This is a genomic window from Kitasatospora sp. NPDC086801 (genome assembly GCF_044745805.1).
Classification (GTDB): domain Bacteria; phylum Actinomycetota; class Actinomycetes; order Streptomycetales; family Streptomycetaceae; genus Kitasatospora.
Window position 1 is genome coordinate 1 of record NZ_JBIVAX010000043.1, and the last position, 53,169, is coordinate 53,169.

Sequence of the window (53,169 nt, forward strand, 5' to 3'; positions counted from 1 at the left end):
GAGACGTCGTCATCAAGCCCGTTCCCAGGCCAGTCACTACAGACGCCAAGCCGCGACCCAAGCATGATCGTGATCTACAGCTGGAGTACTAGGCCCCGTCCCGCCGCCGAGTGCGCCGACTATTCGGCGTCGTCGGGAAAACTGACCGAGCCGATGCCGCCTCCGGTGCTCGAACCACCCGCTCCGACGGTCTCGACCCCGTCCTGGCAACCGGCGCCGAGGAAGACGGCCACCTCCGTGTCGGTGTCGTTGTACAGCTCGGTGACGCCGCGGCCGAGGTCGTAGCACCGGTCGTTCTCGGGGTTCTCCAGAGTGTGTTCCTGATTGTTGCTGATGTAGGTGAAAGTCCCCTCCGCGGCTTGGGCGTTGACCGGGACTCCGATGCACAGGGCCGCAGCGGCACCGACGGCGACCAGCGTCCTTCCGAGGCTCTTCACGGACTCGTCTCCTTCGAACGGGGGCTTTCCCAGCGCTGCCAGTGTGGCCGTTCGGACACCCGAGGACGCGGGACGTCACTCGAATGGCCCTTCGACGGCGTTTCCCCGCCCCCTCAAAGACGGTGTTGGGCGATAGGGGGTTCGCCCCCGATTCGCCGGTCAACTTCTTTGTGCCATCTGCCAGTACGGCGGCCCGGCGGGGCGGAGGAGACTTTCCGCCACGGCCGCGACCCGGCGGGCGGGCGGACAGGAGGGGGCGGCACGTGGGCGTGCAGCAGTACGACGGGATCGGCGAGGCGTTCGAGGGGTTCAAGTCCCTGCCGTTGATCCGCTACGGGGAGGTGCCGAGCTTCCTGGGCCTGGTCGGGGACGTGGACGGCCGGTCGGTCCTCGACCTGGCGTGCGGCACCGGCTTCTACAGCAGGGAGTTCAAGCGGCGCGGCGCCACGGACGTTCTCGGCGTCGACATCTCCGCCGAGATGGTCACCGCCGCGCGCAGGATCGAGCAGCGCGACCCGCTGGGTGTGCGCTACGAGGTCGGCGACGTGGCCGAACTGCGGCCCCTCGACCGGCGCTTCGACATCGCGCTGGGAGTGCAGTGCCTCAACTACGCCGAGGACGTCGCGGCGATGGAGCGGATGTGCCGCAACATCCACCGGGGCCTGGTGCCGGGCGGGGAGTTCTTCGTGCTCGCCCAGAAGCCCGACTACCGGTTCGACTGCCCGTCCCTGGACACGTACGGGTTCCGCTGCGAACCGACCGGCGAGGAGAGCGAGACGGGTCCGCGGGTGCGGGTCACGGCCCTCCTCGACCCGCAGCCGATCAGCATCGTGGGCGCGGCCCCGCGCCGCGAGGTCTACGAGGAGTGCCTGCGGGCGGCCGGGTTCGGCGACGCCGAGTGGGTCCCGCTCCAGGTGTCCGAAGCCGGCCTGCGCGAGTTCGGCGAGGACTTCTGGGCGAACCTCCTCGCCAGCCCGCCACTGGAACTGCTGCGCTGCCGCGCCTGAGCGGCCGGGAGCGGCCGGCCGGTCGGGTGTCAGAGATCCGGTCAGGTGTCAGAGATCCGGCCACCTCCTCCACCGGCCCGTCAGGGCGACGTCGGTCTCCTTGAACGCGGCCTTCCACGCACCGCCCTCGCGCACCATCGCGTAGCGGGCCTCGCCGCCGATCAACCCTTCCGGCACGTACACCCAGCACCTGCCCGGCGTCTCCTGTTCGACGCGCAGGATCGGCGCCTCGAACTCCGGCGGCGTGCCGAAGCACAGCAGGTCGTAGCGCGACTGGTGCCGGGCCAGCGCCCTGGCCGCCAGGTGCCTGGCGAACACCGCCTTCACCGCCGCCAGTTGCTCGTCGCCCGTGGTGTCGTGCCGGCAGGAGGCCATCCACTCCTCCCACCGGCGCATCGCGTCGAAGAAGTCCTGCGCCGCCGCTCGGGCGCCTGCCGCACCTTGACCGCTCTGGCCGCGCTGGCCGCCTCGGCCGGCCGGCCGGTCGCCCGCTGGCATCGCTGCGCCTCAGCTCCAGTCGAAGGTCAACAGGGCGAGGCGGTCGACGGGTTCGAAGAACAGCATGATCCAGTCGGCGCCGCTGCCGCGGTAGTGCCAGCCGGGCACCGCCGCCACGAACTCGAAGCGGCGGCCGGACGGGCCGACGGGCCAGGTGCGGTCGCCGTCGTAGTCGAGCGGGAACAGGTCGGTCTCGATCCAGTTGCCGGCGGAGTCGGCGTAGCCGCCGAGCTGGTCCAGGAGGGCCATCTCGCCGGTGCAGCCGGGGTGCGGCAGGCCGTCGTCGCCGAGCAGGACGAGCCTGCCCTCGCGGCGGAAGCTGTCGCGGTGCGCCCGGTAGCTGTGCTCCTGGCGTTCGCAGTGCTCGGCGAGGCCGGCGTGGAACCCCGGCCAGGGGTCGGGGACTTCGTCCGGGCCCGCCGCCCGGGCGAAGTAGCGCAGGTCGCCGGCCAGGCGGAAGCGGTCGCCCTCCATCGTGAAGCCGAGCCAGTTGGGGGCCTGGAGCCCCGTGTGGAAGGCCGAGGTGTGGTCACCGATGAGGCCCTCCGACGGCTCCAGCGGGCTCAGCAGGTGGATCCACCCCTGCCAGGCGGGGTTGACCCGGGCCAGGTCGATCGAGACCAGCGGGTGCAGGTGCCGGGCCAGCTCGGCCTGGTCGGCGACGAAGACGTCCGCCGGGTCGGGGTAAATCCGCAGGCCCTCCCCGGCCGTCATGACGTCCTCGCGCACGGCGGTGTCCTCCACGGGCATCCGGGCCTCCTTCGGTGACCACGCGTCGGCGGTCGGTCGGCTGACGATCAGCCCCTTCCTACCAGGAGGCTCCGACAATCAGCCCCGGGCCCCGGGCCCGCCGACCGACTGTCGGTGACGGGTGCTACGTTCCGGTCCTCGTCACAACGGAGGGGAGTTCCCGATGCAGCAGCTGTGGGCGCGGATCGAGGCCGTGCTCGGGCGGATCGCCCCGAGGTTGGCGGCCGCGATGCCGCCCGGCGCCACCGACGAGCAGATCCGGGCGGCGGAGGCCGCGATGGGGGTGGAACTCCCGCCGGACGTCCGGGACTCCTACCGCTGCCACGACGGCCTGCCGGGGGTCCTGATCGGTCTGCACACCGAGCTCCACTCGCTCGACGCGATGGTGGACGACTGGCGCGAGCGGTCCGCCGACGCCGGGGATCCGCCCTGGGACGAGCGGGAGGAGGACGGCGTGATCCGCCGGGACGTCGCCTGGTCCGCCGGGTGGATCCCCTTCATCGGCATCGGCAACGGCGACGTGATCTGCATCGACCTGGACCCGCCCGCCCCGCAGCGCCGCGGCCAGATCATCGACTGGTCGCACGAGGGCTGGCGGGCCGGCTACGAGGCCGCCGGCCTGCGGGAGTTCCTGGAGGCCTTCGCCGCCGACCTGGAGGCCGACCGCTACCAGGTCGACGAGACGGGCGGCGCGTGGAGCAACGGAGGCCTGCCGCTGGTGATGCTGAAGGACTGAGGGCGCAGCCCCGTCAGAGCGCCCCGCTCCCCCGGCGCGCCGGATCGGGGCTGCACAGCCAGCCGTTGACGGCGAAGCGGCTGTCCTCGGGCCGCCGGGACGGGCACCTCACCGGGCGCACCTCGTGCCAGGCGGTGGGGCGGAAGAACACGATGCTGTCGTGCTCGGGCTCCCAGTCCCGCCAGGTGCGCTTCTCCCACTCGCCCGTCGTCCCGCCGTACAGCGGCAGGGCGGCGTCGAACACGCGCAGTGCGCCGCCGCCGAACGGCCGGGGCGTGCCGTGCAGGTAGTAGACGAAGGTGAGCAGGCGCCGGGGGGAGAACTCGGCGCTGGTGTCCTGGTGCGGCCGGTAGAAGTCGCCGTCGTTGTGCACGTTGAGGGTGTAGTCGGGCTCGGTGTTGCGGCAGGAGACGCCCAGGGTGTGCTCGACCGCCTCCAGCACCTCGTCGATGGCCGCCAGCAGTTCGGGCGCGGCGAACTCCCGGCACGAACGGGAGCGGCGGAAGCCGGGGACCAGCTCCCGGTCCCCGATCAGGGAGGGCTGCAACGCGTCGCCGGCGCGGGCGAGCGCGACGGCGCGTTCCAGCAGGGCGCCGGCCGTCCGCTCGCCCAGGAGCCCGGTGATGCGGCAGACCGTCACCGGGAGCCGCCAGATCGCGTCCGTGCTCACCGGCGACGGCCGCTCCGTCACGGTGTGCGGCCCTGTCATGATGTCCGGCTCTGTCCTGGTGTCCGGCTCCGTCATGGTGTCCGGCCCTGTCCTGGTGTCCGGCTCCGTCATGGTGTCCCGCCCTCTCGTCGTCCCGCGGCCCCGGGCGCGCTCACGCCCGGGGCCGCACCGGCCGGTGCCGCACCCGCGCCCCTACCGGCTCCAGTCCACGGGGACCACGTCCTGCTTGAGCCCGCGGTCGCTGCACACGGCACACGGGTTGCCCGGGACGCCGGGGCCCTGGTCGGTGCCGATGGTGATGGCCCCGTGGGCGCCGGCCGGGGCGTGGACTCCGTCGCCGACCATCGCGGCCTCGTAGCCGCCCAGCAGTTCCTGCAGGGTGCCGGGGCCCAGGTTCTCGGGGGCGGTGATCGCCGCGATGCCGTCGTAGTCGGTGTAGGCCGCGCCCAGCGTCCGGCCGCCCACGGTGGCGAACACGATCCGGGCGCCGCGGATGGGCTCCCCGGTCACCGCGTCCGAGGCCATCGCGTGGATGTTCTCCAGCTGCATCTGGGTGACGTTCAGGCTCGCCTGACTGGCCGAGAGCCTGGTCGGCTTGAGGCTGGGGCACTCCGCCCCGCTGCACGGCGGGGCCGGCGAGGCGGCCGCGGACGCGGTGACCGCGCTCCCCGCGCCCAGCGAGGCCAAGGCCGCGGCCATCACCGCGACGGTCTTGCGACCAACAGAGCTCATGATCCACTCCCGTGGGAACCGCCCGCGCGTGCTCCGCTGCGACGCCCGCGGGCCACGACGGCCCGGGCGCGTGCGACACGCGAGGGGTGCCGCCCCCCATCGGACGGCACGGCCGAGCGTAGCCACCGCCCGTCCGGCCCGACCAGCCGAAGACCACGAGTTCGCAAGATCTGATGAACAGTCAACCGCGCGGTGACAAACCGAGATCCGAACGCACCGGCCGGTGCGCCGGAGCGCCGGCAGCCGGGTGCCGGCGCTCCGGGCCTTCAGCGGGCCGGCCGCGGCGGGTACGTGGACGCCGTCCAGGACGCGTTGGCGTTGAACGTCAGGCCCGCCCGGTCCGAGGGGAGCGTGTGGTCCGCGTCGTTGCGGACGACCTCGATGCGGTGGCTCTCGGCGTACAGCGCGGTGAGGTGCAGGCCCGGCGCGGGGGCGCGGAGCTCCTTCTGCTCGCGGGCCATGGCGGTGACGAAGCGTGTGCCGTCGTACCCGAGTTCGCGGCTCAGGGACGCGGCCGCCCTGGCGCCGCAGCCCTCGATCTCGACGCCCGCCTCGAATCCCACGGACAGGCCGACGGCTTCCCGGCAGGCCTCCGACTCCGTCTCGTCCACCCCCCACGGGACGGTGTCGCCGACCGTGCCCGGGGCCGGGTCCTCCCTCAGGTCGGTGACCGCGACCCGGGTGTAGAACCGCTTGCGCCGCACCGTGTACGTCGGCGAGTTCCGCAGGATCCACTGCGTGGACGCGCCCCGGTCGAGGACGGCGGTGCACGGGACGACCACCTCCCGGTCGACGACCGGCTCGGTCCGCCCGGGCACGTCGTCCCAGCCCGTGACGGCCGGGCTCTTCGCCGTCCCCTGCCGGACCTGCCGCATCGGCACGTCCAGCACGTGGACGTCGCCGGGGTCCTCCCCCTCGTAGTCGCCGTCGAAGTAGGAGATCCAGGTCGCGATGCCGGGGGTCAGCAGGCAGCCCGTGCCGGCGGGGATCACCTCGGGGCGGACGGTCTCGGGGATCTCCAGGCCGCCGCGCCCGCGCCAGGCGCCGGCGGCCACGTAGGGGCGTCCGCCGATCTCCTCCTTCACGCAGCGCAGGTCGCCCTGGGCGACGAAGGCCGCGCCGCCGAGGTCGCGCAGGACGTCACGGGGCCCGTGGACCGTGTCCGAGGACCACAGCGCGCTCAGTGCCCGGTACCCGGGGGGCGCCACCGGCACCAGGCCGCGCAACACCCCGTCGGAGTCGGTGACCTTGCGCCACTCCTTGGGCTCGGCCAGCGCCGCCGAGCCGTCGGCGGTCCCCTTCACCCAGGTCATCGGGGCGTGCTCGGGGATGACGCTGCACAGGGCGTGGTAGCCCTCGGGCGGTCTCGTCTCGCCGACGCTGAAGACGAAGGTGAGTTCGCCGAACTCCTGTGGTGCCGAATAGCCCATATCCGCTCCTCCTGTCGGGCGGCTCGTGGTTCCCGGGCGGCCGCCCGGGGCCCGGCCCGGGCTCAGCGACCCCGGCCCAGCGACCCGGGCTCAGCGGCCCGCGGTCACCGGGTAGTGGTCACTGAAGTCGCGGTACGCCCGGCCGCCCGCCTCCCAGCTCGGCGAGGCGGTCTTCAGGACCTCGCTCGTCCAGGCGTCGCACGGCGGGGCGTGGCCCTTGCGGAGCAGGACGTGGTCCGTGTCCTCGGCGGGATCGGCCGGGTGGCGGCGCAGGGCGGCGTCGTTGGCGATGGTGTCGAAGGAGTACTTCCAGCCGGTCCGGGGGCCCGCCTCCTGGAGGTTCCCGAAGCCCAGGACGTCCTGGAAGTCGGGCGAGTGGCGGTCGGTGTTGAAGTCCCCGGCGACGATCACCGGTTCCCGCGAAGGGATCTGGCGGTCGGTCAGGAAGACGTCGATGTCGCGCAGCTGGGAGCGGCGCATGATCCTCGCCTGGCCCGCCAGGCACGCGCCGTCGTCGGACTGCAGGTGGGTGCCCACCACGTGCACCCTTCGGCCATCGACGTCCAGCACCGCGTAGGCGAAGCCCTTGGCGGCCTCGGCGTCCCACCCGCAGGCCACGTCGTAGACGTACTGCTCCATCCGCAGGATGGGCCACCTGCTGACGATCGCGACCCCGCCGCGCGCGTGCAGCGGGGAGATCTGCCGGCCGTGCGTGGCGTCCCACCCCGACTCGTCCGCCCCGACCACCGGTGTGCGGTGGCGGTACCCCCGACCCTCCAGGCGCTGCATCAGCTCCTCGGAGGGGTCGGGGTCGAAGAGCTCCTGGAAGACCAGCACGTCGTGGTCCGCGACGTACCCGGACTCGGCGATCAGCCGCGAGCGCGTCGCGTTGTTCCAGTCGCCCTCGCTCTTCTGTGTCCGCCAGGACAGGAACATCACGTTGTGCGTCAGAACCTTCACGGCCGTCCTCTCCGAACCGGCGGGCGCGGGGCGCACACACGGCGGAACCGGTCCGGGGCGTCCCGCCCCCCAAGTCAAGGGGGTCGGCCCACGCCCGCCGGCGTCGACGCGCCGGTGCCCCGGCGGACGCCACGGGGCGCGGGGAGCACCGCGGGCTCACGGCAGAGCAGGACGGGGCGTGCACGGACGATGCCGCGCCGGGGCCCGCGCCGGTCTCCCCCAAGCGCGGGGACCCGCCACGCGGCGCGGGTGGCGGCGAAGGCGGGAAGGAGTCCGCCCGCCGCCCCCGGGTCGCGGGGGCGGCGGGCGGCGCCGGACGTGTTGGAGCGGAACTGCTAGAACGGCGGGAGCGTGCCGAGCTTGACGTCGCCCGTGTAGTGCTTGCCGAGCGCGTCGAAGTCGTAGTACAGGTGCACGTCGTCGCCCACCAGGTAGAACCTCTGCGTGCCGTTGACGAACGGCGACAGGCCCAGGTGGAAGGTGATGCCCTCCGTCAGGCTGCCCGACGCGCTGCCGACCTTGACCTTGCCGAGCACCGGCACGTTCGCGTACACCACGATGGACGCGGAGCGGGCGGTCGTGTCGAGGGTGAGCGTGGTCTCCAGCGGGCCGGTGACGTAGGTCCAGGTCTGCACGGCCGTGATGGCGGGCGCGACGTCCTGGACCACTGCGACCGGGGCCGGGGCCGGAGCGGCCGCCATGGCCGCCGTGCTGCCGAAGCCGACTGTCAGCACGGCGAGACCGGCCACCACAACACCCGCACGACGTACAAAGCGGTTCTTCATGGTTCCCTCCCAGATGTGTGGGCTGATGGTCGGGTCCCCCGGGGTGATGTCTATCAGTCAACTCGCTTGCGTAGCCAGCGTGTTGTACATCACGACCGGCCCCCGGCGTAGAAGTGGACCCACCCGTTCGGGTGGTTTTTCTTGACTTTGACAGCGTCCATGTGCATCGAGGGGCGGCCTGCATCGCGCGGCCCGTTCCGGGTACGGAGCAGCCCTCCCCTCGTGCGGGTTCAGGACTCGGCCGGCCGGCTCCGGGCCGGGGCGGCCGGACGGGCCGGGGCGGTGGCGGTGGCGGCCGGGCGCGGGATGATCTGCGGGCCGCCGGCCAAGTGGACCGGTCGCACGAGTGACGCTACGCGCGTCCGTTTCCGTCCACCCGGGGGGATTTGCCGGACCTTCACGGGTCCCCCATCAGATGATCACTCGGCTGCCGGGATCCCGACCCCTGGCGTACCGCGCGGTCCACTCGAATTCCTTCGCACACGCCGAGCAGCGAAAGGCCTTCACCCCATGACCCGCCCTGCCGACCGCCCCTCCCCCGACCAGCAGCTGCGCGAGGCCGCCGCGCGCCTGGACCGGCGCCGCTTCCTCACCGTCACCTCGGCCGCCGCCGCGCTGGCGTTCACCGTCAACCTGCCCTCCGCCCACGCCGAGGACGCCGAGTTCGCCCCGCGCGTCATCACCGGCAACCCGTTCACCCTCGGCGTGGCCTCCGGGGACCCGCTGCCCGACGCCGTCGTGCTGTGGACCCGCCTGGCGCCGCGCCCGCTGGAGCCCGGCGCCGGGCTGCCGCCCACCGGTTCGGTGCGGGTGGGCTGGGAGCTGGCCCGCGACGAGCGGTTCCGCAAGGTGGTGCGGCGCGGCGGCGCCCGCGCGCACGCCGAGTTCAACTACGCGGTGCACGTGGACGTCGACGGCCTCGACGCGGACCGGGTGTACTGGTACCGCTTCACCGTCGGCACCTGGAGCAGCCCCGTGGGGCGCACCCGCACCGCGCCGGAGCGCGGGCGCAGGCTGGACGCCGTCCGCTTCGGGCTGGTGTCCTGCCAGGCCTACGAGGACGGCTACTTCACCGCCTACCGCCACCTCGCCGACGAGGACCTGGCCGCGGTGTTCCACGTCGGCGACTACATCTACGAGTACGGGATCGACGCGGCGGGCGGTGACCGCAAGTACACCGACCGCACCCTGCCGGCGCTGTTCGACCACGAGACGGCCACGCTGGAGGACTACCGGCTGCGCTACTCCCTCTACAAGAACGACCCCGACCTGCAGGCCGCGCACGCCGCCCACCCCTGGTACGTCACCTGGGACGACCACGAGGTGGAGAACAACTACGCGGCCGGCATCCCCGAGAAGGGCCAGGACCCGGCCCCGTTCATCGCCCGCCGCGCCGCCGCCTACCGCGCGTACTGGGAGAACATGCCGCTGCGGATGCCGCAACCGCGCGGCACCGAGCTCACCCTCTACCGGCGCGTCCACTTCGGGCAGTTGGCGCAGTTCGACATCCTCGACACCCGCCAGTACCGCGACGACCAGGCCAACGGCGACGGCTGGCAGTACCCCACCCCGGAGTCCGAGGACCCGCGGCGCACCCTGATGGGCGCCGCCCAGGAGCGCTGGTTCGCCGAGGGCCTGCGCCGCTCCCGGGCGGTCTGGAACGTCGTGCCGCAGCAGGTGGTGTTCTCCCGCCGCAAGAACACCACGGCCGCGCGCTCCAAGCTCTCCATGGACGCCTGGGACGGCTACCCGGCCGCCCGCGAACGCTTCCTGTCCGCCGTCGACCGGGCCGGGGTGGAGAACCTGGTGCTGCTCACCGGTGACGTCCACGTCGCCTACGCCCTGGACGTCAAGCGCGACTTCGACAAGCCGGACTCGCGCACCGTGGGCGTGGAGTTCGTCGGCACCTCGATCAGCAGCGACGGCGACGGCGAGGAGCGGCCGTCCAACTGGCAGAACCTGATGTCGGCCAACCCGCACATGAAGTTCTACGACGGGCGGCGCGGCTACACCACGCTCACCCTGGACCGCCACCAGGTGCGCGCCGACTACCGGGCCGTCTCCCACATCACCCGCCCCGGCGGCACCGTCACCACCGCCGCCTCCTTCGTCACCGAGGCCGGCAACCCGGGCATCCGCCCCGCCTGACCGGCCCCGTCACCTTTCAGGTGGCCCCGCAACGGGGTTCCCGGCCTCCAGGACCGGCATGACGTTCCGTCCCCTGTCGTCCGCATGATCCGGGGGGTGTCGTCACCGGTCCTGGAGGCGCCGGTCCCGGGGTCGCCGGTCCCGGGGGCACCGGTCCCGGGGGCACCGGTCCCGGGGGCACCGGTCCCGGGGGCACCGGTCCCGGGGGCACCGGTCCCGGAGGCGCCGGTGGGCCGCCGGCACGGGCTGGACCGCCGGACCTGCTGGTGAGGGTGGCCTTGCGCCGGCGTCCACGGGACGTGGATACGGGATCAGCGCGCTGTCGGATCCGGGCCGGCACTCCCGTGTGCCGCGGTGGAGCACGCGATGATGGCCTCGTCGAGCCCCCACGTCTGCGCATCGTCGCCGGAAGTTTCCCGCTGCTTGAGCCGGCGCAGTACGGGAAGCAACTCCGGCGCGGCCAACTCGGACGCGGCCTCGATGAGGTTGTCGACGGGGTCACGGCCTTCCAGCGCCGCGCCCAACGCCGCCAGTATGCGCCGATCACCACGCCGGGCCAGGCCGAGCAGCGCCTCCCCGGCCGTGTCCGGGTCGGGATCGTCCACCCGATCCAACAAGGCGCGGCGGATCCGCTCATCGTCACCCGCCGATTCCAGCCGCAGACCGAAGGTCGCCCAATCACGGACGAAATCCGACCGATCGCCGCTGAGCCGGATCAGCGCGGCGACGGCCTCCGGGCAGGCGGGCTCTCCGGCGACCGACGGCAGCGTGAACGCCACCGACTGGCGCACGTCCTCGTCGTGGTGCCCCTCCTGCCCCAGCACGGCGGCAAGGCTTCGGGGGTCGGCGAGATGACTCAATGCCGAGATCGCTGAGCGGACCACGCCGGACCGCCCGTCGGCACAGGCCTCGATGACGATCGGCAGGGTTTCCTCCGAGAACGGGCGACCGGCACCCCAACCGAGCTGGCCCAGAACGCTCAGGCCGATCATCCGCTCGCGCATGTCCCCGGAGCGAGCCACCACGCACGCGGCCTCGAACGCCGACCGATCCGCACGCTCGTGGAAATCACCGACGACCTGCCAATACTCGTTCTCCTCCGGGTCCAGGAGCGCCGCAGCGCGCAGAACTTCGAGATCGTCATCGCTACCGGCCATACCCTCCAGGATAGACAGCCAGCCCAAGCGCCGCTCGAATTATCGTGTCCGATCGCCCCTGACCCACCGGTCTGCACCCGGACTGTTCGGCAGACGGACAGGGGCACCCACGGCCCCGCCGCCTCGTCGCAGGCGGCGGGGCCCCGGTGCCGTGGCCTGCGGGGAGTGCAACCTTCAGCGCTACGCCGGGAGTTCGCCCCGCTGGATCGCGGTGATGAAGGAGCTCCACGCGGCGGCCGGGAAGACGAGGGCCGGGCCGCCGGGGTCCTGCGGCGAACGCGTCAGCCCGTGCTCGCCGCACGGGGGAAGTCGGCGCCGCCGACTTCCCCCGCATCGCGTCGACGGGGTGGTCACCCCGGAGTGCCAGCCAGTCAGCCGCTTGCGGATGCTCGGCACCATCAGCAGCTCGTCCGTCTCGGCCGGGGTGAACCACGCCACCAACCGGGCGACGACGGCGGGACGATCAGGCCGAGGAGGGGCCCGCGGGTGCCGAGGCCCCGGGCTCAGACTTCGCCGAACTCGCCACTCCGTACAGCGGCAATGAACCGCTCCCAGCCCTCGGCCGAGAAGGCCAGCGCCGGGCCCTGGGGGTCCTTGGAGTCACGGACCCTGCCCAGGTGCACATCGTCCACCTCGATGCAGCCGCCTCCGCCATTGCTGTAGGTGCTCTTGCGCCACTTGGCGCCCGTTGGGTCATGCATGGTCCAGTTCCTCCCGTGTCTCCCGGATCATGGCCAAACTGTCCGGCTGGCTGTGCGCGTTGACCTGGAGTCGATCGTATCTATCGACCCATCGGGCCACCGTCTCGGCGTCTTGTTCCAGGTATCCCCGTTGAAGCGTCTCCGTGTACCCGACCAAAGCACGATTGGGGAGGGTCAAGAGCGTGACGGGGTGGGACAGCGACCGATCCTCGGCGAGGCGGTACGGAGAGATCTGGATGATCACATTTGGGTGATCACACAGGCTCTCCAGGTGAGAGAGTTGCACGGCCATAATCTCCCGACCGCCGATCGGTCGACGCAGGACTCCCTCGTCCAGGACGACGTGGATCATCGTTCCCCTGTCGACCATGAGTTGACGCTGAGCCAGCAGGCTGAGCCTCTCGTCGGCCTGCTCCTGCGTCGCTTCCCCTCGACGGACGATGCCGGCCTCGTAGGCCGCGCTGTAGTCCGGGTGCTGGAGTATGCCCGACACCATATCCGTGTCGAACAGTCTGACTGTGATCGCTTCGCGCTCCCGGCGAAGGTACTCGGAGAACCCCGGCAACAGAGCGCCGTTCTTCCAGCTCCACCACAGTCCCGTCAGGGCGCCACCGGCATCGAGGGCGGCGTCCACGCGTTCTACGAACTTTAAAGACGGCGCTTGTTTAGCTCGCTCCACGTTCGAGATGTAGACGTTGGAGTACCCGACTCGCACGCCGAGTTCGATCTGTGTCATCCCCTTGGCCTGGCGCGACCGGCTGATCTGAACAGCCAGGGCTTCCAACGGGGATGACGTTGGGTCAAGTGTGCGACGAACCAAGATCGCCTTCTTTAAAATCCGCCGGACTAGAGATTTGAAACTCTTTCGATCCTAGAGCAGGCTGAGCCATCCTGGTAGTCATTCGACTACTGACCGAAGTGGGCGCACTCCATTCACATACACCCTCCCCTTGAGGTGCTTCGCCATGCTCAAAATCCGTACCGCTCCCCGCCCCCGCACGTTCGCGGCCCGCCTGGACTCCCGCACCGAATCCACTCCCGTCGCCCGGCAGTTGCTCCGCGCCTACCTCGCCGCGCTCCCCACCGGCGACCGCTACACCGACACCGCCGAACTCCTCCTCGGCGAACTCTTCGCCAACGCCGTCCAGCACACCGACGCCCCCACCGACCGCCTCATCGAGATCCGCTTCGCCCTCACCGGCGACCGCCTACGCCTCGAAGTCCACGACGCCGGCACCGGCCGCCCCTCCCTCCACACCCCCACCCCCGACGACGAACACGGACGCGGCGTCCTCCTCGTCAACGAACTCGCCGAGAAATGGGGCTGCTGCCCCCGCGCCGGCGGCGTCGGCAAGTTCGTCTGGGCCCTCATCGCCCCCGCACCCTCCCCCACGTCCACCCTCCTCACCGTCTGAACAGGTGCCCACCATGCGACTCCCCCTCACCGCCCGGCACCTGTTCGACACCGGCTCCACCCCCGCCGACGCCTACGCCACCCTCGCGCGCCGCACCCGCGAGCCCCTGCGCTCAGCCCGCGCCGTCTGCACCGCCCTCGGCATCCCGGCGGCCGAGACGCAGCGCCGCCTCGACGACTGCTACGACGCCCTCCTCGCCAACCCCCGCCCCGGCTCCGAGAACGACACCGGCGAACTCCTCGAAGCCCTCGGCGTCTTCGACATCCCCAAGACCCCTGACAACCGCGACCTCGCCATCATCGAACTCTTCCTCACCGCCATCGACGCCCACGGCAGCATCCGCGCCGGCCACCAACACGGCCTCACCCGCTGGTTCACCACCGGCAACCTCACCACCGCCTACCTCTCCCTCACCGCCACCCAACCCCACCCCACCACCGGCGACCCCACCCACTACTGGACCACCCTCACCACCGCCGGCGAACTCCTCACCGCCACCCCCAACCCCGACCCCCGCCTCAAACCCGCCCTCACCCACTGCCGAGACCGCGCCGCCCGAACCACCCGCTCCTGAGCAACACCCGACCGTGCGCAGGAAGTCGGGCCCGCCGACTTCCTGCGCAGCACGGTCGGCTCGTCCAGGTCAGCCGGACCTCAGGGCCGCCATCCGCCGACACCCTCCACTTCCACTCGCCTCGGCACCACACGGCGGTTTCTAGGGGCCTTTCGTGCGTTCTGGGCCTGTTGGAATCCAACAGGCCCAAGGGCCCGCCGGCCGTGGGACAAGTCCGGCTCCTCTTGCGTGGAGGGGTGTCAGAGGTGTGGCTCTGCCCGGGTTCGTGCAATTTCGTGCATGCGGGGTTGTGCTTCTGACTCGCAGGGCTGACGGTGGTGCACGTCCCTGCAACTCCACAGACGTTGGAGATCGTCATGGCACTAGGTTTTGTGGGCATCGACCCCAGCACGGGCGGCGGAGGCTCGCCTACCGTGTGGGTCGAGGACGAGGCGGAGGAGATCGTCGTGCAGAGTTGGACGGCCGATGACGCCCTCTGCGAGAAGATCGCAGGGACCGAGTGGGTTCCCGGCCACACGCTCGGGATTCCCGCTCATGAGTCCGTGATCCGTATCCCGGCCCGCATGGCGCCGATCCTGAAGGAGGCTGTCGAACGTGTCGAACGTGCCCGACTTCGCCACGCTGCTGAGGAGCACTCAGAGGACCGCAGTTCATCTGGAGATGCGTGACGCCTACGCCGTGGGCGACGAGGCGGAGGAGATCGACCGCTTCGCCCGCACCGGCGAGATCGAGCTGGACCCCGAAGCTTCGTGGTGGCCCGAGTGGCTAGGACTCGTCCGCGAGACGGTCGGTCGTGGCGTGGTCATGCGGCGGGCCCGGATCGTGTCCGAGCCGGTGACCGACTACATCCGGTGGGAGCACGCGGTTACCCCGATGAACCTGGCGGCCGGAGAACTGGTTCGGTGGCTGCCGAGGAGTCAGACGTCGAACATCGCGCTGCCGGGGAACGACTTCTGGCTGATCGACGACAAGCTGGTGCTGTTCCACTTCTTCACGGGGTACGGCGACTGGGCCGAGCCCGGGTTCGCCTTCTCCGAGGACTCCGCGACGGTTCGTCTCGTCTCCTCCGCGTTCGAGGCTGTGTGGGAGCGTGGCACCCCGCACGACGAGTACAGCGTCTGACCCGCCCTTACCCTGCGAGCACCGGACCGCCAGACCTATGCCGACGTCTCCGTCATCAAGCGCGCAAGCGGCGCGTCTTGCCCTTGCCAACCGCCTTGTCGATCTCCGCAAGGCTGCCGGCCTGACGGGTAGGCAGCTGGCGTTCCGGTGCGGGTGGAACCCTTCGAAGGTCTCCCGCATCCAGAGTGCGCGAACCCCTCCGTCTGACTCCGACATTCGGGCATGGTGCACTGCTTGCACAGCGGCTGACCAGTCGGACGACCTGATCGCCACGTCGAGAGCGGTCGAGTCGATGTACATGGAGTGGCGTCGGCTGCACCGTGCAGGGATGCGCCAGGTGCAGGAGGACTTCTACACGCTCCACGAGCGGGCGGAGTTGTGCCGGACGTACGTCTCCAATGTCGTTCCCGGCTTCCTCCAGACGCCCGGGTACGCAACCGCCCTGATGCGCTCCATCACGGAGTTCCAGGGGACCCCTGATGACGTGGCCGACGCCGTTGCCGCACGGGTGGCGAGAGGACGGCTCCTGAACGAGGGCAGGCACAGGTTCGCTGTGCTGATGGAGGAATGGGTGCTCCGCTCCCGGATCGGTGACGCGGAGACCATGGCCGGTCAACTAGGCCATCTGCTGGCGGTGATGCCGCTGGCATCGCTGTCGCTGGGGGTCATCCCATCCACCGCACAGCGCGGCATGTGGCCCCTCGAAGCGTTCTACCTGTACGACGATCGGCATGCTGTCGTGGAGACGTTGACAGCTGAGGTCAACGTCACCCAGCCCCGCGAGATCGCTGACTACACCCGGGCGTTCGGCGAGTTGCAGCGCCTCGCGGTCTACGGTGCCCGGGCACGTGCGCTCATCACGTCGGCAATAGCCGCCCTCGGGTGAATCCGTGCGCGGGGGCCTCGCCGGCGCCGGGCTCCTCGGGCGGGGCGGCCGCGCGTTTCCTGGCCCGGGCCCCGCGATGCGGCGGGGCCCGGGCCAGGAAACGGGGCCCGGGTCTTTCGGCTTGGCTAGGTGCGGCCGCTGGCGGTGCGGGTGCGGCGGGAGAGGGAGTCCAGGACGACGGCGGCGAGCAGGACGGCGCCGGTGATCATGTACTGGATGGCCTGGGCGGCGTGGACCATGTCCAGGCCGGTGGTGATGGACTGGATCACCAGGATGCCCAGCAGCGCGGACCAGGTCTTGCCGCGGCCGCCGAAGAGGCTGGTGCCGCCGATGACGGCGGCGGCGATCGCGCTCATCAGGACGTTGCCGCCGCCCAGTTGCTTGTCGGCGGAGCCCTGCTGGGAGGCGTAGAACAGCCCGCCCAGGCCGGCCAGGAACGCGGACAGCATGAAGACGGAGATCCGCACCCGGGCCACGTTGACGCCGGCGCGCCGGGCGGCCTCCACGCCGCCGCCGACCGCGAAGATCTGGCGCCCGTAGGAGGTGCGGCGCAGGACAAAGTCGGTGAGGACGACGACGCCCACCAGCACGACCAGGGGCAGCGGCAGGCCGCGGTCCTGGTTGAGGGCGTAGGCGGTGGCGAGGGTGAGCACGGCCAGGGCGCCGGTGCGCACCACGGTGTCGGCGGTGGGGCGGGCGGTGAGGCCGGCGGCGGTGCGCCGGCGGGCGGTGCGCAGGTGGGCGAGCAGGTAGAGGGCGGGGGCGAGGACCGCCAGGGCCCAGGCGTAGGCGATGTCGCCGTCGCCGAGGAAGGTGGTGTCGAGGGTGGAGACGAGGCCGCCGTGGCGGTTGTTGACGGTGCCGAGGTCGCCGAGGACGTACTCCTGCAGGCCGCTCCAGGTGAGCATGCCGGCGAGGGTGACGACGAAGGCGGGGACGCCGACGCGGGCGAAGAAGAGGCCGTGCAGCAGGCCCATGGCGGTGGCCGCGGCGAGGGCGGCGAGCACGGCGAGCCATTCGGCGACGCCCTGGCGCACGGCGAGGACGGCGGCGAGGGCGGCGCTGGCGCCGGCGACGGAGCCGAGGGAGAGGTCGATCTCGCCGAGGATGAGGACGAAGACGACACCCACCGCGATGAGGCCGGGGCCGGCGATGAAGCGGGTGATGTTGGTGAGGTTGTCGGCCTGGAGGAAGTGGCCGGTGACGGACTGGAAGATGACGGCGATCAGAATGAGGCCGACGACGACGGGCAGGGAGCCGAGTTCGCCGCCGGCCAGGCGGCGGCGGGCGGCGTCCAGGTAGCCGGCGGGGCCGGCGGCCCGGGTGTGCAGGCGGGGGTCGGCGCCGGGGGCCGCGGGGGTGTCGGCGCCGGGGGCCGCGGGGGTGCTGGGGGTGGTGCTGGGGGTGCTCATGCGGCGTCCTCCTCCTCGGCGTGGCGGGCCTGGCGCCGGGCGTGGGCGTTGTCGGTGGCTCCGGTGATGGCGGAGACGATCTGCTCCTGGGTGGTGCCCGCGACGGGGAAGACGCCGTTGTTGCGGCCCAGGCGCAGCACGGCGACGGTGTCGGCGACGGCCCGCACGTCGGCCATGTTGTGGCTGACGAGGACGACGGCCAGGCCGCGTTCGCGCAGCCGCTCGACGAGGTCGAGGACCTGGGCGGTCTGTTCGACGCCGAGGGCGGCGGTGGGCTCGTCGAGGATGACGAGGGCGGGCTCGCCGACCAGGGCGCGGGCGATGGCGACGACCTGGCGCTGGCCGCCGGAGAGCGCGGCGACGGGGGTGCGCACGTCGGGGATGCGGATGGCGAGGGTGTCGAGGAGTTCGCGGGCGTGCTGCTCCATGGCGACCTCGTCCAGGAGTCCGTGGCGGCGTTTCTCGCGGCCGAGGAACAGGTTCGCGATGACGTCGAGGTTGTCGCACAGGGCGAGGTCCTGGTAGACGGTGGCGATGCCGAGGGCCTGGGCGTCCTGGGGGCGGGTCAGGCGCACGGGCTCGCCGTGCCAGGTGATGGTGCCCTCGTCGACGGGGTGGACGCCGGCGATGGTCTTGACGAGGGTGGACTTGCCGGCGCCGTTGTCGCCGACGAGGGCGAGGACCTCGCCGGGGTGGACGTCGAGGCCGACGTCGGTGAGGGCCTGGACGGCACCGAAGCGCTTGGAGACCGAGCGCAGCTGGAGGACGGGTGCGCCTGTCACGTGAACCTTCTTCTGCGGTGGTGGACTTGGACCCGGGTCGAACTGGGCGGGGCCGGGCTACTTGAGGCCGGCGGCGGCGCAGGCGGCGGCGTAGTCGGCGGTGCAGATGTCGGAGACCTTGTAGAGGCCGTCGGCGACGACCGTGGTGGCGATGTTGGCCTTGGTGACGACCTTGGCGTCCAGGAACTTGGCGGGGATGGCCTTGTCGGTGGCGCTGTCGACGGTGGCGGTGGCGACGGCCTTGACGTCCTTGCCCTTGAGGAGGGCGACGGCCAGTTCGGCGGCGGAGTCGGCGAGCGGGCGGTAGGCCTTGTAGATGGTGAAGGCCTGGTCGCCGTTGACGATGCGCTGGATCGCGTCGAGGCCGGCGTCCTGGCCGCCGACGGGGACCTTGATGCCGGCGCCCTGGAGCTGGGTGATGATGGCGCCGGCCATGCCGTCGTTGGCGGAGTAGACGGCCTGGAAGCCGTTCTTGCCGAGCTGGGTGACGGCGGCGCCGATCTTCTGGCCGGCGACGGTGGCGTCCCACTGGCCGGACTGCTCGTAGACGATCTTCTTGACCTTGGCGTCGAGGATCTTGTGGGCGCCGGTCTTGAAGTCGGCGGCGTTGGGGTCGGCCTCGTCGCCGTTGATCATGGCGACGTTGGCGTCGGCGGCCTGCGGGCCGAGGGCGTCGACGAGGGCCTGGCCCTGGAGTTCGCCGACCTTCTCGTTGTCGAAGGAGGCGTAGGCGGCGACCGGTCCGGTGGCCAGGCGGTCGTAGGCGACGACCTTGACGCCCTTGGCGGCGGCCTCCTGGACCCAGCCCTGGGTGGACTTGGCGTTGTAGGGGTCCAGGATGATCACCTTCACGCCCTGGGCGAGGAGGGTGTCGAACTGCTGCTTCTGCTTGGCGGCGCTGCCCTCGGCGTTGTTGTACAGGACCTTGCAGTCCGCGCACAGGGCGGCGACCTTGGCCTCGACGAAGGGGCGGTCGAAGGATTCGTAGCGGGTGGAGGAGGCGTTCTCGGGTAGGAGCAGCCCGATGGACTTGCCGTCTCCGGAGGCGGCCGCGTCCTTCTTGTCGCCGCCCGCCTTGCCGCAGGCGGCCATGGACAGGGCCAGTGAGATGCCGGTGGTGGCGATGAGGACGCGACGCAGTGCTGCGTTCATGGGGGTGCCTCTCCCTGACGTCGCCGCGGCTCTGCGGCGGGGTGGGGGGAGTTAAACCTGAACGCGTACATGACGTCAATAAGTAAATTCAGACTGCGGGCGATGCGCCTCTACTCGTTATCTTCATGAACACTGACGGGGAGTTGAAACCTGGAGGAAGCTCCAAATGACGGAACGGCGGCGCCCGTTGCGGGGCCCGCCGTTCAAGAGTCGATCAACCTGTCGGAGTGTCAGGAAGGCGGGGCGCCCGCCGCCCCCCGTGCGGCGGGCGCCCCCGTGCGGAGGTGGTACCGGTGCGCCAGGAACGACGCGTCAGGGGCGGTCGAGGGTGATCGAGTTGATCGGGCCCAGGTCGTACCAGACGCCCTTCTGCGCCGGGATGTCGTAGACGCAGCTGCCGCCGCCCGAGCCCTGGCACAGGTGGGCGTGGGCGCCGCCGGACTGGTTGTTGAGGACCCAGTGGTTGCCGTACTGGTTGCTCAGGTTGTGCGCGCCGTAGCTCCAGTACACCTCGCTCGGGGCCGAGGCCGGGTCCTGGTTCTGCGGGTAGACGCAGACCGCCCCGTACGGACAGCCCGCCCAGGAGCCGTCGGCGGCGCCGGCGCTGCCGGCGCCCAGGGTGGTCAGGGCGGTCAGGGCCGCGGTCGCGAGGGCGAGGGCGGCGACGGCGTGGGTGATCCTGCGCATGGATGGTTCTCCCTTGGCTGGTGAGCGGCCTGACGTGGGGTCCGGCCGGTGCTCAGCAGCCTAGGAACGCGGGCGCGGCGGCGGTCCCTGACATCTGACAGGGGCGCGCCGCCGCACTCCGGGAGCCGGTTCGCCGGCTCACCGGGCTAGAGCTTGCCGAAGGTGTCGCACTGGGCGAGGTCGCCGGTGCGGTAGCCGGTGGTGAACCAGGTCTTGCGCTGGTCGGAGGAGCCGTGGGTCCAGCTCTCCGGGTTGACCCGGCCGGTGGCTTGCTGCTGGATCCGGTCGTCGCCGACGGCCGCGGCCGCGTCCAGGCCCTGGGCGATGTCCTGGTCGGTGAGGGTGGCGATCAGCGGCCGCCCGGTGGAGGGCTGCGGGGTGGTGGTGGCGTGGTGCGCCCACACCCCGGCGTAGCAGTCGGCCTGGAGTTCCAGCTTCACGGAGGCGCTGTTGGCGCCCTGGCGGTCGCTGCCCACCTTCTGCATGGTGCCGAGGAGGTTCTGGATGTGGTGGCCGTACTCGTGGGCGACGACGTAGGACTCGGCGAAGGGCCCGCCCTTGGCGCCGAAGCGGGCCGAGAGCTCGTTGAAGAAGCCGAGGTCGAAGTAGGCCTTCCGGTCACCGGGGCAGTAGAACGGGCCGACGGCGGAGGTCGCCGGGCCGCAGGCGGTGGAGACCTGACCGGTGAACAGCACCGTCTCGGCGTTGCGGTACGCGGTGCCCGTGCGCTTGGGCAGCTCGGTGCGCCAGAACTCCTGCACGCTGTTGGTGACCGCCACGATCCGGCAGTCCTGGCGCCGGTTGGCGTCCGCGCCGGTCTTGCAGGCCTGCTGCACCTCGCCGGCGGTGTGCGCGCCGTTGGAAGTGGTGGAGCCGCCGCCGGAGGACAGGCCCAGCAGCTGGGGGTCCACGCCCAGGACGACCGCGAGCAGCACCACGATCAGGCCCACCACCCCGCCGCCGATGGTGACCTTCCCGCCCGGGATCCCGCGCCGGTCGTCCACCTGCGAGGTGTCGAGGTCGCCCTGGTCGTCGAACTGCATGCCCCTGCCCGCTTCTGTCGTTTTTGTCAGCACTGGTGACGGTCTGTGCCGGTGACGGCCCGCCCAGCCTACGGGCAGCGGGCGCCGGCGCGGCGCAGCGGGGGCGGGGGCGGCGGGGTCCGGACGGGGGCGGGGTCCGGACGGGGGCGGGGTCCGGACGGGGGCGGGGCCAGGCGGCGACTGCGGACGTGGCCGTGGACGTGGCGATCGGGCACCGCTCCCCCGAGGCCGCACGCGCCGTACCGGACCACCGCCTCACCCGCCTTTCGTTCTGACGATCTGTCAATTTGCGCTACTGGAGTGGGCTTTGGCCTTGACTTGGGCTTCGGCTTCGGCAGGGCGGGCAGGCCCGCGGGGGCGGCCGAGGAGGACGCCGGCCAGGACCAGGGCCAGCCCGCACAGCCCGCGCGTGCCGAGCCCCTCCCCCGCGAGGCCCGCGCCCAGCAGGACGCCCGCGAGCGGGTTGAGCAGACCGAGCAGCCCGACCGTGCCGGCCGGCAGGTGGCGCAGGCCCGCGAACCAGAGGGCGAAGGCGAGGGCGGTGGCCACCAGGGCGACGTAGCCGAAGGCCGGGAGCGTGCGGGCGTCCATCGCCGGGGGCGCGCCCTCCACGGCGGCGGCCAGGGGCAGCAGCATCAGGCCGCCGGCGGTCAGCTGCCAGGAGGTGGCGGCCAGTGGGTCCGCGCCCTCGTGCCAGCGGGCGGCCAGCACGTAGCCGACGGAGGAGACCAGCATCGCCGCCGCCGACGCCGCCAGCCCCGTCCCGCTGACCGCGCCGCCCGCGCCGCCCGCGCCCAGCAGCGTCAGCGCCACCCCGCCCAGGCCCACCACCGCGCCGGCCAGGTGGGCGCGGTGCGGGCGCTGCCCGGCCAGTGCCCAGGCGGTGAGCAGCATCGCCAGCGGGGAGGCGGCCATGACGGTGGCGGCGGTGCTGGTGGGTAGCAGTTGGGAGGCGAGGTAGAGCAGGACGAAGAACACCGCGGTGTTCAGCAGGCCGAGCAGGGCGCTGCGCCACCACCAGGGCCCGTGCGGGCGGCGGCGGGACAGGGCGAGCAGGACCAGTCCGGCGGGCAGGGCGCGCAGGGCCGCGCCCCACAGGGGCCGGTCGGCGGGCAGGTAGGCGTGGGTGACGTAGTAGTTGGCGCCCCAGGCGAGCGGCGCGACCGCGGTCAGCAGCACCCACCGCAGATTGGCTTCCATGGAAGGCAATATACCTTCCCTAGAAGGTACTGGCGGTAGGATGGCCCCATGGAGGACCACCGGCAGCACCGTCAGCAGCACCCCGAGACGCCCTCCCGGCCGGGCGCGGACGCCGACCACGTGGCGCTGATCCAGGCCGAGTGGCGGCGCGAACGCCCCGACCTCGACGTCTCCCCGCAGGCCGTCATCGGCCGCCTGCACCGCCTCGCCGCCCGCCTGACCGGCGAACTCGCCCTGGTCTACTCCCGCTACGGCCTCGGCGAGGGCGAGTTCGACGTCCTGGCCGCGCTGCGCCGGGCCGGCGCCCCCTACGAGCGGGCCCCCGGGGAGCTCGCCGCCCACACCATGGTCACCACCGGCGCGATGACCAAGCGGATCGACCGCCTCGAACGCGCCGGACTGGTCACCCGCCGCCTCGCCGAGGGCGACCGGCGCGGGCGCCTCGTCGCCCTCACCGACGCCGGCCTGCGGCTGATCGACGAGGCGTTCACCGCCCACATGCGCAACGAGCACCGCCTGCTCGCCCTCCTGTCCCCCGAGGAGGCCGCCGCCCTGCAGACCCTCCTCGCCGCCTGGCAGCACCGCCTGGACGGCACCGCACCGGGCGGCGGGCCAGCAGAATGTGACGCATGACCAGCACTCCGCCGCCGTCCCAGCCCCAGCAGCCGCAGCCGCCCCAGCCGTCGCCGTCCGGCAGCCCGGAGAGCCCGGGGGCCCGGGCCGACCGGCGGCTGGTGGAACTGCTGCAGGAGCTGCGGGTGCTGCAGACCGGCGTGCAGATCGTGTTCGCGTTCCTGCTCGGGGTCGCCTTCACCCCGCGCTTCGCCACCCTGACCGACGGCCAGCAGGACGTCTACGTCACCACCTTGCTGCTGGCCGTCATCTCCTCGGCCGTGTTCGCCACCCCGGTGGCGCTGCACCGCGGGCTGTTCCGCCACCCCGGCAAGGCGCGGATCGTCAAGGTCTCCGCCCACATCGCCCAGCTGGGCCTGATGCTGCTCGCCTGCGCGCTCACCGGCGCCGTGCTGCTGGTCCTGGACGTCGTGCTCGGGACCGCCGCGGCCCTGGCCATCACCTCCGTCGTCGCGCTGATCTTCGCCGGGCTGTGGTTCGTCCTGCCCTGGGCGGTGCGCCGCCCGCTGCACGACGACTGAACCGGCGCCCGGCGCCCGGCACCACCGGGGACAGTGCGCCCGCTTCCCGTCACCCGCGCCGCGCCGGGGGCGGGCGCGGCGCGGGTGACGGACGGGACCGGGCCGGGGCCGGCTGTCGGGCGCCGGGGGCCAGGCGAGGAAGTCCCACATCTCCCTCACCCCGCAGAGCCCGCCCGCCCCCGAAACCGCTTACCGCCCCACCCCGCACGGCGGGTACCGTGCCCGGATGCACAGCAACGACAACAACGGCAGCGGGAGCGGCAACGGGGACGGCAACGGCAGCGCCCCCACCTGGGACGTCCTGCTGATCGGCGGCGCCTCCGGCGTCGGCAAGAGCCGCGCCGCCGCCCGACTCGCCCGGCACAGCGGCGCGTTCGTGGTCGAGTTCGACGACGTCGTCGCCGCCCTGCACGCCGCCACCACCGCCGAGAGCCACCCCGGCCTGCACCACTTCGACGGCCTCGACGACCCCGACGACCCCGACGCGCTGCCCGCCGACCGCGTCCTGGAACGTCAGATCGCCACCGCCCGCGCCCTGGACGACGCCCTGCTCGGCGTGGTGCGCAACCGCCTCACCGTCGACGTGCCCGCGATCGTCGAAGGCGACTACCTCACCCCGGCCGCCGCCGCCCGCGCCGCCGCCGAGGCCGCCGGGCAGGGCCGCCTCGTGCGCGCCGTGTTCCTGCACGAGGGCGACGCGGCCGGCATCAGCGCCAACTACGCCGACCGGGAACCCGACTGCGGCCCGCAGCAACGCCGCGCCGCCGTCAGCGCCCGCTACTCCCACTGGCTCGCCACCCAGGCCCGCACCCACCGCCTGCCCGTCCTGGACTGCCGCCCCTACCCCACCCTCGCCGACCGCCTCCGCCACGCCCTGGCCTGACGAAAGGGGTTCAGCGGTGCTGATCGTGGTGAGCGGCGGGCCGGGCAGCGGGAAGACGACGCTGGCGCACGCACTGGCGCGGGCCCTCGGCTGCCCGGCGGTGTGCCGGGACGAGCTGAAGGAGGGCCTGGTGCACGCGGGCACCCGGTCCGCGAACCCGAACGAGGTGGTGCGCGCGGCGTTCTTCGACGTCCTGGGGGTACTGGTGCGCGCGGGGGTGAGCGTGGTGGCGGAGGCCGCGTACCAGGACCGGCTGTGGCGCCCCGGCCTGACCCAACTGGCCGAACACGCCGAACTGCGGATCGTGCACTGCCGGGTGGACCCGGCAGTGGCCCGCGCACGGATCCGGGCCCGCCTGGCGGCGGACCCGCGCCGCGCCGCACACGCCGACCACGCACTCCTCGCCGCCCCGCCCGGCCCGGGCAACCTGCTGGACGACTTCACCCCGCCGTCCCTGCCGGTGCCGCACCTGCACGTGGACACCACCCACGGCTACCGCCCGCCGCTGGCCGACATCGCCGCCTTCGCCACCGGACCCGGCGACTGACGGACGTCCGAACTGCTCGGCCTGGTCCGACACGGTCTCTTCGTTCATCGCCGCCGGGCGCGACGCGCCCGATCACGGTCTGCCCGACCATGACGCCAAGGCGCGGTCGACAGTTCGCCAGTGAGTCCAGCGGTTCGCCGAATCAACTCCGCACAGCGGCAGTCGAGTTCAGATTCCCGCAGGCGTTCGACGGGCTTCGCGCGGACGGCGCCTCCGCGGGCCTGCCGCGCCCGGCCGTCCGTTTGCGGGCAGCGCGCGAGGGGGAGGTCCCCGCGCCGGGTGCCGCTTGCGGGCGAGGCGCCGTGACCTCCGTGATCGCCGTGGCGTCGACCGCCACCCCGACGGCCGTACCTTGACGGTCCGTCCGCCATTGCCGGCCCCTCCCTGTGGGCCGCCGGGATGACTTCCCCAGCGTGCCGAATCGGCCCGGATGGTGTATACGGCATAGTCGTTTCGTCACCTTATGACGTATTTATGCCGCCATCCACGCGTCCCGTGAACACCCTGGGGAGTCCCCGATGCCCGAAGTCAGACGCCGCTGGGGCTTGGCCCGAGCCTTCGAGGCACCAGGGAGAGCCGCCCCGAATCGGCGCGGCTGGTCCGGAGTGCTCGCGGCCGTGCTGATGCTGGCGCCGGTGCCGCTCGTCCCGCTGCTGGCCGCCCCCGCCGCGCACGCGGCTCAGGCGTGCCCGGCGGATGCCGGCTACACCGACTGCCTGTCCTTCGCCTACACCGGAAGCGACCAGGACTTCACCGTCCCCACCGGGGTCTCCTCGATCAGGGCGAAGGCCTGGGGTGCGGGTGCGGCCGCCGACGGCGACACCGCCGCGGCCGGCCGCGAGCACGCGAACCGGCCGGGCGCCGCCGGCGCCTACGCGACCGCGCTGCTGGAAGTGACGGCCGGACAGCGACTGACGGTGGTACCGGGCCAGGGCGGGCGCTCGCACCCCGACGACGCCGCAGACTCCCCGGCGGCCCGCAACGGCGGCGCCTCCACCATCCGGTCGGGCCAGTCCCACACCCCAGCGGACACCCTGCTGGCAGCCGACGGCGGCACGGCCACGAGCGCGACTGAGACCGCGACCCCGAGCGGCGCCGGTGTTGCCGGGGCCGGTGCTGCCGGGGCCGGTCCTGAAGACGGGTCGCAAGGCCTTGCCCCTCACGTGACCGAGCGCCAGTACGTCACCGGGGCGGCCTTCGGCGGCTTCGCGCCGCCCATCACGGACGTCAACGGCGCCGACACCGGCGCCAACACCGGCGCCGACGCGGCGAAGGGCGGCGGCCACAGCGGCGACGGCGGCAACGGCCTCGTCGTGCTGGAGTGGAAGGATCCCGGCGCCGGCGCCACGACGGCAAAGGCCGACCCCTCACCGGCCTCGACACCCACCGGCCAGAGCAGCGCTCCAGGAGCCCCGTCCCCCGAGACCACGCCATCCGCAGCGGCCGGACCGGCCGCCCCGAGCAGCGCGGCCGCCGCGCCGAGCGCCGCCCCGCTCGGCCGCTTGCCCCGGGCACCCGGCGACCCCCTGGACTGCACGGGCAACACGATCTACGCCATCCAGCGCGGCTCCTCCACCGCCGCGACCGGCACCCTGCTCGCCCTGGCCGCCGGCACCGTCGGCGGATCCAGCGTGACCGCGACGACGGTCAGCACGCTCCCCGCCGGGTCGGGCTTCACCAACGCCCTCGGCATCACCGACGGCGGCACCGCCGCCTACGTGGTCGACCAGACCCCGACCGTCGCCGGGTCCGTCAACGTGTACGGCTACAACGCGGCCACCGGGGCCTGGACCACCTACACCGGATCCGCCGGCGCCACCACCGACTCCTTCGTCGCCGGCGCGGTGAACCCGGCCAACGGCATCTACTACTACGCCAGCTTCGAACCCGGTACGGCGACCACGCCCGGCGTGGCCACCCTCTACGGCTTCAACACCGTCACCAACACCGCGATCCCCGGCGTGATCGCCACGTTCGACCTGCCGGTCACCGGAGCCTCCGGCCCCAACGGCGACATCACCTTCGACGCGGCCGGCAACCTCTACGTCCTCTCCTCCGTCGGCACCGACGCCGCCATCGGTCGGGTGGCCGGGCCGATCCCCACCACGGGGTCGGCCACCGGTGTGCCGCTGACCGACACGGTGCTGAGCACCCTGCCCAACCCGAACAGCAACTCGTTCAACGGGGCGGCCTTCGACAACGCCGGAAACCTCTACATCGAGTTCGCCTCGGGGAGCACCACCTACCTGGAGCAGCTCAACCCGAACACCGGCGTGATCACGGCCGGGCCCACGCCGTACTCCAACAACGCGTTCCTGTCCGTGGACCTCGGCGCCTGCTCCACCAACCCGACCCTGACCCTGCAGAAGAACATCGTCGGCCGGTTCGCCGAGTCGACCACCTCGAACGACCAGTTCGGCCTGGCGATCACCGGCGGCGGCATCACCCAGGGCAACACCGCCACCACGACCGGCACCAGCACCGGCGTCCAGGCACCCCCCGCCGGCCCGGTCATCGCCGTATCGGGGACCACCTACACACTGACCGAGACCGCCGCCTCCGGCAGCCTCGCCAACTACACCACCGCCTACGACTGCGTCGACACCGCCAACGGCAACGCCCCGGTCGCCTCGGGCACCGGAGCGACCACCTTCAACCTGCCGTTCCCGCCCACGGTGGAGGGCAAGAACAGCCCGATGGTGCTCTGCACCTTCACCAACACCCCGGTCCCCGCGACGCCCTCGCTCACGATCGTGAAGACCGCGTCCCCCACCACAGTCACCGCCGTCGGGCAGGTCGTGGACTACAGCTTCCTGGTGACCAACACCGGGAACGTCACGCTGACCGACGTCACGGTGAACGAGACCGCGTTCTCCGGCACCGGCACCCCGCCCGTGATCACCTGCCCGGCAGGCGCCGCCTCCCTCGCCCCCGGCGCGTCGGTGACCTGCACCGCCCCCTACACAGTGACGCAGGCCGACATCAACGCGGGCTCGATCACCAACACAGCGACGGCGACGGGCACTCCGCCCACCGGCCCGCCGGTGACCTCACCGCCCTCCAGCGCAACCGTCACCGCGACACCGGCTCCGGCGATCACGATCATGAAGACCGCCTCCCCGACCACGGTTTCGACCGTCGGGCAGGTCGTGAACTACAGCTTCCTCGTGACCAACACCGGCAACGTCACCCTCACCAACGTCACCGTGAACGAGACCGCGTTCTCCGGCACCGGCACCCCACCGGTGGTGACGTGCCCGGCAGGCGCGGCCTCCCTCGCCCCCGGCGCGTCCGTGACCTGCACCGCCCCCTACACGGTGACGCAGGCCGACATCAACGCGGGCAGCATCACGGACACCGCGACGGCGACCGGCACACCGCCCACCGGCCCGCCGGTGACCTCACCGCCCTCCAGTGCAACCGTCACCGCGACGTCCAACCCGGCGCTCACCATCCTGAAGTCGGTGGATGCGACGGAACTGACCGGTGCCGGCCAGGTGCTGCACTACTCCTTCCTGGTGACCAACACCGGCAACGTGACCCTCACCAACGTCACCGTGAACGAGACCGCGTTCTCCGGCACCGGCACCCCGCCCGTGATCACCTGCCCGGCAGGCGCCGCCTCCCTCGCCCCCGGCGCATCCGTGACCTGCACCGCCACCTACACCGTCACGCAGGCGGATGTCGACAGTGGGAAGGTCACCAACACGGCGACGGCGACAGGTACCCCGCCCACCGGCCCGCCGGTGACGTCCCCGCCGTCCTCGACCAGCGTCCCGAACACCCCGGCCCCGGCGCTCACCATCGTCAAGTCCGCCTCGCCGAGCACGGTTTCGGCCGTCGGGCAGGTCGTGGACTACAGCTTCCTGGTGACCAACACCGGGAACGTGACCCTGACCAACGTGACGGTGAACGAGACCGCGTTCTCCGGCACCGGCACCCCGCCCGTGATCACCTGCCCGGCAGGCGCCGCCTCCCTCGCCCCCGGCGCGTCCGTGACCTGCACCGCCAGCTACACCGTCACACAGGCTGATCTCAACGCCGGCAGCATCACAGACACCGCGACGGCCACCGGCACACCGCCCACCGGCCCGCCCGTAACCTCACCGCCCTCCAGCGCGACCGTCACCGCGACGTCCAACCCGGCGCTCACCATCGTCAAGTCGGTGGATGCGACGGAACTGACCGCCGTCGGCCAGGTGCTGCACTACTCCTTCCTGGTGACCAACACCGGCAACGTCACCCTGACCAACGTCACCGTGAACGAGACGGCGTTCTCCGGTAGCGGCACGGCGCCCGTGGTGACCTGCCCGGCCGGCGCCGCCTCGCTCGCCCCCGGCGCGTCCGTGACCTGCACCGCCACCTACACCGTCACACAGGCCGACCTGAACGGCGGCAAGGTCGCCAACACGGCAACAGCGACGGGCACTCCGCCCACCGGCCCGCCCGTGACGTCCCCGCCGTCCTCGACCAGCGTCCCGAACACCCCGGCCCCGGCGCTCACCGTGGTGAAGTCGGCTTCCCCGACCACGGTCACGGCCGCGGGTCAGACCGTCGACTACAGCTTCCTGGTGACCAACACCGGGAACGTCACACTGACCGACGTGACGGTGAACGAGACGGCGTTCTCCGGCAGCGGCACGGCGCCCGTGGTGACCTGTCCGGCAGGCGCCGCCTCGCTCGCACCGGGTGCGTCCGTGACCTGCACCGCCACCTACACCGTCACACAGGCCGACCTGAACAGCGGGAAGATCACCAACACCTCGACGGCGACGGGCACTCCGCCGTCCGGTCCGCCGGTGACCTCCCCGCCGTCCAGCGCGACGGTGACCGCGAAGCCGCCGCACGGCCACCTGCCGAGCACCGGCTCGAACACCCACCTGGCCGGGCTGGCGGGGAGTCTCCTGCTCCTCGGCGGTGGGCTGGCGCTGGTGACGCGCCGCACCCGTCGTCGCGGCTAGCAACGGCGGCTGACGGCGGCGGTCCCCGGAGCATGGGCTCCGGGGACCGCCGCCGTTCTGTGCCCGTCCGTCGTCCGTCCGTCGTCCGCCCGTCGTCCGCCGTCTCGCAGGTGAGGGGCGGACGACGGAACGCCCCTCAGCCGAACGGATGAACCTCCGCCACCGCCAGGCCCGCCGAGCCCGCGCCGCCCGCACCGGCACGGTAAGACAGGCCGGGCCCCTCCGCGGTGACACCGGTGTGATCGTTCCTGGCGCCGCCCACAGCCGAAGGAAGTACGAGATGCGCGAAACCAAGCACAAGGCCCGAGCGGGTGCCGCCGCCGGCATCGCACTGCTCGCCCTCGCCGCCCTGTCCGGCTGCCGCCAGCCCCACAGCGGTGGCAGTCAGGACGTGCAGGCCGCTACGGCCGCGCCCTCCGAGGACGCTGCGAGCAGCGGTGAGATCGCCGTGCTGGAGCAGCCGACGCTGCCGCCGCCGTCGTCCGTCGCCAACGACCAGGAGAAGCGCAAGCAGGTCACCATCGGCACCTGCGAGGCGACCGAGGACGGCTGGCGCGCGGCCGGCACCGCGGTGAACCCCGGCGGCCAGGACGCGGACTACCGGATCGTCGTCTACTTCACCTCGGCGAAGGCCACGGTGCTTGCTCTCGGCGACACCGCGCTGAACGTCAAGGCCGGCCGGAGCGGCGCGTGGGAGGTGCGGCAGACGTTCCACGCCCCGCAGGGGACCCTCTGCGTCCTGCGGGGCGTCGCCTAGTCCAGCAGGACTTCGTGATCGTGCGTGACTTCGTGCGGCCAAAGGTCAGGTGTCCTGGGAGTGGACCAGCCCATTCAGTTGCATGGTCAGGGCGTTGGAGAGCCGGTGGTACTCCGCGCCAGGTACCACCGCTCAGGCGTCGAGCGGCTTCCGGTAGACCAGGCGGACGGTGCTCTTGGGGTAGGTCTTCCGCCAGTCCACGTCCCAGCCGCGCCGCGCTGCGACGACGGCCACGCCGCCGGCGCCGATGCTGCGGTAATAGCGCTTCTCGACGTCGAACGCGGGGTCGGTCTCCTTGTGCTTGTACCTGCTCCCCGCGTTCCACGCACGGCGTTGCCGCTCGGCCCGCAACGCCTCGGTGGAACGCCGCTCGAGGATCTCGTCGGTCCAGGCTTCCCACTCCTGCTGCGTACCTCGGCGCTCAAGGTGGTACCTGCGCGGCGTCAGTGTGTGGTCGACGAGACCTCTCCGGATGTTGCTGTCGCTATTCCCCAGCAGCGAGCCGACGACATCCGCCACGGCCACCACGCTCCAGGGCACCAGGTACAGCCACTGCAGCGTGAACTGCAGGGCGAGCCCGACGGCCGAGCGCTTGGGCAGCGGGCCGACATCCAGCCCGGGGGGTGCGGGGGTGTACCAGTCGCTCACCCGAAGGCCTCCGTAATCCTGGACCGGTCGGGCGGTGTCACCGAGGCAGCAGCCTCCGTGGCCGCGCCGGGCTTGTTGTAGACCACCGTGTCGGCCATCCGCGCGAGCATGGTCACGTACTCGGGGAAGTCGGCAATCGACGGCGTGCTCAGCCGACAGACCAGCAGGGTGTCCGCGCCGGGCACGGGGATGTACGCCTCGGCCTGGGCGAGCTCGAGCGAGGTCGGTTCGCCGGCCTGCTCGGTGAGGTCCATGATCATGCCAGAGATCGACAGCACCGCCGGTCCGCAGCCGACCTCCGAGCGGATGACCTCATGGGCGGGGTCAGCGGAGAGGAACTCCACCAGGGAGGCAGCGGCGATCTCTGCGTCCGAGGTGTCCGACTCCTCCACCAGGATGACCAGGGTTGCCATGCTGACCTGGTCGTCCTCGGTGCCGAGCAGCGCGAAGCCCGCGTAGACGGCGCCGTCCTCGGCGGCCTCCGCGGCGATGTCCGCGTACCAGCCTGCAACGGTGGTGCGCTGGAACTCCGTACCACCCGACCAGACTTCGGCGGCGACCTCCGCGATATGCGCCGCGCGCTGATCCTCGGGCAGGGAGACGCCCAACGAGTGGAAGACGACCGGGACCTCCCAGCGGATGTCCAGCTCGTCATCGGCCGTCGGCGGTGCGGCGACGCCCTGTTCGACCGTCACGATGTCACTTCCTGGTAGAGCTTGGGCGCGTGCACGACGAGACCGCTGCCCTTGACGCCGATCTGGATGCCGCGCGACCACCACGACGAGGCGCTCAGGACATCCTTTCCGGCCTTGCCCAGGGTGGTGGTGGCACCAGGTAGGTTCCGGAGCGGAGTCTTGGTGAAGATCGGCGCGATGACCTTGCTGTGCAGGAGACCACCGGCCATGTGTGCGCTCTCGATGGCCTTTCCCGCTTCCAGCAGCTTCGCTCCGCCGGCCGCGAGGGAGCCCTCGGCCTTGATGGCCTTGACTCCCATGGCGATGCCCTTGACGCCTTTGGCCGCGCCGCCGACGAAGGGGACCACGCCCACTCCGTCGAGCGCGATCGTCGTCCAACTGACGTTGGCGCCGCCGAGTTTGGCCAGGCCGTGAGCCCCGAGGGCGACGCTGGAAGCGCCGGCCGCGGCCACGCCGAGGGTGGCGGACAGCGGCGGGCACCACATGGTGGCCAGCGCTGCGATGCCGAGGACTGCCGAGGCAGCGCCGGCGATGTCACCGACCTTCTTCAGGACGTCGGCGTGCTTGTGCGCCCAGTCCTTGATGCCCTTGCCGATCTTCTTGAAGCCGTCGGCGAGCTTGCTCCACGTGCTGATGTGCGGCGCGCCGTGGTTCGCCGTGCGCAGGGCCTTGGCGGTCCGGTCCGAGTCGTGCTGGTGGTGCTTATGGAGCTCCTTGGCCTGCTTGACGATGCGGTGGAGCTCGTCCTCGATCGACGAGAGCTCCCGCGACGCGGTCTCCAGCTGGAGGTTGGCCGTCTCCAGTTGCTGCCGTGCCGTCCTGATCTTGTTCTCGGCCTCCGCCAGCTGCTGGCCGTCGGAGAAGCGGTAGCCGACCAGCCGGAAGGCGGGATCGTCCGCCGCCCGGTTGTAGCGGGAGGTGGCCTCGCCCTTACGTGTCTCCGCCTCCTTCAGCCGCCTCCTGGCCCCCTCGGCCTCCGCCTCGTAGCGCTTGGCAGTCTCCTGGTAGCTCACCAGCTGCTTGCTCCACGAGGACAGTTGGGTGGACGCGGCCTTCAGCGCATCTACGCTGTCCGCCATGGTCTTGGGCAGCTTGCCGACCTTCTGGGCGAAGCCCTCCGCAGCCTTGCCCTGCCAGGCGCTGCCGCTGTGGCTGATGGACACCAGCGTGTTGTGCGCGCTCTCCAGCGCGCCGGCGGTCGAGGTCAGCTTGGACACCAGGACATCCACACTCTCGGGCCTGCCGGGCGCGGGGTCGAAGCCGAGGGCCGGGAAGTCGCGGTCACCGCTCATGCCGCAGCCCCCTTGCCGAAGGCGTCGCGAATCGCCTGCTCTGTCTCCGTATAGTCCTTGGCCGTCTCACGGAGCTTGTCCTCGATCTGCGCCGTACCGTCCGAGATCAACTTGATCGCGTCGTGCCAGCTGTCGTGAAAGTCGTCGCAGGCACGGTCCAGTGACGTGCTGCCGGTGCTCTTCGGGCCGATGTCGCGCATTGCGTTGAGTGCCGCACGCAGGTCGCACTGGCCATGTTTCAGCTGTTGCAGCAGTCGGTCCAGCTCGTTCACCTCAACGCGGAAATAGTCCCCCACAGCGCACCGCCTCCTTGAGCTGATGGATGGTCAGTTCAGCCCAGCCTATGACGCGCGATGCCTGCACTCCGGGACAACTTCCAGAAACCGCAAGAGTATCGGCGTGAAGCTCTCCGCGCGGTCGTGCTGGGGCTCCCCGATCCCGGATATACCTACCCAGGTGCGCACTGCCTCGCCGGGGCGGTGGCGTGATGGCCAAGCCCTACATCAGGGAGCAGCCGGACGGCACCCGCAGGGACAACACGCGGGGGATGCTGCGGTGTGAGCGGCAGGGGTGGCAGATACTCGCCGGAAGCCGCTACGCGGTCCGCTACGAGCCCCGTACGGCGAACGACTGCCGACCGTGGACTGACGGGGCGGTTCGGTACTGGTCGCGTGACTGCTGGGCCGTCCCGCACCACCGGGCCACACACACGTCGTAGGTCTCTCCGGACAGCGAAACGCCCCGTTCGGCCAAGTGCCGGGCGGGGCTCTGTCGTTGGTGCTGACCTGCGGCTAAGCTGCACAGAACTGGTAGTCACGTGTGTTGATCGTCTTCGGTTCCGGCACCTGGTGGAAGTACAGCTGCGGGCCCTCCGGCAGCATCACCGCAGTCTCCGGATCGCCCGGGCCGTCCTCCGGATCCAGCGGACAACCGAGCACCTCACTCCAGAACCGGGCCAGCCCATAGGCATCCGCACAGTCGATCGCCACGTTCTGCAACACCGAGACCATGTACGAGAGCCTGCCCGAAGCACCGCCCGGTCCGCCATCGACTTGCGGCCGGGCAGCACCAGCACTGTCGTCGCAGGCCCTGGCGTCTAACGCGGTGGCGTCCGGCCCTCGTCGCAGGTGGTGCGTTGGCCGTGGAGGAGGAGGGGGACGGCGCGGTTGGCGAGGGCTTCGGCGGCGCGGGCCGCTTGGGCGGGGGCCATGACGTCCGGGAGTTCGTGGGCGGGGACGAAGCGGGCGCCGAACAGGCCGCTGCGGTGCCGGGGCGGGACGGTCAGGCGGGCGGCGGCGTGCTCGGTGACGGTCCCGCCGTCGAAGACCAGGTTCAGGCGCTCCAGGTAGCGGTCGGCCGGGGTGAAGTCGACGGCCAGGACGTCCGCGAGGCGCAGGTTGAGGCCGGTCTCGGCGTGGAGGTGACGGGCGGCGGCGAGGTTGGGCGGCTCGTTGGGCTGGGCGGCGCCGCCCGGGAGGATCAGGCCGTCCATGTAGTCCGGGTCGACGAGCAGGACGTCGCCGCGCGGGTTGCGCACGAGGACGAGGCAGCCGAGCCGACACACCGGCGGCTTGGCGAGGAGGCGGGGGTCACGCATCGGGCGGTTCACTTCCTGAGGGCGGCGAGGAGTACGAGGGAGAAGCCCGCCCACCAGAGCAGGCGGACCAGGAGTTCAGCCGTCATGCGTGAGGCACTCGTAGCGCAGTCCCTTGCGCAGCAGGTCGACGACCCGCAGGAGTGCGGACGGGTGGGCGCAGCCGAGGCCGATGAGGTAGCAGCCCGTCCTGCGGCCGTGCTCCCAATCCACCTCGACGGAGGGCAACTTCACCCCGCCCAGGGCAAGGACGGCCGTCAGGTCGTCCAGGACGTCGGCCGCCTGCCGCCGCTGGTCGGCCGTGGCCCGGTAGACCTTCTCCCCCATCACGCCCCCACCTGCCGCCGAACCTCGAACCCCCGCCAGGCGCTGAAGGCGGCGGAGAACGAGGAGAAGGAGGCCAGCTCACCCGAGGTACCGCTGCGCAGCCACTCCCCCGTCGTCTCGTTCCGCACCCGGTAACACCGGCCCTCCGGGTCCCACCGCACCCCGTAGCCGTGCAGCCGGGGAACTTGGACATCAGCCATGGGAATAACCTTCCGCAGTCGATCCTTCACTTTCTGTGCGGGAAAGACTTGCGGAACGACCCCCTCCTAGGGAAGTATCTGAAGTCGCCAGTTCAGCATGGTTCAGTTGGGAAGCATCATGAACCGTAAGAAGCTTGATCCTGCGTCATCCCCGTACGCGACCCTCGGGATTCAGCTCCGCCGTTCACGCGAGGCACGCGGCCTGACCCAGACGGAACTCGGAGAGGCCATCGCCTACTCCGGCGCCTACATCTCCAGCATCGAACGCGGCATCCGCGCGCCGAGCCGCCGATTCGTCGATCTCGTGGACGAGCACCTCGCCACCGGCGGCACGCTCGGCCTGATGCTCGACCAGCTCGAACACAGCATCCTGATAGAGGGTTTCCCTGAGTACGCCGACAAGGAAGCCGAAGCGACCGTCATCCGGCCCTTCCAGATCGGGGTCATCTCAGGGCTGCTGCAGACTCCCGAGTATGCGGCAGCCTATGAACAGGCCTTCGTACGGCGCGGGATCGTCACTCAGCAGCAGGCCGACGAACGCATGCGGTTCCTCCTCACCCGGCAGGAACGGATCAACCAGCCGTCTCCGCCATACATCCAGGCCGTACTCGACGAGTGGAGCCTGCGACGGCCGATCGGCGGACCAGCGGTGATGGTGGGCCAGCTGGCCCATTTGGAAGAGCTAGCCAGTCGGCCGAACATGACCATCCAGGTAGCCCCGATCAGCCTCGGGGAGAACCGGCCGTTCGCACACCCGGTGACGCTTCTGACGATGCCGAATCGTTCGCTGCTCGGCTATTCGGAGAGCCATCTGCGCGGCCATCTGGAGCGCGACGCCGAAACCCTCGCGGGCTGGGCCAGGGAGTACGATCGGCTGCAAGCCGAGGCACTACCTCTGGCTGCGTCGCTTGAGCTGATCCGCGCAGTACGGAAGGAATTTGAAAGTGCACCTTGACCTATCCGGCGCTCGCTGGCGCAAGAGCACGTACAGCGGCGGAGGGGGCGAATGCATCGAGGTAGCGGACGGCTTCCCCGGCATCGTCCCGGTCCGCGACTCCAAGGACCCCAACGGCCACACCCTCGCCTTCCCCTCCCCCGCCTGGCAGGCCTTCGTCACCGCCGTCCACGCCGGCGAGTTCGACGCCCGGTAGCAGCAACTCCGGCCCCGACGCCCCGATCCAGGGCGGCGGGGCCTTCTCAACCCCTCCACCCGGTTCAACCCGCCGCCGTGACCTCAGGGGGTGATGAACTGATGATCTGGCCCAACACCGTCCGGGCGAACGTCAAGACCGGGCACGACCGGGAGGTGTTCGCCGTCTACCCGTACCGCTCGGCCTGCCCGCAGTCGGTCTGGGCGCAGCTGATCGCCGAGGCCCGGTCCGACATCTTCCTCGCCGGCTACACCAGCTACTTCGTCTGGCTGGAGCAGCCCGCCCTGTTGCAGACTCTGCGGCGCAAGGCCGAGAGCGGCTGCCGGGTCCGGTTTCTCCTCGGGGATCCGGTCTCCGACACGACGCGTCAGCGGGAGCAGATCGAGGACGTGGCGCTCACGGTGTCCACCAGGATCAGGGTCACCCTGGAGAACCTGGCCAAGCTCTCCGGCACCGAGGGCATCGAGGCCCGGTTCAGCGCCCCGGACGACGGCCCGAACCACGTCGGCCTCTCCGTCTTCCGCTTCGACGAACACGCCCTCGTCACGCCCCACCTCGCCCGCACCGTCGGCCACGACTCACCCCTGATGCACCTGCGGCGCAGCGAGGAGAACGGCATGTTCGACCGCTTCGCCGAACACGTCGAAGAACTCTGGTCCCGGGGCAGCGACATCCGTTCCGGCCCGCGCTGACACCTGCGTCTAACCCGGCGCCGGAGTGGGAAGTCATCCCCATCGACTTTCCACTCCGGCCGCAGGAGGCAACCGCGATGGACACCACTTGGCGCAAGAGCACCTATAGCGGCAGTGGCGGTCAGTGCGTCGAGGTCGCCGACGGCTTCACCGGTGTGCAGCCCGTCCGGGACTCCAAGGACCCCGACGGGCCCGTCCTCCTCTTCCCCTCCCCCGCCTGGCGGGCCTTCGTCACCGCCGTCAGCGCGGGTGAGTTCGACGCCCGGTAGCGGCAATTCCTGGGTGGAACAAAGGAACTGTTGGGTGCAGGTGACAGCCTCGTCTCGGCCGTCCAGCCGCCCGTGGGGTCCGTGTAGCCGCGTGCGTCAGTGGTCGGGGGTGTGGGCAGCGGGGCGGACGGCGTCGGGCAGCAGGTGGAGTTCGTAGGGTGTGCAGCAGTCCGACATCTCGCTTCCGACCACGGCGCCGCAGTGGCAGGCGCGGTTGGGTGGGCCGTCACCGGGGGCTCCGCAACAACTGGGTGGCCCGGTCGTTGTTGTGTGCCAGGTGAGGCCGGTCCCGTCCTCGGGGTGCAGGACGAAGGTGTTCCGGGGCCCGGCCGAGACGACGACCGTTCCGTCGAAGTCGCTGATGCACGGGCCGCCGGGGTAGGCGGGGGGCCAGTCGTCCTGGTCATCGGCCGGGACTAACGGCGGCCCGTGCGGCTGCGGATCGACGGCGTAGTGGCCACGGGGCATGGTGGGCGGGGCCTGTCGCCGGCCGTTGACGAGCTCGCCCTCGAACAGGTGCCGGGCAGGAACCGCCGGGAGGGGCTCAAGGTCGGCCGTGAGGGCCTCGCCGCAGGCGGCGCAATGAAAAATCGTCATCGCGGCATGTCTACAGCGACGGCCCTCACGTCACAACATAATTCCGTTCCCCCGCAGGCAGGGGCTCGCTCGTCAGCCGAACCGGAACACCTGGTCGGGCCAGCCGCCGTCGGGTACCGCGCTGTCGAGGGCCTCGCTGATCGTGCGTTCCTCGTAGGCGAAGTGGGATTCCATGATCGCGGTGAGTCCGTCGAGTTCGCGCCCGACCGCTTCCAGCCCGTCGCCGGGCGATTCGGCGGCGTGGTCGGCGAGTTCGCGCACCCTGGTGAGGATGGCGGCGATCATCTCGTGGTCCTCGACGAGCTTGGCGACCGTCCCGGCGAGCTGCGGGCGTTCGCGCAGCAGGTGGGCGAACATGCCCTCGTCCTCGCCCTGGTGGTGTGCCGTCAGCGCGGCGCAGAAGGCCAGGCAGTGGGTGCGCAACGTGTCGTCGCCCGGGCGGCGCTGTCCGATCCCGGCCCTGATGCGGCCGATCCGGCGGCGCAGTTCCTGGTGTGCTCGGGAGAGTTGAAGGCTCAGGGCGACCGCGCGGTCGCCGTCCTGGGAGGCCACGGGAGGCGGTCCCTTCGGTTCCGCACCTCCATGCCTGACGCTGTCCGTCACCGGCACGCGATGCTGGCGCCATCCGATCACGGGCCGCGGCGCCACGGCAAGCGCCGTCGCGGGTGGGTGCCGAAGGCTTCCCCGGACATCGTGGCCCCGCGGCCCGGCTTCCGGCGGGTTCCGAGCGCGGTCGAGCGGCATGCGGGTGGTGACGGCGGGGGCTCCGGCGTCGCCGGACGTCCGCGGCGATGCCGGAGCCGTGCGGGATCCGCGCCGAAGGCCGGCCGGCCGGGCGGGCGCGGTGGACACCCCCGAAGGGGCCCCGGGCGGGGCCCGGGGGCCGGTCAGGCGTCCAGCGGGTGCCAGGCGGGGCCGGGGCCGTCGTGGCGGACGCGGCCGAAGACGACGTCGGCGAAGTGGACGCCGAAGCCGATCGTGTCGGGTTCGGCGAGTTCGGCGACGAGGCGGCGGCGGGATTCGACCGCGCGGGCCGGGTCGTGGTCGACGGACACGGACCACTCGGGGTGGTCGACCTGGACGGGCGAGTGCATGGCGTCGCCGAAGGCGATCAGCCGTTGCCCGCCCGCGGTGACGGTGTACTCGGCGTGTCCGGGGGTGTGGCCGGCGCCGACGTGCACCCGGACGCCGGGGAAGACCTCCTGCCCGTGCGCGACCGTGCGCACGCGCGGTGCCAGGACGGCGGCCCCCTCGACCGCGCCGGGCCCGTCCGGCCGGGCGAGGTGGCCGGCCCATTCCGCCTCGGACACCAGGTAGTCGGCGTGGGCGAAGGCCGGCCGGTCGCCGCCGGGGGCGGGGTGCCAGGCCCAGCCGGTGTGGTCGGAGTGCAGGTGGGTGAAGGCCACCGCCTCGATGTCGTCCGGCCGGCGGCCGAGTTCGGCGAGGTTGTCGAGGAGCGCGCCGCCGTGGCCGGGGCCGTGCGGGACGCTCGGGTCCGCCGGCAGCGAGCGGGGCCCGAAGCCCGCGTCGATCAGCAGGGCGCGCCCGGCGTGCTCGACGAGCAGCGCGCCGACGGTCGCGACGAACTGGCCGGAGGCGTCGAGGTACTGCGGGCGCTCCGCCCACGTCCGGTCGGTGGTCTCGGGCAGCCAGCCGCGCGGCGGCAGCAGGACGACGCCGTCCGGCACGAAGGTCACCTTCGTGTCGCCGAGCTGTACGGAGCGGATGCCGGAGGGCCGTCGCAGCCGCTCGTCCCGGTGGGCCGCGTCGGCTTCGAAGTTCGCCATGGTCCCTTCCCCTCTTCGGTGTCGGTCCGCCGCCGGGCCGGTGGCGACGGCGGCGGCCTTGCCACCGTAAGCATCAAGCTAGAAAGATTCAAGATATAAAGGTTCAAGTGATAAATATGATGGCTTGATGGACTCGCTAGGATGGAGCCATGACGACGCCCCCCCGACCGCAGGCCACCCCCGAATGGGAGCTGTGCGGCCTGGTGAACGGGCTGGCCCAGCAGATCGCCGACCACGTCCGCGAACGCGCCGTCACCCTGGGCCTGACCGCGCCCCAGGCGACCGCGCTGCGGGAGATGACCGGGCCGCTGACCATGCGCGAACTCGCCCAGCGCATGAACTGCGAGCCCTCCAACACCACCTTCGTCGTCGACCGGCTGGAGAAGCAGGGCCTGGTCGAGCGCCGACCGCACCCCACCGACCGCCGCGCCAAGCACCTCGTCCTCACCGCCGAGGGCGCGGCGCTGCGCACGCGCCTGCTCGCGTTCCTCACCCAGGACTCGCCGCTGGCCGGACTCACCGCCCCCCAGCAGCACGCCCTCCGGGACCTGCTCGAACTGGCCACCCGCCTCTGCCCCGGCCAGCCGCCCGGCCCGGCCGGAGGCCGCCCGCCGGGCCGGTAGATCGGCGCGGGCCCCGCACTCCCCCGGCGCAGCGGCCAGGTCCTGCCCGGTCGGCAGGGCGCGCGCCGGGTGTCGGGAACGCCGGGTGACCGTGACCGTGTTCGCGTGGGCGGCCTGCGACCGTGACCGTGTTCGCGTGCGCGGCCTGCGACCGCCCCCGATCGCCGGACCGCTGACCAGACTGCCCGGCTTCTTCGCCCTGGAACCCGGGCCGTGGGGCGCCCCGCTCGCGCCCTCCGACGCATGCCTGCCGGTCTTCGCCGGGGTCCCTGCGTCGGCGATCCGGACGGCGACGGGTTCCCGGTGTCCGCGGGGCCCCGGAACACCGCGGTCCTGCACCCCGATGACGCACCGTCACTCCAGCCGCATCCCGGTGGGAGGCATTCCCGGGGGGCTGCCACCCCGACGACCCGAGCGGCATGAACCAGCTGTGCCCCTGCGGCGCGAAGGCGGGCACGCTGATCAGCGAGTGCAGCACCGCGTACGAGCCGCACCCGGGCCCCGGCCGGGTGCGCGCGATCACGGGCTGAGCCTGCGGGCCCTACGCGGACGGCGCACCCGTGTCCGCGTCCGCGGCGGGGGTGGCCAGGCGGTGGCGGGCCGCGGCGAGGAGTTCGTCGGACAGGGCGGGGTCCTCGCTGGCGCGGGCCAGGAGGAGGGCTCCGACCATGGTGGACAGGTCGGCGAGGGCGCTCTCGCGGTCGGCGGCGTCGGGCAGGTGCTGGAAGCCGTCGGCCAGGTCGCGCAGTCCGGCGGTGAAGGCGGTGCGCAGCGGGGAGCCGGGTTCGGCGCGGGCCGCGTCGGCGGCCAGGGCTGCGGCGGCGCAGCCCTGGCCGGGGTTGTCGCGGTGGGGGGTGGAGAGGTAGCGGGCGAGGAACTCGGCGCGGGGGGTGGGGTGTTGGGCGGCGGCCGGGTCGGGGGTGGGGTCGTCGGCGAGGCGGTCCATGGCTTCGCGGCGTTCGGTGAAGGCGGCTGTGAGGGCTTGGGCGACGAGGTCGTCCTTGGAGGTGAAGTGCCGGTAGAAGCCGCCGTGCGTCAGGCCTGCGGCGGCCATCGCCTGGGGGACGCTGACCTGGTCGGAGCCCTGCTCCCGGATCAGTCTGGCGGTGTGGTCGATCACCTCCTGGCGGTGGCGTTCGGCCTCGGCCCGTGACACGCGGGGCATGCCTGCGTTCCTTTCCTCGTCCTGCGGCGGTGGTGGTCCTACTTTCCCATCCGGGCTTCCCCATCCAGTTTAGATGATGGTAATAATCTAAACGTTGCGGTACCCCGGCTGCGGGCGCCGCCTTCCGAGAGCGAGGAACACGCACATGACCGTGATCGACGGCTCCACCGCCCTGGTCACCGGAGGACTGCGCGGCCTCGGCCGGGCGTTCGTCGGGGAACTGCTGGCGCGCGGCGCGAAGAAGGTCTACGCCACCGCCCGCACCCCCGTGCCCAGCGAGGACGGGCGGGTGGAGGTCCTCGCCCTGGACGTCACCGACGACGCCTCGGTGGCCGCCCTGGCCGAGCGCGTCCAGGACGTCGACCTCGTCTTCAACAACGCCGGCGTCCTGTACCCGGGAGCGCTGCTCACCGGCGACCTGCGGCAGGTCCAGGAGACCTTCGACACCAACGCCCTGGGCCCGCTGCGCATCGCCCGGGCCTTCGCGCCGGTGCTGGCGGCCCGTGGCGGCGGGGCGCTGGTCGACATCCACTCCGCGCTGTCCTGGGGCGCGGGCGCCGGCGCCTACGGCGCCTCCAAGGCCGCCCTGTGGTCCCTGACCAACTCCCTGCGCCTGGAGCTCGCCGCCCAGGGCACCCAGGTCGTCGGCGTGCACCTGGGCTTCGCGGACACCGAGATGGTGGCGGCCCTGCCCGTCGACAAGATCCCGGCCGCCGAGGTGGCCCGCATCGTCCTGGACGGCGTCGAGCGCGGCGATCGCGAAGTCCTCGTCGACGACCTCACCCGGGCGCTCAAGTCCGCGCTCCCCGGCCCGGTGGAGGGCCTCACCATCCCCATCCGCCGCTGAACCGCACCCCGCCGAAACCCGTCGAAACCCGCCGGCCACCGCCGGCCGACACCGAGGAGAACACCCATGCCCCTGTGGCACGTCTACCACCCTCCCGGCACCTACACCCCCGGGCAGAAGCAGCAGCTCGCCGCCGACATCACCGGGTTCTACACCCGCTTCGGGCTGCCGAAGTTCTACGTGATGACGCTCTTCCACGAGATCGGCGCCGACTCCTTCCACGTGGGCGACCAGCCCGCGCACGACGCGGTGCGGATCGTGGTCGAGCACATCGCCCGGCACACCGAGGACCCCGACCTGCGCAAGCGCACCCGGGAGGCCCTCGCCGCCCTCCTCGCGCCCCACACCACCGGGCGCGGCCTGTACTGCGAGTTCCACATCGACGAGACGCCCCGGGACCTGTGGATGATCAACGGGATCGCCCCGCCCCCGTCCCAGAGCGAGGCCGAACAGCTGTGGGCCCGCGAGAACCGCCCGATCCCCTACTGATTCCCTGCCGATCCCCTGCCGACCTCCTGCCGATCCCCTTCCGACCTCCTGCCGATCCCCTGCCGACCTCCTGCCGATCCCCTTCCGACCTCCTGTCGACGGACGCCCCGGCACGGCGCCGCCACGAGAAGTCGGACAGGTCGACTTCCCACTCCAGGACCCACCGACCCGGCACCCCGCGGGCGGTGGGTCCTGGCGGATCCAGGCAGGTTCAGGCAGGTTCAGGCAGGTTCAGCCGTCGAGGGCGGCAGGCGCACCGGCGAGGAGGGCGTCGAGCAGGCCGGGGAAGCGGGCGTCGAGGTCGGTGCGGCGCAGGCTGACGAAGCGGTTGCGCCCGGCGACGCGGGTGGTGGTGACGCCGGCCTCGCGCAGGACGCGCATGTGGTGGGAGACGGTCGACTTGTGGAGGTGGTCCAGGCCCAGGTCGCGGGGGGCGCAGGAGTGTTCGGCGCCGTCGGCGTAGCTGAGCAGCAGGGTCATCCGGACGGGGTCGCCGAGGGCGTGCAGGACCGTGACGAGGTCGATGTCGGCGGTGGTGGGCTGGGGCAGCCGCTCGTCTTCGGTCATGGCGCGTGGTCCTCGTCGGCTGGACATTGGTTTGACAATCATCCACCCATCCCTAGTGTTTGACGAGCGTCAAACTGTTGCCCTATCGTCAAACAATCGGGGGGCTTTTCCATGCCCGTACGCCTGCTCCTGCTCGCCCTCGGCACCTTCGCCATGGGCACCGACTCGATGGTCGTCGCCGGCATCCTCGGCCCGGTCGCCGCCGACCTGGGGGTGTCCGTGCCGGCCGCGGGCCAGCTGGTCACCGTCTTCGCGCTCGGCTACGCGCTGCTGGCCCCGGTGCTGGCCGCGCTCACCGCCCGTTGGCCGCGCCGGCGGCTGCTGCTGACCGCGCTCGCGGTGTTCAGCGCGGCCAACGCGCTCAGCGCGCTCGCCCCCGACTACGGCCTGCTGCTGGCCACCCGGGTCCTGGCGGCGGCCGGGGCCGCGCTGTACACGCCGACCGCCAACGCGGTGGCCACCACCCTGGTCGCCCCCGAGCGGCGCGGGCGGGCACTGGCCACCGTGCTGGGCGGGATGACGGTGGCCACCGCGCTGGGCGTGCCGCTGGGCACCTGGGTGGGGCGCAGCGACTGGCGGATGACGATGTGGCTGGTCACCGCGCTGGGCGTGGCGGCGCTGGCGGGGCTGGCGCTGCTGCTGCGCGACCTGCCGGCGCCGGTGGCGGCGCCGGGGCTGCGGGCGCGCCTGGCGCCGCTGGGGCAGCGGCGGGTGCTGGGGGCGGCGGCCACCACGCTGGCGTTCTTCCTGGCCTTCCAGTGCGTCTACATCTACCTGGCCACCGCCGTCTCGGGGGCGACGGGGGGCGATGCCAACCGGCTGAGCCTGGTGCTGCTGACGGCGGGCGTGATGTCGGTGGCGGGCAGTTGGCTGGGCGGGCGCCTGGTGGACCGGGTCGGGGTGCGGCGGGTGCTGCTGACCGGCTCGACGGTGGCGGCGGGCGCGTTCGCCGCGCTGCCCTGGCTGGGGCGCAGCATGCCGGGGGCGCTGGTGTACGCGGCGGTGGTGCCGCTGGCGGGGTGGGCGGTGTCGGTGGCGCTGCCGCACCGGCTGGCGTCGATAGATCCGGGCAACGCGCCGCTGCTGATCTCGCTGAACAGCAGTGCGCTGTACCTGGGGACGGCGGCCGGGGGTGTGGCGGGCAGTGCGGCGATCGCGGTGCTGGGCGGGCGGTGGTTCCCGTTCGCGGCGGCGGGGCTGGCGCTGGTGGCGGCGGTGACGGCGGCGGTGACGGCGGCGGCGACCACCCGGGACGGGCGGGCGGGTGCGCCGGGTGCGCCGGGGGCGGGGGCGGGGGCGGGGGCGGACGCGCCGGCGGCGGGGGTGCCGGCGCCGGCGCGGTCCTGAGCCCCCGATGGGCCGATGGGTGCAGGCTCTCAGCGGGCGGAGCCGAGGTCGCGGTCGGTCTCGGCTCCGGCGAGCAGCAGGGTGGTCTCCTCGATGCGGCGCAGGCGCCCGCAGGGGGCGTACTCGCCGAAGAGGTAGACCTCCATGGAGACCCGGGTGCCGTCGGTCTTGAGGACGTCGACGGTGTGCCGGGTGGCGGTGCGGTCGCCGTCGTGGAGTTCGTCGTGGATCTCGACGCGGCCGGAGGCGACCACGGCGCGCAGGTGGCGGATGTGGTCGGTGAAGGCGGCGCGGTCGCTCCAGCGGCCGTCGGTGCGCTGGCGGTAGTCGGGGGTGAAGTGGCGCTCGACGGCGGTCTCCAGGTCGAGGCCGGGGGTGAGGAGGAGGTCGTCGAGGGCGGCGGCGATGGTGGTGCGGGGGGCGGTGGCGGGCATGGGGGGTCCCTTCTCGGAATCCGAAGATACGTGCGTGGCGCACGCTTCATGGAAGGAGCGTACCCCAGGAACGCGTGCGCCGCGCACGCTATGATCGAGGGGTGGACCACACCCCCGAAATCCCCGACCCCGACCCCGACCCCGTTCCTGAAACCGCCCCCGCTCCCGGAACCGCCCCCGGCCTCGGGGACTCCGTCGCCCAGGCCCTGGCCGTCCTGCTGCGCCGCCCCGCCCGCGCCGCGCTCTACCGGCGCCTGACCGAGGGCCTGGGCGAGGCGGTGGACGAGGTCACCTACCCCGTGCTCTCCGGCCTGGCCCGCACCGGGGCGCGCAGCGCCGCCGACCTGGCCGCCGAGATCGGCCTGGACCGCTCCGGGGTCAGCCGCCGCGCCACCCGTCTGGAGGAGGCGGGGCTGCTGCGCCGCGAGGCCGACCCGCACGACCAGCGCGCCACCCTGCTGACCCTCACCGGCGCGGGGACGCGCACCGTGGCGGTGATGCGCCGGCGCCTGGCCGGCGGCATCGAGGACGCGCTCGCCTCCTGGCCGCTCGGGGAGGCCGAGGCGTTCGCCCGGTCGCTGCGGCGCTTCACCGAGCAGGGCCCGTTCGGCTGAGCACGGACGCGCCGCAGAACACGCGCGGGAACCGGGCCCGGGGAACACGCGTGCCCCGGACCGGCAGACCCGGTCCGGGGCACGCGCGGGCGCGGGATCAGGCGCCGAGGACCTCGCCGACCAGGGCCCGGGCCTCCTCCTGCACCCGGGCCAGGTGGCCGGTGCCGAGGAAGGACTCGGCGTAGATCTTGTAGACGTCCTCGGTGCCCGAGGGGCGGGCCGCGAACCAGGCGTTGTCGGTGCACACCTTGATGCCGCCGATCGGTGCCCCGTTGCCGGGCGCCTCGGCCAGCACCGCGGTCACCGCCTCGCCGGCCAGCTCGCCCGCGGTGACCTGCCGCGGGGAGAGCCGGGCCAGGCGCGCCTTCTGCTCGCGGTCGGCCGGGGCGTCCACCCGGGCGTAGGCGGGGGCGCCGTGGCGCTCCGTCAGCTCGCGGTAGTAGGCGCTGGGGGTGGCACCGGTGACGGCGGTGATCTCGGAGGCCAGCAGGGCCAGCAGGATGCCGTCCTTGTCGGTGGTCCACACCCCGCCGTCGCGGCGCAGGAACGAGGCGCCGGCCGACTCCTCGCCGCCGAAGGCGATCGAGCCCTCCGCCAGCCCGTCGACGAACCACTTGAAGCCCACCGGCACCTCCACCAGTTCGCGCTTGAGGTCGGCGGCGACCCGGTCCAGCATCGAGGAGGACACCAGCGTCTTGCCGACCGCGGCGTCGGCGGGCCAGTCCGCGCGGTGGCGGTACAGGTAGTCGACGGCCACCGCCAGGTAGTGGTTGGGGTTCATCAGGCCCCCGTCGGGGGTGACGATGCCGTGCCGGTCGGCGTCCGCGTCGTTGCCGGTGGCGATGGCGTACTCGTCGCGGCGCCCGATCAGGGAGGCCATCGCGAACGGCGAGGAGCAGTCCATGCGGATCCTGCCGTCCCAGTCCAGCGTCATGAACCGCCAGGTCGGGTCGGTGACCGGGTTGACCACCGTCAGGTCCAGGCGGTGCGTCTCGGCGATGCGCGCCCAGTACGCCACCGACGCCCCGCCCAGCGGGTCCGCGCCGATGCGCAGCCCCGCCGCGCGCACCGCGTCCAGGTCGAGCACGGCGGGCAGGTCATCGACGTAGGTGCCCAGGTAGTCGTGGCGCCCGGTGGTCGCCGCCGCCAGCGCCCGCGCGTACAGGACGCGCTTGACGCCGCGCAGGCCCTCGCGGATCAGCTCGTTGGCGCGGTCCTGGATCCAGCCGGTCGCCTCCGAGCCGGCCGGGCCGCCGCTGGGCGGGTTGTACTTGAAACCGCCGTCGCGCGGCGGGTTGTGCGAGGGGGTGACCACGATGCCGTCCGCCAGCGCCCGGGGGCTGCGCCGGTTGTGGGCCAGGATCGCGTGCGAGACGGCGGGCGTGGGGGTGTAGCCGTCGGCCGCGTCCAGCAGCACCTGCACGCCGTTGGCCGCCAGCACCTCCACCGCCGTCACCTTCGCCGGCTCCGACAGCGCGTGCGTGTCCGCGCCCAGGAACAGCGGGCCGGCGATGCCCTGCTGCGCCCGGTACTCGCAGATCGCCTGCGTGGTCGCGGCGATGTGGTCCTCGTTGAACGCGGCGTCCAGCGAGGACCCGCGGTGCCCCGAGGTGCCGAACGCCACCCGCTGGCCGACCTCCTGAGGGTCCGGGTTCAGCGCGTAGTACGCCGTCACCAGCCGCGCCACATCCACCAGATCATCCGGCTGCGCCGGCTGCCCGGCCCGTGCGTGTGCCATCCGTCTTCTCCCGCCAACTTCCCAGACGCGTCCTTGCCCGTGCTGACCGATCGTAGCCAGAACGCGACCGTGCCCCGAACCGCGAGGCGGGGCGGGGCACGGCGGGAGCGGGGTTCAGGCCGGCAGCTGCTGGCGGTAGGCGTCCAGAGCGGGGGCGGTGGTGGTGGCGAGGAACTCGGTCACCGTGTACGCGACCAGGCCCTCGCGGGCGAAGGGGTCGGTGCGGGTCAACTCCTCGACCGCGGCGCGGTCCTCGCCCAGCGCGATGATCACCCCGCCCTCGCGCGGCACCTTGCGGCCCGAGGCGAGGAAGGTGCCGGCCTCGTAGTGCCCGTTCAGCCACTCGACGTGCTGCGGCAGCACGGCGTCGATGCGCTCCAGCGGGGCGGTGTACGTCAGCTCAAGTACGAACATGCGACCAGGCTAGCCCCGCACGGCAGGGGCCTCCCGGCCGGGGCCCGCGGCGTGTACCGAGCCCAATCATGCCAGCTCAGCGGCGGGTTGCGGTAGGACGCAGAGCACCCCGGTCGCACCTTGCCGCGCGGCGGGCGCAGCCCGCAGACTCGTCCGCATCCACTCCTTCGGCCACGCGCCGGCCCCCTGCCCGGGGCGGCCGGCGCGCGCGCCGTGCTGCGCACGGGCCCTGCGGCGCCGGAGGCGGTGGGCGGTGGACGCGATGAAGGGGGACGCGATGAAGGGGGACGCGATGAAGGGGGACGCGATGAAGGGGGACGCGATGAAGGGGGACGCGATGAAGGGGGACGTGATGAAGGGGGACGTGCGGATGACGGTGCACAGGGACTTGGTGCTGAGGGCGCGGGTGCGGCTGCTGAGCCACAACGAGAGGATCCTGGACGCCCCGGAGGGGCTGTGGGTGTACCGGACGCTGTTCCCGGTCAGCCCGCGCGTGTACGCCTACAAGCTCGCCCACGTGCTGTGGACGGCGGCCGACTCGCCGCGGGTGGCCCACCTGCCCGAGGCGCGGCGGGCGCTGCTGGAGGAGGCGCGGGCCGCCTGCGCGCACATCCCCGCCGGCGCCCCGGCCCACCAGGTGCGGATGCGGGAGTACGTCGCGGCCGCGCTGGCGGGGCTGGAGCGGGAGCAGCAGGAGGGGCGTGCGGGGAGGTAGGTGGTCGCGGGGTGGTTGCGGTACAACAATCCCTATTTGACGACTGATCGGAGAAGTTCTCGTATGAGCAGTTCAGGTCTGTCCCGCCGCGCACTGATCGCCGGCGCCGGCGCCGCCGTCGTCGGCTGGAACACCGCCGCCCGCGCCTGGGCCGCCGAGCCGGGCGAGAACGTGGACCAACTGCCCGCCCTGGACGGCACGGTGGCCCTGCGGGGCGCCGAGGTGGAACGGTTCTCCTCCGACTTCGGGCACCTGGTCACCGCCTCGCCCCGCGCGGTGCTGCGCCCGGCCTCGGTGCGCGACGTGCAGAAGGTGGTGGCCTTCGCCCGGCGCCACCGCATCCCGGTGGCCGTCAACGGGCAGAGCGGCGACCAGGCGGCCCTCGGCACCGGCGCTCTGGAGTCGCACTCCAGCTACGGCCAGGCCAACCCCCGCGGCGGCATCGCCATCGACGCGCGGGGGCTGTCGCGGATCGTCTCCGTCGAACCGGGGCTGGCCGTGGTGGAGGCGGGCGCCACCTGGGCGCAGCTGACGGACGCGGGCCTGGCGCAGGGCTGGGTGCCGCCGTGCCTGACGGACTACCTGCACCTGTCGGTCGGCGGGACGCTGAGCGTGGGCGGCATCGGCGGGGCGGTGCAGCGGCACGGGCTGCAGGCGGACACCGTGCGGGAGCTCCAGGTGGTCACCGGCACCGGCGAGTTGGTGACGGCCTCGCGCGAGCGCAACCGGGAGCTGTTCGAGGCGGTGCTGGCCGGCGGCGGGCAGGTGGGGATCATCGTGCGGGCCACGCTCGCCCTGGTGCCGGCGCGTGAGCGCGCCACCGTGTTCACCCTGGCCTACGACGACGTGGACGTCTACCGCGCGGACCAGGAGAAGGTGATGGCCGAGGGCCGTTTCGACCTCCAGGTGGGCAACGTGGTGCGCAGCGCGGACGGTTCGCGGTGGCGCTACACGGCGGAGCTGGTGGCCTACGGGGACGCCGGGCGCCCGGTGGACCGGGAGCGGCTGCTGGCGGGGCTGCGCGGGGTGGCGGGCGAGACGTCGGTGGTGGAGCAGGGCTGGCGCGAGTACGCGTTCCGGGTGGACGCGTTCGCGGGCTACCTGCGGGCGGCCGGGTTCTGGGGGCTGCCGAAGCCGTGGCTGAGCCTGTTCCTGCCCGCCTCGACGGCGGGGGTGTTCATGCGGGAGGCGGCCGAGGTGCTGACGGCGCAGGACCTGGGGGCGGGGCTGCTGCTGTTCTACCCGTACGCGCGGGCGCGGGTGGGGGCGCCGCTGGCGGTGCTGCCGCAGGAGCCGGTGGGCTGGCACTTCGACCTGCTGGCGTTCCCGGCGCCGGGGTCGGACACGGCGGCGATGCTGGAGCGCAACCGGCGGCTGTACGACCGGGCGGTGGCGCTGGGCGGCAAGCGCTACCTGATCGGGGCGGTGCCGGGGATGACGGGGGCGGACTGGCGGCGCCACTACGGCGGCCTGTGGGAGCGGGTGGAGCGGGCCAAGCGGCGGTGGGATCCGGCGGGGATCCTGACGCCGGGCCAGGGCATCCACGCCGGCTGAGCCCCGGCCCCGGTCCGCCTGAGCGGCCCCGGTCCGCCTGCGCCCGCGGGCGGACCGGGGCCGCTCAGGTGATCTCCAGCTGGGCCATCATGCCCATCGCGGAGTGGTCCAGCAGGTGGCAGTGGTAGGGGTAGCGGCCGCGGTAGGAGTCGAAGAGGGCCTGGAGGCGCACGCTCTCCCCCGGCAGCAGGCGCACCGTGTCCTTCAGGCCGGACTCCGCCGGGCCGGGCGCGGCGCCGTTGCGCGCCAGCACCCGGAACTGCACCAGGTGCAGGTGGAAGTTGTGCGGCACGTCCTTGTTGGCGTTGACGACCGTCCAGATCTCCGAGGTGCCGAACGCCACCGAGGCGTCCACCCGCGCCGGGTCGTACACCTTGCCGTCGATCAGCCCGAGGGGGGCGGCGCCGGGCTTCTCCTGGTACTCCAGGACCACGGTGCGCTCGCGGGCCGCCGGGCCCAGGGCGGGCAGGGTGCGCAGCAGGGCGGGCACGCGGCTGGGGTCGTCGGCGGCGCGGGTGATGTCGAAGCGCAGGACCTGGCCGACGTGTTCGGCGGGGCCGGGGGGCATGGAGTTGGTGAGGACGACGCTGGAGCCGACCGGGTAGCGGGAGAAGTCGACGACGACGTCGGCGCGCTCCCCGGGGGAGAGGTCGACGGTGTCGGTGACGTGGGGGCGTTCCAGCAGGCCGCCGTCGGAGCCGATCTGGGTGAGGGGGCCGCCGTCGGCCAGGCGCAGGGAGAAGAAGCGCAGGTTGGAGGAGTTGAGCAGGCGCAGCCGGTACTTGCGGGCGGCGACCTCGACCGTGGGCCAGGGGCGGCCGTTGGCGAGGATGGTGGTGCGGTTGAGGGGGTCGTCCATGCGGTAGACGAGGTTGCCGGCCGTGTCGAAGCGGGCGTCGCGCAGGGCGATGGGCAGGTCGTAGCGGCCGGCGGGCAGCGGCAGGGCGGCTTCGGTGGCGTCGGTGATCAGGTAGGTGCCGGCCAGGCCCCGGTAGACGTGCTCGGACTCCAGGTGGTGGGCGTGGTCGTGGAACCACAGGCTCGCGTGGGGCTGGTCGTTGGGGTAGGTGTAGGTGCGGGTGGCGCCGGCGTCCAGGAGGTTCATGGGGCCGCCGTCGGAGGCGGTGGGGACGCGGGCGCCGTGCAGGTGGACGGAGACGGGGTCGTCCAGCAGGTTGGTCTGGCGCACCACGACCGGGCGGCCGGAGCGGGCGCGGATGACGGGGCCGGGGAAGGCGCCGTTGTAGGTGAGGACCTCGGTGCGGTGCCCGGGCAGGATGCGGGCGTAGGACTTGAGCATGGTGACGGCGTAGGTGTCGGCGGCGCCGGCGGTGGAGACGGGGGCGAGCACCGGGGGGACGGGCATGGCGGCGGTGAACTTCGGTGCCAGGGTGGGGCCGGCGTCGGGGCCCGGGTCGGCGGTGTCGGAGGCGGCGGAGCCCGGGTGGGTGTGGGCGGCCGCGGCCGCGGCGGTCTCGACGGAGGCGGCCGGGCGCAGGGTGGTGCGCATGAGCAGGACCCCTCCCCCGGTCGCCAGGGCGGCGCCGATCATCCTGCGTCTGGTCACCATCGCGCGTCCTCCTGCTGCCGGCCCGGTGTGGCGGTGTGCCCGTGCGGCCCCGGCGGGTGGGGCGGGGGCGGGTTCCGGGGGTGATTGCAGCAGCGCGGCCTTGCGCCGGGTTGGGGTCCGGCTGAGGCCCGGTGGACCGCGCGGGGCGGGGCGGGCGGGGGCGGTGCGGTGAGCTGCGGGTGTTGCGGGCCGCTTGCGGCGGGCGGCCACCGTGGCTCGCAGAACACTGGAGGATCCCTCGAAGGGAAGGGCCGGAGCGTGGACCTGCGGTACTGGCTGCCGAGGGCGGCCGAGGTCGCCGAGCAGTGGGGCGAGCGGTTCGGGCCCTTTCGCCCGCACCCCTCGCACCAGGTGGACGACGCGGACTTCGCCGCCGCGTTCGAGCGCTTCGCCAAGCGCCTGGAGCACAACTACCCGTTCTTCCACCCCCGTTACGCCGGGCAGATGGTCAAGCCGCCGCACCCGGCCGCCGTCGTCGGCTACCTGACGGCGATGCGCTTCAACCCCAACAACCACGCCTACGAGGGCGGGCCCGCCACCAACGACATGGAACGCGAGTGCGTCGCCCAGCTCGCCGCCATGTTCGCCCTGCCCCGCCACGTCGGCCACCTCACCAGCAGCGGCACCATCGCCAACCTGGAAGCCCTGTACGTGGCCCGCCAGAGCCACCCCGGGCGCGGCGTCGCCTACAGCGCGCAGGCCCACTACACGCACAGCCGCATGTGCCACGTCCTGGGCATCGAGGGCCACGCGGTGGCCTGCGACGCGGACGGGCGCATGGACGTCGGCGCGCTGGCCGCCCTGCTGGCCGGCGGGCGGGTCGGCACGGTGGTCGTCACCGCCGGCACCACCGGGCTCGGCGCCGTCGACCCCGTGCACGAGGTGCTGGCCCTGGCCCGCCGCCACGGGGTGCGGGTGCACGTGGACGCCGCCTACGGCGGGTTCTTCGCCCTGCTGGCCACCGACGACGCCCAGGCCGCCGCCCTCGGACTGGACCCGGCGCCGTGGCGGGCCATCGCCGGCTGCGACTCCGTCACCGTCGACCCGCACAAGCACGGCCTCCAGCCCTACGGCTGCGGCGCGGTACTGTTCGCCGACCCCGACATCGGCCGGCACTTCGCCCACGACTCCCCCTACACCTACTTCACCGACGCCGAACTGCACCTGGGCGAGATCAGCCTGGAATGCTCGCGCGCCGGCGCCGCGGCCGCCGCCCTGTGGCTGACCCTGCAACTGCTGCCGCTCACCCCCCAG

The 53,169-nt window shown here is 72.5% G+C and carries 59 protein-coding genes and 2 pseudogenes (1 of these 61 only partly in view); 26 read left to right on the forward strand and 35 right to left on the reverse strand.

What is annotated here, in order from left to right:
* Nucleotides 1–119: 119 nt before the first annotated feature.
* Nucleotides 120–437, reverse strand: coding sequence for a hypothetical protein (locus ACIPLC_RS31545; RefSeq protein WP_400476450.1), 318 nt, complete (start codon nt 435–437; stop codon nt 120–122).
* 263 nt (nt 438–700) lie between these two features.
* Here ACIPLC_RS31545 and ACIPLC_RS31550 point away from each other — a divergent pair, with 263 nt between their 5' ends.
* Entirely contained in the window at nt 701–1,444 is a 744-nt protein-coding gene (locus ACIPLC_RS31550) for a class I SAM-dependent methyltransferase (RefSeq protein WP_400476451.1), read from the forward strand.
* Between the two features lie 48 nt (nt 1,445–1,492).
* On the opposite strand, the gene ACIPLC_RS31555 is transcribed toward ACIPLC_RS31550, so the two are convergent.
* Complete coding sequence (locus ACIPLC_RS31555) at nt 1,493–1,942, reverse strand: hypothetical protein (RefSeq protein ID WP_400476452.1); 450 nt, start codon at nt 1,940–1,942, stop codon at nt 1,493–1,495.
* Between the two features lie 9 nt (nt 1,943–1,951).
* Complete coding sequence (locus ACIPLC_RS31560; protein WP_363632457.1) at nt 1,952–2,692, reverse strand: hypothetical protein; 741 nt, start codon at nt 2,690–2,692, stop codon at nt 1,952–1,954.
* Between the two features lie 163 nt (nt 2,693–2,855).
* Here ACIPLC_RS31560 and ACIPLC_RS31565 point away from each other — a divergent pair, with 163 nt between their 5' ends.
* Nucleotides 2,856–3,428, forward strand: a complete 573-nt coding sequence (locus tag ACIPLC_RS31565; RefSeq protein WP_400476453.1) for an SMI1/KNR4 family protein — start codon at nt 2,856–2,858, stop codon at nt 3,426–3,428.
* Nucleotides 3,429–3,441: 13 nt separating this feature from the next.
* Here the strand turns inward: ACIPLC_RS31565 and ACIPLC_RS31570 are convergent, their stop codons facing one another.
* The 5 genes from ACIPLC_RS31570 to ACIPLC_RS31590 all read right to left on the reverse strand — a co-directional run bounded on the left by ACIPLC_RS31570 (nt 3,442) and on the right by ACIPLC_RS31590 (nt 8,005).
* On the reverse strand, nt 3,442–4,209 hold the full coding sequence (locus ACIPLC_RS31570; protein ID WP_400476454.1) for a 2OG-Fe(II) oxygenase: 768 nt from the start codon (nt 4,207–4,209) through the stop codon (nt 3,442–3,444).
* 81 nt (nt 4,210–4,290) lie between these two features.
* Nucleotides 4,291–4,830, reverse strand: coding sequence for a hypothetical protein (locus tag ACIPLC_RS31575; RefSeq protein WP_363587833.1), 540 nt, complete (start codon nt 4,828–4,830; stop codon nt 4,291–4,293).
* Between the two features lie 266 nt (nt 4,831–5,096).
* The gene (locus tag ACIPLC_RS31580; RefSeq protein WP_400476455.1) at nt 5,097–6,260 is read right to left on the reverse strand and encodes a hypothetical protein; all 1,164 of its coding nucleotides are present in this window, start codon (nt 6,258–6,260) and stop codon (nt 5,097–5,099) included.
* Between the two features lie 90 nt (nt 6,261–6,350).
* Nucleotides 6,351–7,220 carry a sphingomyelin phosphodiesterase gene (locus tag ACIPLC_RS31585; protein WP_400476456.1) on the reverse strand — a complete coding sequence of 290 codons (870 nt, stop codon included), beginning with the start codon at nt 7,218–7,220 and terminating at the stop codon, nt 6,351–6,353.
* A gap of 335 nt (nt 7,221–7,555) precedes the next feature.
* Nucleotides 7,556–8,005 carry a hypothetical protein gene (locus ACIPLC_RS31590; protein ID WP_400476457.1) on the reverse strand — a complete coding sequence of 150 codons (450 nt, stop codon included), beginning with the start codon at nt 8,003–8,005 and terminating at the stop codon, nt 7,556–7,558.
* A gap of 510 nt (nt 8,006–8,515) precedes the next feature.
* On the opposite strand from ACIPLC_RS31590, the gene ACIPLC_RS31595 reads away from it, so the two are divergent.
* The gene (locus tag ACIPLC_RS31595; RefSeq protein ID WP_400476458.1) at nt 8,516–10,153 is read left to right on the forward strand and encodes an alkaline phosphatase D family protein; all 1,638 of its coding nucleotides are present in this window, start codon (nt 8,516–8,518) and stop codon (nt 10,151–10,153) included.
* A 311-nt stretch (nt 10,154–10,464) separates the two neighbouring features.
* Here the strand turns inward: ACIPLC_RS31595 and ACIPLC_RS31600 are convergent, their stop codons facing one another.
* The 4 genes from ACIPLC_RS31600 to ACIPLC_RS31615 all read right to left on the reverse strand — a co-directional run bounded on the left by ACIPLC_RS31600 (nt 10,465) and on the right by ACIPLC_RS31615 (nt 12,831).
* The gene (locus tag ACIPLC_RS31600; RefSeq protein WP_400476459.1) at nt 10,465–11,310 is read right to left on the reverse strand and encodes a hypothetical protein; all 846 of its coding nucleotides are present in this window, start codon (nt 11,308–11,310) and stop codon (nt 10,465–10,467) included.
* A 180-nt stretch (nt 11,311–11,490) separates the two neighbouring features.
* On the reverse strand, nt 11,491–11,748 hold the full coding sequence (locus tag ACIPLC_RS31605; RefSeq protein ID WP_400476505.1) for a DUF397 domain-containing protein: 258 nt from the start codon (nt 11,746–11,748) through the stop codon (nt 11,491–11,493).
* Nucleotides 11,749–11,813: 65 nt separating this feature from the next.
* Nucleotides 11,814–12,011, reverse strand: a complete 198-nt coding sequence (locus ACIPLC_RS31610; protein WP_400476460.1) for a DUF397 domain-containing protein — start codon at nt 12,009–12,011, stop codon at nt 11,814–11,816.
* Nucleotides 12,004–12,831, reverse strand: a complete 828-nt coding sequence (locus ACIPLC_RS31615; protein ID WP_400476461.1) for a helix-turn-helix domain-containing protein — start codon at nt 12,829–12,831, stop codon at nt 12,004–12,006. The genes ACIPLC_RS31610 and ACIPLC_RS31615 overlap by 8 nt, the downstream gene beginning before the upstream one ends.
* A 145-nt stretch (nt 12,832–12,976) precedes the next feature.
* Between ACIPLC_RS31615 and ACIPLC_RS31620 the strand changes: the two genes are divergently transcribed.
* From ACIPLC_RS31620 to ACIPLC_RS31640, 5 genes are all read left to right on the forward strand, one after another.
* Nucleotides 12,977–13,426, forward strand: a complete 450-nt coding sequence (locus ACIPLC_RS31620; protein WP_400476462.1) for an ATP-binding protein — start codon at nt 12,977–12,979, stop codon at nt 13,424–13,426.
* A gap of 13 nt (nt 13,427–13,439) precedes the next feature.
* Complete coding sequence (locus ACIPLC_RS31625; protein WP_400476463.1) at nt 13,440–14,000, forward strand: hypothetical protein; 561 nt, start codon at nt 13,440–13,442, stop codon at nt 13,998–14,000.
* A 344-nt stretch (nt 14,001–14,344) separates the two neighbouring features.
* On the forward strand, nt 14,345–14,668 hold the full coding sequence (locus ACIPLC_RS31630; RefSeq protein ID WP_400476464.1) for a hypothetical protein: 324 nt from the start codon (nt 14,345–14,347) through the stop codon (nt 14,666–14,668).
* Nucleotides 14,661–15,122: a DUF6879 family protein gene (locus ACIPLC_RS31635; RefSeq protein WP_363623959.1), complete on the forward strand. Its 462-nt coding sequence runs from the start codon at nt 14,661–14,663 to the stop codon at nt 15,120–15,122. Before ACIPLC_RS31630 ends, ACIPLC_RS31635 begins: the two co-directional genes overlap by 8 nt.
* Nucleotides 15,123–15,159: 37 nt before the next feature.
* Nucleotides 15,160–16,008, forward strand: coding sequence for a helix-turn-helix domain-containing protein (locus ACIPLC_RS31640; RefSeq protein ID WP_400476465.1), 849 nt, complete (start codon nt 15,160–15,162; stop codon nt 16,006–16,008).
* Between the two features lie 125 nt (nt 16,009–16,133).
* On the opposite strand, the gene ACIPLC_RS31645 is transcribed toward ACIPLC_RS31640, so the two are convergent.
* The 6 genes from ACIPLC_RS31645 to ACIPLC_RS31670 all read right to left on the reverse strand — a co-directional run bounded on the left by ACIPLC_RS31645 (nt 16,134) and on the right by ACIPLC_RS31670 (nt 22,284).
* Nucleotides 16,134–17,420 (reverse strand): sugar ABC transporter permease, encoded by a 1,287-nt coding sequence (locus tag ACIPLC_RS31645; protein ID WP_400476466.1) that lies wholly within the window; start codon nt 17,418–17,420, stop codon nt 16,134–16,136.
* Nucleotides 17,417–18,202: an ATP-binding cassette domain-containing protein gene (locus ACIPLC_RS31650; protein WP_400476467.1), complete on the reverse strand. Its 786-nt coding sequence runs from the start codon at nt 18,200–18,202 to the stop codon at nt 17,417–17,419. The genes ACIPLC_RS31645 and ACIPLC_RS31650 overlap by 4 nt, the downstream gene beginning before the upstream one ends.
* A gap of 57 nt (nt 18,203–18,259) precedes the next feature.
* A complete protein-coding gene (locus tag ACIPLC_RS31655; RefSeq protein WP_400476468.1) occupies nt 18,260–19,354 on the reverse strand; it encodes a sugar ABC transporter substrate-binding protein in 1,095 nt (364 codons plus the stop codon).
* Nucleotides 19,355–19,666: 312 nt separating this feature from the next.
* Entirely contained in the window at nt 19,667–20,041 is a 375-nt protein-coding gene (locus tag ACIPLC_RS31660) for a hypothetical protein (RefSeq protein WP_400476469.1), read from the reverse strand.
* Between the two features lie 146 nt (nt 20,042–20,187).
* Complete coding sequence (locus ACIPLC_RS31665; protein WP_400476470.1) at nt 20,188–21,084, reverse strand: neutral zinc metallopeptidase; 897 nt, start codon at nt 21,082–21,084, stop codon at nt 20,188–20,190.
* A 282-nt stretch (nt 21,085–21,366) separates the two neighbouring features.
* A complete protein-coding gene (locus ACIPLC_RS31670; RefSeq protein ID WP_400476471.1) occupies nt 21,367–22,284 on the reverse strand; it encodes an EamA family transporter in 918 nt (305 codons plus the stop codon).
* A 48-nt stretch (nt 22,285–22,332) separates the two neighbouring features.
* On the opposite strand from ACIPLC_RS31670, the gene ACIPLC_RS31675 reads away from it, so the two are divergent.
* The 6 genes and pseudogenes from ACIPLC_RS31675 to ACIPLC_RS31700 all read left to right on the forward strand — a co-directional run bounded on the left by ACIPLC_RS31675 (nt 22,333) and on the right by ACIPLC_RS31700 (nt 30,586).
* Entirely contained in the window at nt 22,333–22,917 is a 585-nt protein-coding gene (locus ACIPLC_RS31675; RefSeq protein ID WP_400476472.1) for a MarR family winged helix-turn-helix transcriptional regulator, read from the forward strand.
* Complete coding sequence (locus ACIPLC_RS31680) at nt 22,914–23,438, forward strand: DUF6328 family protein (RefSeq protein ID WP_400476473.1); 525 nt, start codon at nt 22,914–22,916, stop codon at nt 23,436–23,438. Before ACIPLC_RS31675 ends, ACIPLC_RS31680 begins: the two co-directional genes overlap by 4 nt.
* A 226-nt stretch (nt 23,439–23,664) precedes the next feature.
* Nucleotides 23,665–24,321 (forward strand): AAA family ATPase, encoded by a 657-nt coding sequence (locus ACIPLC_RS31685; RefSeq protein WP_400476474.1) that lies wholly within the window; start codon nt 23,665–23,667, stop codon nt 24,319–24,321.
* Between the two features lie 13 nt (nt 24,322–24,334).
* A pseudogene (locus ACIPLC_RS31690) lies at nt 24,335–24,868 on the forward strand (AAA family ATPase); the annotation flags it as partial.
* 518 nt (nt 24,869–25,386) lie between these two features.
* On the forward strand, nt 25,387–29,829 hold the full coding sequence (locus tag ACIPLC_RS31695; RefSeq protein WP_400476475.1) for a beta strand repeat-containing protein: 4,443 nt from the start codon (nt 25,387–25,389) through the stop codon (nt 29,827–29,829).
* 280 nt (nt 29,830–30,109) lie between these two features.
* Nucleotides 30,110–30,586: a hypothetical protein gene (locus tag ACIPLC_RS31700; RefSeq protein ID WP_400476476.1), complete on the forward strand. Its 477-nt coding sequence runs from the start codon at nt 30,110–30,112 to the stop codon at nt 30,584–30,586.
* 132 nt (nt 30,587–30,718) lie between these two features.
* Here the strand turns inward: ACIPLC_RS31700 and ACIPLC_RS31705 are convergent, their stop codons facing one another.
* The 8 genes and pseudogenes from ACIPLC_RS31705 to ACIPLC_RS31740 all read right to left on the reverse strand — a co-directional run bounded on the left by ACIPLC_RS31705 (nt 30,719) and on the right by ACIPLC_RS31740 (nt 35,342).
* Nucleotides 30,719–31,234 carry a hypothetical protein gene (locus ACIPLC_RS31705; RefSeq protein ID WP_400476477.1) on the reverse strand — a complete coding sequence of 172 codons (516 nt, stop codon included), beginning with the start codon at nt 31,232–31,234 and terminating at the stop codon, nt 30,719–30,721.
* On the reverse strand, nt 31,231–31,929 hold the full coding sequence (locus ACIPLC_RS31710) for a hypothetical protein (protein ID WP_400476478.1): 699 nt from the start codon (nt 31,927–31,929) through the stop codon (nt 31,231–31,233). Before ACIPLC_RS31710 ends, ACIPLC_RS31705 begins: the two co-directional genes overlap by 4 nt.
* Nucleotides 31,926–33,221 (reverse strand): putative T7SS-secreted protein, encoded by a 1,296-nt coding sequence (locus ACIPLC_RS31715; RefSeq protein WP_400476479.1) that lies wholly within the window; start codon nt 33,219–33,221, stop codon nt 31,926–31,928. Before ACIPLC_RS31715 ends, ACIPLC_RS31710 begins: the two co-directional genes overlap by 4 nt.
* Complete coding sequence (locus ACIPLC_RS31720) at nt 33,218–33,517, reverse strand: WXG100 family type VII secretion target (protein ID WP_400476480.1); 300 nt, start codon at nt 33,515–33,517, stop codon at nt 33,218–33,220. The genes ACIPLC_RS31715 and ACIPLC_RS31720 overlap by 4 nt, the downstream gene beginning before the upstream one ends.
* Nucleotides 33,518–34,036: 519 nt before the next feature.
* Nucleotides 34,037–34,231 (reverse strand): annotated as a pseudogene (locus tag ACIPLC_RS31725) (VOC family protein); the annotation flags it as partial.
* An 86-nt stretch (nt 34,232–34,317) separates the two neighbouring features.
* Entirely contained in the window at nt 34,318–34,818 is a 501-nt protein-coding gene (locus ACIPLC_RS31730) for an NUDIX domain-containing protein (protein ID WP_400476481.1), read from the reverse strand.
* A 75-nt stretch (nt 34,819–34,893) separates the two neighbouring features.
* Complete coding sequence (locus ACIPLC_RS31735) at nt 34,894–35,142, reverse strand: hypothetical protein (protein WP_400476482.1); 249 nt, start codon at nt 35,140–35,142, stop codon at nt 34,894–34,896.
* A complete protein-coding gene (locus tag ACIPLC_RS31740; protein ID WP_400476483.1) occupies nt 35,142–35,342 on the reverse strand; it encodes a hypothetical protein in 201 nt (66 codons plus the stop codon). The genes ACIPLC_RS31735 and ACIPLC_RS31740 overlap by 1 nt, the downstream gene beginning before the upstream one ends.
* A 118-nt stretch (nt 35,343–35,460) precedes the next feature.
* On the opposite strand from ACIPLC_RS31740, the gene ACIPLC_RS31745 reads away from it, so the two are divergent.
* The 4 genes from ACIPLC_RS31745 to ACIPLC_RS31760 all read left to right on the forward strand — a co-directional run bounded on the left by ACIPLC_RS31745 (nt 35,461) and on the right by ACIPLC_RS31760 (nt 37,454).
* Complete coding sequence (locus tag ACIPLC_RS31745; protein ID WP_400335715.1) at nt 35,461–36,297, forward strand: helix-turn-helix domain-containing protein; 837 nt, start codon at nt 35,461–35,463, stop codon at nt 36,295–36,297.
* Entirely contained in the window at nt 36,287–36,493 is a 207-nt protein-coding gene (locus tag ACIPLC_RS31750; protein WP_400335718.1) for a DUF397 domain-containing protein, read from the forward strand. Before ACIPLC_RS31745 ends, ACIPLC_RS31750 begins: the two co-directional genes overlap by 11 nt.
* Before the next feature lie 101 nt (nt 36,494–36,594).
* Nucleotides 36,595–37,185: a DUF5919 domain-containing protein gene (locus ACIPLC_RS31755; RefSeq protein WP_363623924.1), complete on the forward strand. Its 591-nt coding sequence runs from the start codon at nt 36,595–36,597 to the stop codon at nt 37,183–37,185.
* A gap of 77 nt (nt 37,186–37,262) precedes the next feature.
* Complete coding sequence (locus ACIPLC_RS31760) at nt 37,263–37,454, forward strand: DUF397 domain-containing protein (RefSeq protein WP_400476484.1); 192 nt, start codon at nt 37,263–37,265, stop codon at nt 37,452–37,454.
* A gap of 96 nt (nt 37,455–37,550) precedes the next feature.
* Here the strand turns inward: ACIPLC_RS31760 and ACIPLC_RS31765 are convergent, their stop codons facing one another.
* From ACIPLC_RS31765 to ACIPLC_RS31775, 3 genes are all read right to left on the reverse strand, one after another.
* Nucleotides 37,551–38,051, reverse strand: coding sequence for a hypothetical protein (locus ACIPLC_RS31765; RefSeq protein ID WP_400476485.1), 501 nt, complete (start codon nt 38,049–38,051; stop codon nt 37,551–37,553).
* 72 nt (nt 38,052–38,123) lie between these two features.
* Nucleotides 38,124–38,603: a hemerythrin domain-containing protein gene (locus ACIPLC_RS31770; RefSeq protein ID WP_400335726.1), complete on the reverse strand. Its 480-nt coding sequence runs from the start codon at nt 38,601–38,603 to the stop codon at nt 38,124–38,126.
* Nucleotides 38,604–38,938: 335 nt separating this feature from the next.
* A complete protein-coding gene (locus ACIPLC_RS31775; protein WP_363623917.1) occupies nt 38,939–39,838 on the reverse strand; it encodes an MBL fold metallo-hydrolase in 900 nt (299 codons plus the stop codon).
* Between the two features lie 149 nt (nt 39,839–39,987).
* Between ACIPLC_RS31775 and ACIPLC_RS31780 the strand changes: the two genes are divergently transcribed.
* Complete coding sequence (locus ACIPLC_RS31780; RefSeq protein WP_363623915.1) at nt 39,988–40,461, forward strand: MarR family transcriptional regulator; 474 nt, start codon at nt 39,988–39,990, stop codon at nt 40,459–40,461.
* Between the two features lie 541 nt (nt 40,462–41,002).
* Here ACIPLC_RS31780 and ACIPLC_RS31785 read toward each other — a convergent pair.
* Nucleotides 41,003–41,626 (reverse strand): TetR/AcrR family transcriptional regulator, encoded by a 624-nt coding sequence (locus ACIPLC_RS31785; protein ID WP_400476486.1) that lies wholly within the window; start codon nt 41,624–41,626, stop codon nt 41,003–41,005.
* A gap of 145 nt (nt 41,627–41,771) precedes the next feature.
* Here ACIPLC_RS31785 and ACIPLC_RS31790 point away from each other — a divergent pair, with 145 nt between their 5' ends.
* Both ACIPLC_RS31790 and ACIPLC_RS31795 read left to right on the forward strand, forming a co-directional pair.
* A complete protein-coding gene (locus ACIPLC_RS31790) occupies nt 41,772–42,473 on the forward strand; it encodes an SDR family oxidoreductase (protein WP_400476487.1) in 702 nt (233 codons plus the stop codon).
* Nucleotides 42,474–42,539: 66 nt separating this feature from the next.
* A complete protein-coding gene (locus ACIPLC_RS31795) occupies nt 42,540–42,962 on the forward strand; it encodes a tautomerase family protein (RefSeq protein WP_363589180.1) in 423 nt (140 codons plus the stop codon).
* A gap of 231 nt (nt 42,963–43,193) precedes the next feature.
* Here ACIPLC_RS31795 and ACIPLC_RS31800 read toward each other — a convergent pair whose 3' ends face one another.
* Entirely contained in the window at nt 43,194–43,529 is a 336-nt protein-coding gene (locus tag ACIPLC_RS31800; RefSeq protein ID WP_400476488.1) for an ArsR/SmtB family transcription factor, read from the reverse strand.
* A gap of 111 nt (nt 43,530–43,640) precedes the next feature.
* Between ACIPLC_RS31800 and ACIPLC_RS31805 the strand changes: the two genes are divergently transcribed.
* A complete protein-coding gene (locus tag ACIPLC_RS31805) occupies nt 43,641–44,876 on the forward strand; it encodes an MFS transporter (RefSeq protein WP_400476489.1) in 1,236 nt (411 codons plus the stop codon).
* Nucleotides 44,877–44,905: 29 nt separating this feature from the next.
* Here ACIPLC_RS31805 and ACIPLC_RS31810 read toward each other — a convergent pair whose 3' ends face one another.
* On the reverse strand, nt 44,906–45,310 hold the full coding sequence (locus ACIPLC_RS31810) for a nuclear transport factor 2 family protein (RefSeq protein ID WP_400476490.1): 405 nt from the start codon (nt 45,308–45,310) through the stop codon (nt 44,906–44,908).
* Nucleotides 45,311–45,516: 206 nt separating this feature from the next.
* Between ACIPLC_RS31810 and ACIPLC_RS31815 the strand changes: the two genes are divergently transcribed.
* A complete protein-coding gene (locus ACIPLC_RS31815; protein ID WP_400476506.1) occupies nt 45,517–45,924 on the forward strand; it encodes a MarR family winged helix-turn-helix transcriptional regulator in 408 nt (135 codons plus the stop codon).
* 97 nt (nt 45,925–46,021) lie between these two features.
* Here the strand turns inward: ACIPLC_RS31815 and pgm are convergent, their stop codons facing one another.
* Nucleotides 46,022–47,662 (reverse strand): phosphoglucomutase (alpha-D-glucose-1,6-bisphosphate-dependent), encoded by a 1,641-nt coding sequence (gene pgm, locus ACIPLC_RS31820; RefSeq protein WP_400476491.1) that lies wholly within the window; start codon nt 47,660–47,662, stop codon nt 46,022–46,024.
* Between the two features lie 114 nt (nt 47,663–47,776).
* A complete protein-coding gene (locus ACIPLC_RS31825; protein ID WP_400476492.1) occupies nt 47,777–48,076 on the reverse strand; it encodes a YciI family protein in 300 nt (99 codons plus the stop codon).
* 262 nt (nt 48,077–48,338) lie between these two features.
* On the opposite strand from ACIPLC_RS31825, the gene ACIPLC_RS31830 reads away from it, so the two are divergent.
* Nucleotides 48,339–48,791 carry a pentapeptide MXKDX repeat protein gene (locus ACIPLC_RS31830; protein WP_400476507.1) on the forward strand — a complete coding sequence of 151 codons (453 nt, stop codon included), beginning with the start codon at nt 48,339–48,341 and terminating at the stop codon, nt 48,789–48,791.
* Between the two features lie 63 nt (nt 48,792–48,854).
* On the forward strand, nt 48,855–50,345 hold the full coding sequence (locus ACIPLC_RS31835; protein WP_400476493.1) for an FAD-binding protein: 1,491 nt from the start codon (nt 48,855–48,857) through the stop codon (nt 50,343–50,345).
* Nucleotides 50,346–50,409: 64 nt separating this feature from the next.
* Here ACIPLC_RS31835 and ACIPLC_RS31840 read toward each other — a convergent pair whose 3' ends face one another.
* A complete protein-coding gene (locus ACIPLC_RS31840) occupies nt 50,410–51,915 on the reverse strand; it encodes a multicopper oxidase family protein (protein ID WP_400476494.1) in 1,506 nt (501 codons plus the stop codon).
* 258 nt (nt 51,916–52,173) lie between these two features.
* Between ACIPLC_RS31840 and ACIPLC_RS31845 the strand changes: the two genes are divergently transcribed.
* On the forward strand, nt 52,174–53,169 hold the 5' portion of the coding sequence (locus ACIPLC_RS31845; protein WP_400476495.1) for a pyridoxal phosphate-dependent decarboxylase family protein. 384 nt of this gene lie beyond the right edge of the window; only the first 996 of its 1,380 coding nucleotides appear in the window; it begins with the start codon at nt 52,174–52,176; its stop codon lies off the right edge, out of view.

Bases quoted from the DNA above. Each gene is read 5' to 3' on its own strand.
- ACIPLC_RS31555 (WP_400476452.1), bottom strand. From the start codon at position 1,942: ATGCCAGCGGGCGACCGGCCGGCCGGCCGAGGCGGCCAGCGCGGCCAG.
- ACIPLC_RS31560 (WP_363632457.1), bottom strand. From the start codon at position 2,692: ATGCCCGTGGAGGACACCGCCGTGCGCGAGGACGTCATGACGGCCGGG.
- ACIPLC_RS31565 (WP_400476453.1), top strand. From the start codon at position 2,856: ATGCAGCAGCTGTGGGCGCGGATCGAGGCCGTGCTCGGGCGGATCGCC.
- ACIPLC_RS31570 (WP_400476454.1), bottom strand. From the start codon at position 4,209: ATGACGGAGCCGGACACCAGGACAGGGCCGGACACCATGACGGAGCCG.
- ACIPLC_RS31575 (WP_363587833.1), bottom strand. From the start codon at position 4,830: ATGAGCTCTGTTGGTCGCAAGACCGTCGCGGTGATGGCCGCGGCCTTG.
- ACIPLC_RS31580 (WP_400476455.1), bottom strand. From the start codon at position 6,260: ATGGGCTATTCGGCACCACAGGAGTTCGGCGAACTCACCTTCGTCTTC.
- ACIPLC_RS31590 (WP_400476457.1), bottom strand. From the start codon at position 8,005: ATGAAGAACCGCTTTGTACGTCGTGCGGGTGTTGTGGTGGCCGGTCTC.
- ACIPLC_RS31595 (WP_400476458.1), top strand. From the start codon at position 8,516: ATGACCCGCCCTGCCGACCGCCCCTCCCCCGACCAGCAGCTGCGCGAG.
- ACIPLC_RS31600 (WP_400476459.1), bottom strand. From the start codon at position 11,310: ATGGCCGGTAGCGATGACGATCTCGAAGTTCTGCGCGCTGCGGCGCTC.
- ACIPLC_RS31610 (WP_400476460.1), bottom strand. From the start codon at position 12,011: ATGCATGACCCAACGGGCGCCAAGTGGCGCAAGAGCACCTACAGCAAT.
- ACIPLC_RS31620 (WP_400476462.1), top strand. From the start codon at position 12,977: ATGCTCAAAATCCGTACCGCTCCCCGCCCCCGCACGTTCGCGGCCCGC.
- ACIPLC_RS31625 (WP_400476463.1), top strand. From the start codon at position 13,440: ATGCGACTCCCCCTCACCGCCCGGCACCTGTTCGACACCGGCTCCACC.
- ACIPLC_RS31635 (WP_363623959.1), top strand. From the start codon at position 14,661: ATGCGTGACGCCTACGCCGTGGGCGACGAGGCGGAGGAGATCGACCGC.
- ACIPLC_RS31640 (WP_400476465.1), top strand. From the start codon at position 15,160: ATGCCGACGTCTCCGTCATCAAGCGCGCAAGCGGCGCGTCTTGCCCTT.
- ACIPLC_RS31645 (WP_400476466.1), bottom strand. From the start codon at position 17,420: ATGAGCACCCCCAGCACCACCCCCAGCACCCCCGCGGCCCCCGGCGCC.
- ACIPLC_RS31655 (WP_400476468.1), bottom strand. From the start codon at position 19,354: ATGAACGCAGCACTGCGTCGCGTCCTCATCGCCACCACCGGCATCTCA.
- ACIPLC_RS31660 (WP_400476469.1), bottom strand. From the start codon at position 20,041: ATGCGCAGGATCACCCACGCCGTCGCCGCCCTCGCCCTCGCGACCGCG.
- ACIPLC_RS31665 (WP_400476470.1), bottom strand. From the start codon at position 21,084: ATGCAGTTCGACGACCAGGGCGACCTCGACACCTCGCAGGTGGACGAC.
- ACIPLC_RS31670 (WP_400476471.1), bottom strand. From the start codon at position 22,284: ATGGAAGCCAATCTGCGGTGGGTGCTGCTGACCGCGGTCGCGCCGCTC.
- ACIPLC_RS31675 (WP_400476472.1), top strand. From the start codon at position 22,333: ATGGAGGACCACCGGCAGCACCGTCAGCAGCACCCCGAGACGCCCTCC.
- ACIPLC_RS31680 (WP_400476473.1), top strand. From the start codon at position 22,914: ATGACCAGCACTCCGCCGCCGTCCCAGCCCCAGCAGCCGCAGCCGCCC.
- ACIPLC_RS31685 (WP_400476474.1), top strand. From the start codon at position 23,665: ATGCACAGCAACGACAACAACGGCAGCGGGAGCGGCAACGGGGACGGC.
- ACIPLC_RS31695 (WP_400476475.1), top strand. From the start codon at position 25,387: ATGCCCGAAGTCAGACGCCGCTGGGGCTTGGCCCGAGCCTTCGAGGCA.
- ACIPLC_RS31700 (WP_400476476.1), top strand. From the start codon at position 30,110: ATGCGCGAAACCAAGCACAAGGCCCGAGCGGGTGCCGCCGCCGGCATC.
- ACIPLC_RS31715 (WP_400476479.1), bottom strand. From the start codon at position 33,221: ATGAGCGGTGACCGCGACTTCCCGGCCCTCGGCTTCGACCCCGCGCCC.
- ACIPLC_RS31730 (WP_400476481.1), bottom strand. From the start codon at position 34,818: ATGCGTGACCCCCGCCTCCTCGCCAAGCCGCCGGTGTGTCGGCTCGGC.
- ACIPLC_RS31735 (WP_400476482.1), bottom strand. From the start codon at position 35,142: ATGGGGGAGAAGGTCTACCGGGCCACGGCCGACCAGCGGCGGCAGGCG.
- ACIPLC_RS31740 (WP_400476483.1), bottom strand. From the start codon at position 35,342: ATGGCTGATGTCCAAGTTCCCCGGCTGCACGGCTACGGGGTGCGGTGG.
- ACIPLC_RS31745 (WP_400335715.1), top strand. From the start codon at position 35,461: ATGAACCGTAAGAAGCTTGATCCTGCGTCATCCCCGTACGCGACCCTC.
- ACIPLC_RS31755 (WP_363623924.1), top strand. From the start codon at position 36,595: ATGATCTGGCCCAACACCGTCCGGGCGAACGTCAAGACCGGGCACGAC.
- ACIPLC_RS31760 (WP_400476484.1), top strand. From the start codon at position 37,263: ATGGACACCACTTGGCGCAAGAGCACCTATAGCGGCAGTGGCGGTCAG.
- ACIPLC_RS31765 (WP_400476485.1), bottom strand. From the start codon at position 38,051: ATGACGATTTTTCATTGCGCCGCCTGCGGCGAGGCCCTCACGGCCGAC.
- ACIPLC_RS31775 (WP_363623917.1), bottom strand. From the start codon at position 39,838: ATGGCGAACTTCGAAGCCGACGCGGCCCACCGGGACGAGCGGCTGCGA.
- ACIPLC_RS31780 (WP_363623915.1), top strand. From the start codon at position 39,988: ATGACGACGCCCCCCCGACCGCAGGCCACCCCCGAATGGGAGCTGTGC.
- ACIPLC_RS31785 (WP_400476486.1), bottom strand. From the start codon at position 41,626: ATGCCCCGCGTGTCACGGGCCGAGGCCGAACGCCACCGCCAGGAGGTG.
- ACIPLC_RS31790 (WP_400476487.1), top strand. From the start codon at position 41,772: ATGACCGTGATCGACGGCTCCACCGCCCTGGTCACCGGAGGACTGCGC.
- ACIPLC_RS31795 (WP_363589180.1), top strand. From the start codon at position 42,540: ATGCCCCTGTGGCACGTCTACCACCCTCCCGGCACCTACACCCCCGGG.
- ACIPLC_RS31800 (WP_400476488.1), bottom strand. From the start codon at position 43,529: ATGACCGAAGACGAGCGGCTGCCCCAGCCCACCACCGCCGACATCGAC.
- ACIPLC_RS31805 (WP_400476489.1), top strand. From the start codon at position 43,641: ATGCCCGTACGCCTGCTCCTGCTCGCCCTCGGCACCTTCGCCATGGGC.
- ACIPLC_RS31810 (WP_400476490.1), bottom strand. From the start codon at position 45,310: ATGCCCGCCACCGCCCCCCGCACCACCATCGCCGCCGCCCTCGACGAC.
- pgm (WP_400476491.1), bottom strand. From the start codon at position 47,662: ATGGCACACGCACGGGCCGGGCAGCCGGCGCAGCCGGATGATCTGGTG.
- ACIPLC_RS31825 (WP_400476492.1), bottom strand. From the start codon at position 48,076: ATGTTCGTACTTGAGCTGACGTACACCGCCCCGCTGGAGCGCATCGAC.
- ACIPLC_RS31830 (WP_400476507.1), top strand. From the start codon at position 48,339: ATGAAGGGGGACGCGATGAAGGGGGACGCGATGAAGGGGGACGCGATG.
- ACIPLC_RS31835 (WP_400476493.1), top strand. From the start codon at position 48,855: ATGAGCAGTTCAGGTCTGTCCCGCCGCGCACTGATCGCCGGCGCCGGC.
- ACIPLC_RS31840 (WP_400476494.1), bottom strand. From the start codon at position 51,915: ATGGTGACCAGACGCAGGATGATCGGCGCCGCCCTGGCGACCGGGGGA.